At 71.8% G+C, this 54,423-nt stretch carries 55 protein-coding genes and 1 pseudogene (2 of these 56 running past the window's edge); 32 read left to right on the top strand and 24 right to left on the bottom strand.

Features of this window, described 5'->3' with window-relative positions:
- Together ACZ5NW_RS20010 and ACZ5NW_RS20005 are read right to left on the bottom strand one after the other, a co-directional pair.
- Positions 1 to 1,293: the 5' portion of a glyceraldehyde-3-phosphate dehydrogenase gene (locus tag ACZ5NW_RS20010; RefSeq protein ID WP_468745191.1), read on the bottom strand. 153 nt of this gene lie to the left of the window's left edge; the window shows 1,293 of its 1,446 coding nt (coding positions 1-1,293); it begins with the start codon at positions 1,291 to 1,293; its stop codon lies beyond the left edge, outside the window.
- 101 nt (positions 1,294 to 1,394) lie between these two features.
- The gene (locus ACZ5NW_RS20005) at positions 1,395 to 1,973 is read right to left on the bottom strand and encodes a hypothetical protein (RefSeq protein ID WP_468745190.1); all 579 of its coding nucleotides are present in this window, start codon (positions 1,971 to 1,973) and stop codon (positions 1,395 to 1,397) included.
- A gap of 227 nt (positions 1,974 to 2,200) precedes the next feature.
- Here ACZ5NW_RS20005 and ACZ5NW_RS20000 point away from each other — a divergent pair, with 227 nt between their 5' ends.
- The 3 genes from ACZ5NW_RS20000 (at position 2,201) to ACZ5NW_RS19990 (ending at position 5,886) form a co-directional block, all read left to right on the top strand.
- Entirely contained in the window at positions 2,201 to 3,034 is an 834-nt protein-coding gene (locus ACZ5NW_RS20000) for a PP2C family protein-serine/threonine phosphatase (RefSeq protein WP_468745189.1), read from the top strand.
- 166 nt (positions 3,035 to 3,200) lie between these two features.
- A complete protein-coding gene (locus ACZ5NW_RS19995; RefSeq protein WP_468745188.1) occupies positions 3,201 to 4,211 on the top strand; it encodes an MASE1 domain-containing protein in 1,011 nt (336 codons plus the stop codon).
- Between the two features lie 115 nt (positions 4,212 to 4,326).
- Positions 4,327 to 5,886: an MFS transporter gene (locus ACZ5NW_RS19990; RefSeq protein WP_468745187.1), complete on the top strand. Its 1,560-nt coding sequence runs from the start codon at positions 4,327 to 4,329 to the stop codon at positions 5,884 to 5,886.
- A gap of 30 nt (positions 5,887 to 5,916) precedes the next feature.
- On the opposite strand, the gene ACZ5NW_RS19985 is transcribed toward ACZ5NW_RS19990, so the two are convergent.
- Complete coding sequence (locus tag ACZ5NW_RS19985; RefSeq protein ID WP_468745186.1) at positions 5,917 to 6,504, bottom strand: hypothetical protein; 588 nt, start codon at positions 6,502 to 6,504, stop codon at positions 5,917 to 5,919.
- Positions 6,501 to 8,114: a serine/threonine-protein kinase gene (locus tag ACZ5NW_RS19980; RefSeq protein ID WP_468745185.1), complete on the bottom strand. Its 1,614-nt coding sequence runs from the start codon at positions 8,112 to 8,114 to the stop codon at positions 6,501 to 6,503. The genes ACZ5NW_RS19985 and ACZ5NW_RS19980 overlap by 4 nt, the downstream gene beginning before the upstream one ends.
- A gap of 289 nt (positions 8,115 to 8,403) precedes the next feature.
- On the opposite strand from ACZ5NW_RS19980, the gene ACZ5NW_RS19975 reads away from it, so the two are divergent.
- Positions 8,404 to 10,458 (top strand): galactose-binding domain-containing protein, encoded by a 2,055-nt coding sequence (locus tag ACZ5NW_RS19975; protein ID WP_468745184.1) that lies wholly within the window; start codon positions 8,404 to 8,406, stop codon positions 10,456 to 10,458.
- A gap of 50 nt (positions 10,459 to 10,508) precedes the next feature.
- Entirely contained in the window at positions 10,509 to 11,108 is a 600-nt protein-coding gene (locus ACZ5NW_RS19970) for a DinB family protein (RefSeq protein ID WP_468745183.1), read from the top strand.
- Positions 11,109 to 11,219: 111 nt separating this feature from the next.
- Here the strand turns inward: ACZ5NW_RS19970 and ACZ5NW_RS19965 are convergent, their stop codons facing one another.
- Positions 11,220 to 12,092, bottom strand: coding sequence for a trypsin-like serine protease (locus ACZ5NW_RS19965; protein WP_468745182.1), 873 nt, complete (start codon positions 12,090 to 12,092; stop codon positions 11,220 to 11,222).
- 175 nt (positions 12,093 to 12,267) lie between these two features.
- On the opposite strand from ACZ5NW_RS19965, the gene ACZ5NW_RS19960 reads away from it, so the two are divergent.
- The 3 genes from ACZ5NW_RS19960 to ACZ5NW_RS19950 are packed head-to-tail and all read left to right on the top strand — an operon-like array spanning position 12,268 to position 13,993.
- Positions 12,268 to 12,975 (top strand): nucleotidyltransferase family protein, encoded by a 708-nt coding sequence (locus ACZ5NW_RS19960; protein ID WP_468745181.1) that lies wholly within the window; start codon positions 12,268 to 12,270, stop codon positions 12,973 to 12,975.
- The gene (locus ACZ5NW_RS19955) at positions 12,972 to 13,232 is read left to right on the top strand and encodes a BON domain-containing protein (RefSeq protein ID WP_468745180.1); all 261 of its coding nucleotides are present in this window, start codon (positions 12,972 to 12,974) and stop codon (positions 13,230 to 13,232) included. Before ACZ5NW_RS19960 ends, ACZ5NW_RS19955 begins: the two co-directional genes overlap by 4 nt.
- Positions 13,229 to 13,993, top strand: coding sequence for a metallophosphoesterase family protein (locus ACZ5NW_RS19950; RefSeq protein ID WP_468745179.1), 765 nt, complete (start codon positions 13,229 to 13,231; stop codon positions 13,991 to 13,993). The genes ACZ5NW_RS19955 and ACZ5NW_RS19950 overlap by 4 nt, the downstream gene beginning before the upstream one ends.
- 39 nt (positions 13,994 to 14,032) lie before the next feature.
- Here ACZ5NW_RS19950 and ACZ5NW_RS19945 read toward each other — a convergent pair whose 3' ends face one another.
- The 3 genes from ACZ5NW_RS19945 to ACZ5NW_RS19935 all read right to left on the bottom strand — a co-directional run bounded on the left by ACZ5NW_RS19945 (position 14,033) and on the right by ACZ5NW_RS19935 (position 16,337).
- Positions 14,033 to 14,539 (bottom strand): molybdenum cofactor biosysynthesis protein, encoded by a 507-nt coding sequence (locus tag ACZ5NW_RS19945; RefSeq protein WP_468745178.1) that lies wholly within the window; start codon positions 14,537 to 14,539, stop codon positions 14,033 to 14,035.
- Positions 14,540 to 14,569: 30 nt separating this feature from the next.
- Positions 14,570 to 15,625 carry a medium chain dehydrogenase/reductase family protein gene (locus ACZ5NW_RS19940; RefSeq protein ID WP_468745177.1) on the bottom strand — a complete coding sequence of 352 codons (1,056 nt, stop codon included), beginning with the start codon at positions 15,623 to 15,625 and terminating at the stop codon, positions 14,570 to 14,572.
- A gap of 145 nt (positions 15,626 to 15,770) precedes the next feature.
- Positions 15,771 to 16,337 (bottom strand): TetR/AcrR family transcriptional regulator, encoded by a 567-nt coding sequence (locus ACZ5NW_RS19935; RefSeq protein WP_468745176.1) that lies wholly within the window; start codon positions 16,335 to 16,337, stop codon positions 15,771 to 15,773.
- A 92-nt stretch (positions 16,338 to 16,429) separates the two neighbouring features.
- Here ACZ5NW_RS19935 and ACZ5NW_RS19930 point away from each other — a divergent pair, with 92 nt between their 5' ends.
- On the top strand, positions 16,430 to 16,927 hold the full coding sequence (locus ACZ5NW_RS19930) for a GNAT family N-acetyltransferase (RefSeq protein WP_468745175.1): 498 nt from the start codon (positions 16,430 to 16,432) through the stop codon (positions 16,925 to 16,927).
- A gap of 91 nt (positions 16,928 to 17,018) precedes the next feature.
- A complete protein-coding gene (locus ACZ5NW_RS19925) occupies positions 17,019 to 17,288 on the top strand; it encodes a hypothetical protein (protein ID WP_468745174.1) in 270 nt (89 codons plus the stop codon).
- 126 nt (positions 17,289 to 17,414) lie between these two features.
- On the opposite strand, the gene ACZ5NW_RS19920 is transcribed toward ACZ5NW_RS19925, so the two are convergent.
- The 3 genes from ACZ5NW_RS19920 to ACZ5NW_RS19910 form a co-directional block, all read right to left on the bottom strand.
- A complete protein-coding gene (locus ACZ5NW_RS19920) occupies positions 17,415 to 17,624 on the bottom strand; it encodes a hypothetical protein (RefSeq protein WP_468745173.1) in 210 nt (69 codons plus the stop codon).
- 197 nt (positions 17,625 to 17,821) lie between these two features.
- Complete coding sequence (locus ACZ5NW_RS19915) at positions 17,822 to 18,793, bottom strand: phosphotransferase (protein WP_468745172.1); 972 nt, start codon at positions 18,791 to 18,793, stop codon at positions 17,822 to 17,824.
- A 211-nt stretch (positions 18,794 to 19,004) separates the two neighbouring features.
- Positions 19,005 to 19,511, bottom strand: a complete 507-nt coding sequence (locus tag ACZ5NW_RS19910) for a MarR family winged helix-turn-helix transcriptional regulator (RefSeq protein ID WP_468745171.1) — start codon at positions 19,509 to 19,511, stop codon at positions 19,005 to 19,007.
- Between the two features lie 223 nt (positions 19,512 to 19,734).
- On the opposite strand from ACZ5NW_RS19910, the gene ACZ5NW_RS19905 reads away from it, so the two are divergent.
- Both ACZ5NW_RS19905 and ACZ5NW_RS19900 read left to right on the top strand, forming a co-directional pair.
- Complete coding sequence (locus ACZ5NW_RS19905; RefSeq protein ID WP_468745170.1) at positions 19,735 to 20,808, top strand: alkene reductase; 1,074 nt, start codon at positions 19,735 to 19,737, stop codon at positions 20,806 to 20,808.
- A 275-nt stretch (positions 20,809 to 21,083) separates the two neighbouring features.
- Complete coding sequence (locus tag ACZ5NW_RS19900) at positions 21,084 to 22,052, top strand: DMT family transporter (protein ID WP_468745169.1); 969 nt, start codon at positions 21,084 to 21,086, stop codon at positions 22,050 to 22,052.
- 91 nt (positions 22,053 to 22,143) lie between these two features.
- Here ACZ5NW_RS19900 and ACZ5NW_RS19895 read toward each other — a convergent pair whose 3' ends face one another.
- A complete protein-coding gene (locus ACZ5NW_RS19895; RefSeq protein WP_468745168.1) occupies positions 22,144 to 22,788 on the bottom strand; it encodes a hypothetical protein in 645 nt (214 codons plus the stop codon).
- 189 nt (positions 22,789 to 22,977) lie between these two features.
- Between ACZ5NW_RS19895 and ACZ5NW_RS19890 the strand changes: the two genes are divergently transcribed.
- The 6 genes from ACZ5NW_RS19890 (at position 22,978) to ACZ5NW_RS19865 (ending at position 29,942) form a co-directional block, all read left to right on the top strand.
- Positions 22,978 to 23,850 (top strand): nuclease, encoded by an 873-nt coding sequence (locus tag ACZ5NW_RS19890; protein WP_468745167.1) that lies wholly within the window; start codon positions 22,978 to 22,980, stop codon positions 23,848 to 23,850.
- A 115-nt stretch (positions 23,851 to 23,965) separates the two neighbouring features.
- On the top strand, positions 23,966 to 24,880 hold the full coding sequence (gene sigJ / locus ACZ5NW_RS19885; protein WP_468745166.1) for an RNA polymerase sigma factor SigJ: 915 nt from the start codon (positions 23,966 to 23,968) through the stop codon (positions 24,878 to 24,880).
- 17 nt (positions 24,881 to 24,897) lie between these two features.
- On the top strand, positions 24,898 to 27,009 hold the full coding sequence (locus tag ACZ5NW_RS19880; protein ID WP_468745165.1) for an MMPL family transporter: 2,112 nt from the start codon (positions 24,898 to 24,900) through the stop codon (positions 27,007 to 27,009).
- 49 nt (positions 27,010 to 27,058) lie between these two features.
- The gene (locus ACZ5NW_RS19875) at positions 27,059 to 28,177 is read left to right on the top strand and encodes a type III polyketide synthase (RefSeq protein ID WP_468745164.1); all 1,119 of its coding nucleotides are present in this window, start codon (positions 27,059 to 27,061) and stop codon (positions 28,175 to 28,177) included.
- Positions 28,174 to 28,734, top strand: a complete 561-nt coding sequence (locus ACZ5NW_RS19870; RefSeq protein ID WP_468745163.1) for a cupin domain-containing protein — start codon at positions 28,174 to 28,176, stop codon at positions 28,732 to 28,734. The genes ACZ5NW_RS19875 and ACZ5NW_RS19870 overlap by 4 nt, the downstream gene beginning before the upstream one ends.
- Positions 28,731 to 29,942 carry a cytochrome P450 gene (locus ACZ5NW_RS19865; RefSeq protein ID WP_468745162.1) on the top strand — a complete coding sequence of 404 codons (1,212 nt, stop codon included), beginning with the start codon at positions 28,731 to 28,733 and terminating at the stop codon, positions 29,940 to 29,942. The genes ACZ5NW_RS19870 and ACZ5NW_RS19865 overlap by 4 nt, the downstream gene beginning before the upstream one ends.
- Positions 29,943 to 29,951: 9 nt before the next feature.
- Here the strand turns inward: ACZ5NW_RS19865 and ACZ5NW_RS19860 are convergent, their stop codons facing one another.
- Complete coding sequence (locus ACZ5NW_RS19860) at positions 29,952 to 30,404, bottom strand: GNAT family N-acetyltransferase (protein WP_468745161.1); 453 nt, start codon at positions 30,402 to 30,404, stop codon at positions 29,952 to 29,954.
- 156 nt (positions 30,405 to 30,560) lie between these two features.
- Between ACZ5NW_RS19860 and ACZ5NW_RS19855 the strand changes: the two genes are divergently transcribed.
- Positions 30,561 to 31,367 carry an SAM-dependent methyltransferase gene (locus ACZ5NW_RS19855; protein WP_468745160.1) on the top strand — a complete coding sequence of 269 codons (807 nt, stop codon included), beginning with the start codon at positions 30,561 to 30,563 and terminating at the stop codon, positions 31,365 to 31,367.
- A gap of 38 nt (positions 31,368 to 31,405) precedes the next feature.
- Here ACZ5NW_RS19855 and ACZ5NW_RS19850 read toward each other — a convergent pair whose 3' ends face one another.
- Complete coding sequence (locus ACZ5NW_RS19850) at positions 31,406 to 32,185, bottom strand: SDR family NAD(P)-dependent oxidoreductase (protein WP_468745159.1); 780 nt, start codon at positions 32,183 to 32,185, stop codon at positions 31,406 to 31,408.
- A gap of 231 nt (positions 32,186 to 32,416) precedes the next feature.
- On the opposite strand from ACZ5NW_RS19850, the gene ACZ5NW_RS19845 reads away from it, so the two are divergent.
- Positions 32,417 to 32,602, top strand: a complete 186-nt coding sequence (locus ACZ5NW_RS19845; RefSeq protein ID WP_468745158.1) for a hypothetical protein — start codon at positions 32,417 to 32,419, stop codon at positions 32,600 to 32,602.
- Between the two features lie 301 nt (positions 32,603 to 32,903).
- A complete protein-coding gene (locus tag ACZ5NW_RS19840; RefSeq protein WP_468745157.1) occupies positions 32,904 to 34,859 on the top strand; it encodes an ATP-binding protein in 1,956 nt (651 codons plus the stop codon).
- Positions 34,860 to 35,029: 170 nt separating this feature from the next.
- Here ACZ5NW_RS19840 and ACZ5NW_RS19835 read toward each other — a convergent pair whose 3' ends face one another.
- Complete coding sequence (locus tag ACZ5NW_RS19835; RefSeq protein ID WP_468745156.1) at positions 35,030 to 35,899, bottom strand: alpha/beta fold hydrolase; 870 nt, start codon at positions 35,897 to 35,899, stop codon at positions 35,030 to 35,032.
- 146 nt (positions 35,900 to 36,045) lie between these two features.
- On the opposite strand from ACZ5NW_RS19835, the gene ACZ5NW_RS19830 reads away from it, so the two are divergent.
- Positions 36,046 to 36,504, top strand: coding sequence for a MarR family transcriptional regulator (locus tag ACZ5NW_RS19830; RefSeq protein WP_468745155.1), 459 nt, complete (start codon positions 36,046 to 36,048; stop codon positions 36,502 to 36,504).
- Positions 36,505 to 36,523: 19 nt separating this feature from the next.
- Here the strand turns inward: ACZ5NW_RS19830 and ACZ5NW_RS19825 are convergent, their stop codons facing one another.
- Positions 36,524 to 37,489 (bottom strand): helix-turn-helix domain-containing protein, encoded by a 966-nt coding sequence (locus ACZ5NW_RS19825; RefSeq protein ID WP_468745154.1) that lies wholly within the window; start codon positions 37,487 to 37,489, stop codon positions 36,524 to 36,526.
- A 111-nt stretch (positions 37,490 to 37,600) separates the two neighbouring features.
- Between ACZ5NW_RS19825 and ACZ5NW_RS19820 the strand changes: the two genes are divergently transcribed.
- Positions 37,601 to 38,659 carry a saccharopine dehydrogenase NADP-binding domain-containing protein gene (locus ACZ5NW_RS19820; protein WP_468745153.1) on the top strand — a complete coding sequence of 353 codons (1,059 nt, stop codon included), beginning with the start codon at positions 37,601 to 37,603 and terminating at the stop codon, positions 38,657 to 38,659.
- A 162-nt stretch (positions 38,660 to 38,821) separates the two neighbouring features.
- Positions 38,822 to 40,354 carry a carboxylesterase/lipase family protein gene (locus ACZ5NW_RS19815; RefSeq protein WP_468745152.1) on the top strand — a complete coding sequence of 511 codons (1,533 nt, stop codon included), beginning with the start codon at positions 38,822 to 38,824 and terminating at the stop codon, positions 40,352 to 40,354.
- A 77-nt stretch (positions 40,355 to 40,431) separates the two neighbouring features.
- On the opposite strand, the gene ACZ5NW_RS19810 is transcribed toward ACZ5NW_RS19815, so the two are convergent.
- Complete coding sequence (locus tag ACZ5NW_RS19810; protein ID WP_468745626.1) at positions 40,432 to 41,094, bottom strand: DedA family protein; 663 nt, start codon at positions 41,092 to 41,094, stop codon at positions 40,432 to 40,434.
- 188 nt (positions 41,095 to 41,282) lie between these two features.
- Between ACZ5NW_RS19810 and ACZ5NW_RS19805 the strand changes: the two are divergent.
- A pseudogene (locus ACZ5NW_RS19805) lies at positions 41,283 to 41,678 on the top strand (TetR family transcriptional regulator); the annotation flags it as partial.
- Between the two features lie 102 nt (positions 41,679 to 41,780).
- Entirely contained in the window at positions 41,781 to 42,959 is a 1,179-nt protein-coding gene (locus ACZ5NW_RS19800) for an SMI1/KNR4 family protein (RefSeq protein ID WP_468745151.1), read from the top strand.
- A 54-nt stretch (positions 42,960 to 43,013) separates the two neighbouring features.
- Here ACZ5NW_RS19800 and ACZ5NW_RS19795 read toward each other — a convergent pair whose 3' ends face one another.
- On the bottom strand, positions 43,014 to 43,754 hold the full coding sequence (locus ACZ5NW_RS19795) for an SDR family oxidoreductase (protein WP_468745150.1): 741 nt from the start codon (positions 43,752 to 43,754) through the stop codon (positions 43,014 to 43,016).
- Positions 43,755 to 43,912: 158 nt separating this feature from the next.
- Positions 43,913 to 44,611, bottom strand: a complete 699-nt coding sequence (locus ACZ5NW_RS19790) for a TetR/AcrR family transcriptional regulator (RefSeq protein ID WP_468745149.1) — start codon at positions 44,609 to 44,611, stop codon at positions 43,913 to 43,915.
- Between the two features lie 131 nt (positions 44,612 to 44,742).
- On the opposite strand from ACZ5NW_RS19790, the gene ACZ5NW_RS19785 reads away from it, so the two are divergent.
- Complete coding sequence (locus ACZ5NW_RS19785) at positions 44,743 to 47,130, top strand: ATP-binding cassette domain-containing protein (protein ID WP_468745625.1); 2,388 nt, start codon at positions 44,743 to 44,745, stop codon at positions 47,128 to 47,130.
- Between the two features lie 310 nt (positions 47,131 to 47,440).
- On the opposite strand, the gene ACZ5NW_RS19780 is transcribed toward ACZ5NW_RS19785, so the two are convergent.
- Positions 47,441 to 47,908: a winged helix-turn-helix transcriptional regulator gene (locus ACZ5NW_RS19780; protein ID WP_468745148.1), complete on the bottom strand. Its 468-nt coding sequence runs from the start codon at positions 47,906 to 47,908 to the stop codon at positions 47,441 to 47,443.
- A gap of 88 nt (positions 47,909 to 47,996) precedes the next feature.
- On the opposite strand from ACZ5NW_RS19780, the gene ACZ5NW_RS19775 reads away from it, so the two are divergent.
- Positions 47,997 to 48,494, top strand: coding sequence for a PaaI family thioesterase (locus ACZ5NW_RS19775; protein ID WP_468745147.1), 498 nt, complete (start codon positions 47,997 to 47,999; stop codon positions 48,492 to 48,494).
- A 277-nt stretch (positions 48,495 to 48,771) separates the two neighbouring features.
- On the opposite strand, the gene ACZ5NW_RS19770 is transcribed toward ACZ5NW_RS19775, so the two are convergent.
- Positions 48,772 to 49,329: a CGNR zinc finger domain-containing protein gene (locus ACZ5NW_RS19770; RefSeq protein ID WP_468745146.1), complete on the bottom strand. Its 558-nt coding sequence runs from the start codon at positions 49,327 to 49,329 to the stop codon at positions 48,772 to 48,774.
- An 88-nt stretch (positions 49,330 to 49,417) separates the two neighbouring features.
- On the opposite strand from ACZ5NW_RS19770, the gene ACZ5NW_RS19765 reads away from it, so the two are divergent.
- The gene (locus tag ACZ5NW_RS19765) at positions 49,418 to 50,299 is read left to right on the top strand and encodes an alpha/beta fold hydrolase (RefSeq protein WP_468745145.1); all 882 of its coding nucleotides are present in this window, start codon (positions 49,418 to 49,420) and stop codon (positions 50,297 to 50,299) included.
- Here ACZ5NW_RS19765 and ACZ5NW_RS19760 read toward each other — a convergent pair whose 3' ends face one another.
- The 3 genes from ACZ5NW_RS19760 to ACZ5NW_RS19750 all read right to left on the bottom strand — a co-directional run bounded on the left by ACZ5NW_RS19760 (position 50,300) and on the right by ACZ5NW_RS19750 (position 52,345).
- Positions 50,300 to 51,061, bottom strand: coding sequence for a class I SAM-dependent methyltransferase (locus tag ACZ5NW_RS19760; RefSeq protein WP_468745144.1), 762 nt, complete (start codon positions 51,059 to 51,061; stop codon positions 50,300 to 50,302). It lies immediately after the preceding gene.
- Positions 51,062 to 51,203: 142 nt separating this feature from the next.
- Positions 51,204 to 51,995 (bottom strand): MBL fold metallo-hydrolase, encoded by a 792-nt coding sequence (locus ACZ5NW_RS19755; protein WP_468745143.1) that lies wholly within the window; start codon positions 51,993 to 51,995, stop codon positions 51,204 to 51,206.
- A 242-nt stretch (positions 51,996 to 52,237) separates the two neighbouring features.
- Positions 52,238 to 52,345, bottom strand: coding sequence for a TrmO family methyltransferase domain-containing protein (locus ACZ5NW_RS19750; protein WP_468745142.1), 108 nt, complete (start codon positions 52,343 to 52,345; stop codon positions 52,238 to 52,240).
- A gap of 433 nt (positions 52,346 to 52,778) precedes the next feature.
- On the opposite strand from ACZ5NW_RS19750, the gene ACZ5NW_RS19745 reads away from it, so the two are divergent.
- The 3 genes from ACZ5NW_RS19745 to ACZ5NW_RS19735 all read left to right on the top strand — a co-directional run.
- The gene (locus ACZ5NW_RS19745) at positions 52,779 to 53,225 is read left to right on the top strand and encodes an ester cyclase (protein WP_468745141.1); all 447 of its coding nucleotides are present in this window, start codon (positions 52,779 to 52,781) and stop codon (positions 53,223 to 53,225) included.
- 254 nt (positions 53,226 to 53,479) lie between these two features.
- Positions 53,480 to 54,226, top strand: a complete 747-nt coding sequence (locus tag ACZ5NW_RS19740) for a nucleoside/nucleotide kinase family protein (RefSeq protein ID WP_468745140.1) — start codon at positions 53,480 to 53,482, stop codon at positions 54,224 to 54,226.
- Positions 54,213 to 54,423, top strand: the 5' portion of a protein-coding gene (locus tag ACZ5NW_RS19735; protein WP_468745139.1) for a GH3 auxin-responsive promoter family protein. Its footprint extends 1,478 nt past the window's final position; the window shows 211 of its 1,689 coding nt (coding positions 1-211); its start codon is at positions 54,213 to 54,215; its stop codon lies off the right edge, out of view. Before ACZ5NW_RS19740 ends, ACZ5NW_RS19735 begins: the two co-directional genes overlap by 14 nt.

Raw genomic sequence — 54,423 nt, 5'->3', positions numbered from 1 at the left:
CGAGGCGTGGCGCGAGCCCACGAAGTCCATGGAGACGGCGTCGGGGGCGGTGGTGAAGTCGATCTGGCGCTTCAGCGGCGAGTGCAGCGAGACGTCGCGCAGGTAGTCGAGGACCTCCTCGCGGGTGGTCTCGCGGCCCAGGCGCAGGCTCAGGATGGCGATCGAGACGTCCGGGACGGGCACGCGGATCGAGCTGCCGGTGATCGGGGCCTTCAGGTCCGGCAGCGCCTTGGCGACGGCGGAGGCGGCACCGGTCTCGGTGATCACCATGTTGAGCGGCGCGGAGCGGCCCCGGCGGTCGGCCTTGTGGTAGTTGTCCAGCAGGTTCTGGTCGTTCGTGAACGAGTGCACGGTCTCCACGTGACCGCGCAGGACGCCGAACTCGTCGTCCATGGCCTTCAGCGGCGGGACGATCGCGTTGGTGGTGCAGGAGGCGCAGGACAGGACCCGCTCGTCCGGCTTGATCGTGTCGTGGTTGACGCCGTGCACGATGTTCGGGACGTCGCCCTTGCCCGGGGCGGTCAGCACGACCTTGTCGATGCCGGGACGCAGGTGCTGGGACAGGCCCTCGCGGTCCCGCCACTTGCCCGTGTTGTCGATCAGGATGGCGTCGTTGATGCCGTACGCCGTGTAGTCGACCTCGGAGGGGTCGTTGGCGTAGATGACCTTGATCGCGTTGCCGTTGGCGACAATGGTGCTGGTCGCCTCGTCCACCGTGATGGTGCCGTTGAACTGGCCGTGGATCGAGTCGCGGCGCAGCAGCGAGGCCCGCTTGACCAGGTCCGCCTCGCCGCCGCCGCGCACGACGATGGCGCGCAGCCGCAGGCCGTTGCCGGACCCGGCCTTCTCGATCAGCAGCCGGGCGACGAGCCGGCCGATGCGGCCGAAGCCGTACAGGACGACATCGCGTCCGGCGCCGCGCTCGATCTTGTTGCCGCCCGTGGCGCCGGCGACGGCCTGGGCGGTGAACTCCGCCACGGACAGGCCCTGGTCGCCGGCCTTGTACGTCGCGGCCAGCATGCCGATGTCGATCTGGGACGGGCCGAGGTCGAGGGTGGTCAGCGCCTGGAGGAAGGGCATCGTCTCGGTGACCGAGAGCTCCTCGCCGGCGATCTGCCGGGCGAACCGGTGGGTCTTCAGGATGCTGACCACCGACTTGTTCACCAGGGAGCGGCTGTGCAACAGGACCGTCACGTCCCGCTCGCGGTGCAGCTTCCCGATGATCGGGATCATCGACTCCGCGATTTCCTCGCGGTGCTTCCAATTGGTGAACGAGTCGTCGTTGACAGTCACAGATCCATCTTTCGAGCTAGGTGGCGCTCATATGTAATCACACCCCTGTTCTGGCTCTTCAGGCGGCAGGGATACGGGTGGGAATGGATCGGTTCGTCCCATCAAGGGTGCAGGAGATAGGTGGTCAGCCGGGCCTGGGCCAGCTCCGGGGTGAGGCCCAGTGCCCTCCCGATCGCCTCCCAGGACAGCTCGTCCTCCTGTACCGCGTACGCCGCCTCCTGGGCGATGCCGGCGGTCAGGCGTTCCAGTGCGGCCACGGCCTTGAGCGCGGCCTCCGGCGCCTGGTCGGCAAGCCGGTACAGCTGGTTCTCCAACTGCTCCATCAGGTCGGTCAGTTCGGTGGGCAGCGGCACGGTCCGGCGCTCCACGTCGTGGAGGTGCTCGCGCCAGTCGCGGCGCGCGGCGGAGATGTCGAGTTCGTACAGCGGATCGTCGCCCAGCCCCGCCCAGTCGATCGGATGGGCCTCGCCGCGCCAGCCGCACGCGCAGGCGGCACGCAACGCGGCCGCCCTCGGCCGGCCCAGGTGGCCGTTGTACGCCCACCACTCACGGGTCTCCAGCGCACAGGCGGAGCCGCTGCCGAAGTCCAGGTACACGGATTTCGGTTCGCTGCCGTCCGCGAGGACCGCCCCCGCGTATCCCTCGTGCGACTCGCCGAACTCCTCGGTGCTCCACCCCACGGTTCGTCCCCCCTGGTCCGGATCCGGCCCCCTCGGCGCCCCGGCGTCGGCGCCGCAGCGAGCATGCCCACGGCCGCCCGCCGGTGAACGGCGCCCGAGGGGGCGCGGGGCGCAGCGGAAGGAGGTCGCGCGCCCGCCGGGGGCTCGGCGACCTATGGCTATCATCAGCTGAAGATGAATTCGGGCTAAAGCGATGAAATTGTCCGAAAATCCTGCCGGAGTGACCGATGCCCCGCAAGCGCCCCCTGGAGGACGACGGTGACGAGCTGCTGGCCAGACTCGGCTCCCTGACCGCCCAGGCGCGCGAACGCGCGGAGCTGCAGCGCTCCCAGGTCGAGCTCGCCATCGCCCTGCAGCGCGGCATGCTGCCCAGGGATCTGCCCGTCCTTCCGCGCCTGCATCTCGCCGTGCGGTACGCGCCCGCGTGCCACGGCCTCAACGTCGGCGGCGACTGGTACGACGCCTTTCCGCTCGCCGACGGCGGGATCGGCGTGTCCATCGGCGACGTGCAGGGGCACAACATCGAGGCGGCGGCCTTCATGGGCCAGGTCAGGGCCGGTCTGCGCGCCCTCGCCTCCGTCAGCGTCGACCCCGGGGAGCTGCTCACCCGCACCAACGACCTGCTGCTGTCCCTGGGCAGCGACCTCTTCGCCACCTGCACCTTCATGCGCCTCGACCCGGACAGCGGCGTGCTGGAGAGCGCGCGGGCCGGTCACATACCGTGCGTGTGGGCCACGGCCGACGGCAAGTCCGGCGTCGCCGACGACGTCGGGGGGCCGCCGCTCGGCATCCAGGCCGGCATGGAGTACCCGGTGACCCGCTTCCAGCTCACCACCGGCGGGGTGTTCGTCCTTCTCACCGACGGTGTCGTCGAGGGGCCCTCGATGACACTGGAGGAGGGCCTCGACCAGGTCGTGCGCCTCGCGGGCATAGCCGCCGTCGCGGGCCTGGAGACGCAGTCCCTGGCCGCCGCCGTCATCAAGGGCGCCGAGCGCGTGGGCCACGAGGACGACGCGGCGGTCCTGGTCATCGGCCACGACGGTCCCGAGCCCCACCCCTAGCCGAAGCCCCGACAGGATCACGACGGTCCCTGACACCCCGGGGGCCACACCATTTCGAAGCCTGGCGGGAGCCAGGCGGTGCCGGCACACCCCGGGGGGCCTGCGCGTTCAGCCTTCGTGGGCTCTCGCCTCGCCGTCGCGCGCGGGTCGGTGTCTGATGGCTGCTGTGGTGGCTACCCGGGATCTGCGCCGACCGGCCGTCTTCCTCATCCAGACGCTGGCCGTGGCCGGCTGCTACTACGCGGCAGGCCGGCTCGGCCTCATGCGGCAGCTGGTCGTCGAGGGCGCCGTGTTCACGCCCATCTGGCCGCCCACCGGCGTCGCGGTCGCCGCGCTGCTGATCCTCGGCCTGCGCTGCTGGCTCGGCATCGCCCTCGGGGTCCTCCTGGTCATCCTGTCGATCACCACCCTGCTCAAACCGACCGTCATCGGCACCCTCTTCGGCAACACCGCCGCCCCGGTCTGCGCGTACCTCATGCTGCGCCGCGTCGGCTTCCGCACCGACCTCAGCCGCCTCAAGGACGGCCTCGCCCTGGTCTTCCTCGGCGCGCTGACGGCGATGCTGATCAGCGCGTCGACCGGCGTCGGCCTGCTCGTCCTGACCGGCAAGCTCAACGCCGGCGACTTCTGGCCGGTGTGGCTGGCCTGGTGGGTGGGCGACGCGATGGGCGTCCTGATCGTCACCCCGCTGCTCCTCCTGCTGCAGCGCACGCGCTGGCCCCCGCACCCCTCACGCTGGCGCTGGCCGGAGGCCCTCGCCCTCATCGCCAGCGCCTGCGTCCTGGTGCCGCTGGCCTCGCACAGCCGGGTCAGCCTGCTGTTCCTCGTCTACCCGCTGCTCATCTGGGCGGCCCTGCGCTTCCAGCTCGCCGGCACCATGCTGTGCGCCCTGTTCGCCTCGGTCATGGCCACGATCGCCGCGACCGACAGGAGCGGGCCCTTCGACCACCTCAGCCGCGTCGAGGTGATGATGAAGCTCCAGGCCTTCAACGGGGCCATGGCGCTGACCGCCCTGCTCCTGTCCGCGGTGATCACCGAACAGCGCAACACCCGCCGCTCGGTGGAACAGGCGTGCCAGGAACTCGTAGAGGTCCTCGAACACCTCACGGCCGGGGAGGCCCCGCCGGGCCGGGAAACCGCCACCGACCGGGGCCCCGACGAGCCGCCACAGCGGTGACGGGCGGATTCCCGGCCCGAGTGGTGGCACTCCGGGGGCGGGCGTACGGTCTAACGGTGGCCCCGGCAGTGAACACTGCCGTTCCCTGACCCTTCCCCGGGGCCCTGGCATCACCATGAGCAGCAGCCCGCGACCGACCTCCGCGACCGCGTCCACCGCCCCCGAGACCGGCGGTGGCGGAAGCGTGATGGCACTGCTCGTGATCGCCTCGTGCCAGCTGATGGTGGTCCTCGACATCACCATCGTGAACATCGCGCTGCCGCACATCCAGAGCGCCCTGGACTTCTCCACGACCAGCCTGTCCTGGGTCGTGAACGCCTACACCCTCACCTTCGGCGGTCTGCTGCTGCTCGGCGGCAGGACCGGCGACATCCTCGGCCGGCGGCGCATGTTCATCGTGGGTGTGCTGCTGTTCGTGCTGGCGTCGCTGCTGGGCGGGCTCGCCCAGGGCCCCGGACAGCTCCTCGGCGCCCGGGCCCTGCAGGGCGTCGGCGGCGCCATCGCCTCGCCGACCGCGCTGGCCCTGATCAGCACGACGTTCCGGGAGGGGCCCGAACGCAACCGCGCCTTCGGGGTGTTCGCGGCGGTCTCCGCGGGCGGCGGCGCGATCGGTCTGCTCGCCGGCGGCATGCTCGTGGAGTGGCTGAACTGGCGCTGGGTGTTCTTCGTCAACGTCCCGATCGGCCTGCTGATCGCCCTGGCGGCTCCCCGCTGGATCCGGGAGTCCGAACGCCACGCGGGCCACTTCGACCTCGCCGGAGCGCTGACCTCCACGGCGGGCATGGTGCTGCTGGTGTACGGCTTCATCCGGGCCGCCCAGGAGGGCTGGCGCGACGCGCTGACGCTGGCCGCGTTCGGCGGCGCCGTGATCGTGCTGAGCGTGTTCGTCCTGATCGAGCGGCGCTCGCGGCAGCCGATCACCCCGCTGCACATGTTCGCGGACCGCAATCGCGCGGGCACCTACGCGATCATGCTGTGTCTGGCCGCCGCGATCTTCGGGATGTTCTTCTTCCTGACCCTGTTCGTGCAGGACGTGCTGGGCTTCAGCCCCCTGGAGGCGGGGCTCGCGTTCCTCCCGGTGAGCGCGGTGATCGCCTTCGGCGCGGGCCTGGCCTCCCGGTTCCTGCCACGGTTCGGCCCGAAGCCCTTCATGGTGATCGGCGCGATCCTCGCGGCGGGCGGCCTCGCCTGGCTGACCCTGACGGACATCCACTCGACGTACGCGGGCAGCATCCTCGGCCCGCTGCTGGTGTTCAGCCTCGGGATGGGCTTCGAGTTCGTCTCCCTGACCCTGATGGCGCTGTCGAACGTGGAGACCCAGGAGTCCGGCGCGGCCTCGGCCCTGCTGAACGCGACCCAGCAGGTGGGCGGTTCCCTCGGCCTGTCCATCCTCGTCACCGTCTTCGGCACGGCCACCGGCAACGAGGCCGACCGGCAGATCCCGGACTTCCTCTCCCAGGCGACACCGGCCCAGCGCCTGCACTTCCAGCACACCGGGACCGTGCCGGACCCCTGGTCCGACGAGATCCTCACGGCCGGTGTCTCGGCGGCCTTCGTCATGGCGGCGGTGTTCGCCGCGCTCGCCGCGCTGATCGCCGTCGTCGTGATCCAGGTCCGCGCCTCGGACCTGGAACGCCTCCAGGGCGGCTCCGGCCCCGCACCGGGACCGCAGTGACCGCAGGGACGCAGCGGCATCCGTAGGGCTTCACGGACACGTGTAGTCGAAGCGGACCTCGTCCGACCGAACGCCCGGGGACAGCACGCGCAGCTCCGCGGCGGCCGCGTAGTGCCCCCGCCCCTGGAAGGACCACAGCAGATGCAGCCGTACGGACCGCTGTCCCCGCGCGAGCGTCGTGCGCAGTACGGCGGAGGAGGTGCCGTCGTTGCGGATCCACCGGTACGTCAGCGTGCCGTCACGGCCGTTGGTCCGCACGGTGCCGACGAGGTCGACGGTCCGGTCGCAGCCCGCCGCACCCTGCTCGGCCCTCACCGTGACCGCGCGCACGGCGACGGGGGACGCGGTGTGCTGCCGCCAGAGCAGGAACAGCGCGGCGGCGATCAGGACGAGGACGGGCAGCGTGTGGCGGCGCAGCCGGCGGGGGGAGCGGGCCGGGGGCAGGGGCGCGGGCAGGCGGTGGGTGACACCGGGTCCGAAGCGCAGCACGGTCGTCGCGGCCGTGGAGTCGACCAGGGTGGCGTCCGGCTCGGGCCGTTGGATCCAGTGGCTGCCCAGCACGGTGGCGCTGTACTCGGCGCGGTCGGCGTCGGTGAGGGGATCGTCGGGCGCTGTCATCGGATCTCGCATTGCCGGGTGAGGAGTTGCTGGGACGCGCCGCCGTCGGCGGAGGCCGGGCCCGTCGTCGCCTGGACCGTCCAGTAACAGCCCGTCGCCCGGAAGGTGTGGTCGACGGTGACGGTGTACTGGGTGGCGCCGCTGCGCCGGTACGTGGTCGCGCCGTCCGCGTCGCCCGGCTGGCCTCCCGTGTTGCCCGCGAACCAGCCCAGGGTGAGGGAGAACGGGCCGGTGCCGTCCGTGGTGACGGTGACGGTCGCGGTGGCCGTGTCGGGGCCGGTCTGGCGGAAGGCCGACACCGAGACGTCCTTGACCGCGGGCGCCGACGGCGTGGGCGAGGGGTCGGACGTCGGGCTCGGCGGGTCCGACGGGGTGGGCGTGTCGGTGGGCGTCGGAGAGGCGGTCGGGGGCGCGGCGGAGGGCGTCGCGGAACTCGCCTCCGGGGAGGGGGAGGCGCTGGACTCCGACGCGGAGGGGGTCGCTGTCGTGGCCGACGGGGCGGGGGCCGGATCGGGGCCGGCGGTCGGTGTGGCACTGGTCGTGGCGAGTGCCTGGGCCGCCTGCCCGGCCTCCGCCGCGCCTCCCCGGTCGAGTCCCTGCGCCAGCACGATCGCCAGCAGGACGGCCACACCCGCCACGGCGAGGCCGGGCACGGTGGGCCGCCAGGCGCGCAGCCGGCCCCGGCCGGAACCCGTGCCCAGCACCGTGCGCGCCGTGTCGGCGGCGGGCCGCGGCGGGGCGTCGCCCGTCGGGTGCGGCACCAGCAGGAGGGCCACGAGCGCCGCCAGCCGACGGCGCCCGCGCGCCTCCCACGCGTCCCCGTAGCGTCCTACGGCGGCGGCCTCCAGGTCGGTGACGAAGGCGGCCGCGTCCAGGGGCCGTTCGTCCGCGGTCTTGGCCAGCCCCCTCAGCACCAGGGGCCGTACCGCCTCGGGCACGTCCCCGGCCGGGACCGGCTGCTCCAGGTGCTGCAAGGCCAGCTCGGCGAGGTTCTGGCCCGCGTAGGGCTTGTGGCCCGTGAGGCACTCGAAGAAGGTGGCGGTGGCCGCGTACACGTCCCCGGCGGGGGAGGCGGGCGCGCCGGTCCACTGCTCCGGGGCCATGTAGGCCGGGGTGCCCGCGACGCCGGCCCGGATGCCGCTGTCCACCGCGATGCCGAAGTCGACCAGCTTGGACAGGCCCCGCGGGGTGACGAGGACGTTCTCCGGCTTGTAGTCCCGGTGGACCACGCCCACCCGGTGTGCGTCGGCCAGGCCGAGCAGTGAGCCCTTGAGCACGGTCAGCGCGGCCTCGGGGGAGAGCGGGCCCTGTCTGGACAACAGGGCCCGCAGGGAGACGCCGTCGACGAGCTCCATCACGATGGCGGCGCCCTCGGCCCCTTCGACGTACTCGTAGAAACCGGCCACGTGCGCGCTCTGCAGGCCGCCGAGCAGTTCGGCCTCGGCGCGGAAGCCGTGCAGGAAGTCCGCCCGGGTGCGCAGGGCCTCGCTGAGGTACTTCACGGCGACCGGCACACCGGTCTCCTCGTGCACGGCCCGTACCACGCGGCCGCTGGCTCCGCTGCCGAGCTCGAGCGACTCGGAGTAGCCCGGTACCGTCCATGCGTTCATCGCCGTCCCCCTGCCGTGGCGTGTGCGCCGCTCTCGTCGCGGGGAGCCGGCGGGCCACGCGGACAGAGACATGTTTTCGGCCAGTTCGGTTGCATACCGTCCGCCACCGGTGTTCCACAGACGGCCGGGGTCGTCCGGCGGGCGGTGAACGCGCGGGCGGGGCACGGCTCTTGACGGTGCGGGCCCCTGCGGCTTAACTCCTCGGTAACTTTCGCTGGTCATGACAATCGGACGTGCCGGGTGGTGGGCTCATCGCCGGCCGGTCGCCCGCTGGACGTGGGGAGTGGCCATGGCACGACGCCCGTACCGCCGACGCAGACACCTGACCGTGGTGTCACTGCTGCTGTTCGTCCTGGCCATGGCCCTGGGGCCGGCGCCCAGCTCGGCGGCCGGAACCGACTGGTGGACCCCCACCGCGCGGCCCGCGCCGGACTCGCAGATCGACGTCACCGGCGAGCCGTTCACGGGCACCGACTCCGCCGGCCACGTGCGCGGGCTCGTCGACGCGCACAACCACCTCTTCTCCAACGAGGCCTTCGGCGGGCGGCTGATCTGCGGCAAGGTCTTCTCCCCCGCGGGCGTCGCCGACGCCCTGAAGGACTGTCCCGAGCACTACCCCGACGGCACGCTCGCCGTCTTCGACTACATCACCCACGGCGGCGACGGCCGGCACGACCCGGTCGGCTGGCCCACCTTCAAGGACTGGCCGGCGTACGACTCGATGACCCACCAGGCGAACTACTACGCCTGGGTGGAGCGCGCCTGGCGCGGCGGGCAGCGCGTCCTCGTCAACGACCTGGTCACCAACGGCGTGATCTGCTCGGTCTACTTCTTCAAGGACCGCAGCTGCGACGAGATGACCTCGATCCGGCTCCAGGCCGGACTCACCTACGACCTCCAGGCGTACATCGACACGATGTACGGCGGCCCCGGCAAGGGCTGGTTCCGTATCGTCACCGACAGCGCGCAGGCCCGCAAGGTCATCGAACAGGGCAAGCTCGCGGTGATCCTCGGCGTCGAGACGTCCGAACCCTTCGGCTGCAAGCAGATCCTGGACATCGGCCAGTGCAGCAAGGCGGACATCGACAAGGGACTGGACGAGCTGTACGCGCTCGGCGTGCGCTCCATGTTCCTGTGCCACAAGTTCGACAACGCGCTGTGCGGCGTCCGCTTCGACGAGGGCGGCCTCGGCACCGCCATCAACGTGGGGCAGTTCCTGTCCACCGGCACCTTCTGGCAGACCGAGAAGTGCACCGGACCGCAGCACGACAACCCCATCGGCACGGCCGCGTCCACGGCGGAGGCCGACCTGCCCGCCGGCGTGGCCGTACCGTCGTACGCCGCGGACGCCCAGTGCAACAAGCGCGGGCTCACCGAGCTCGGCGAGTACGCCGTGCGCGGCATGATGAAACGCAAGATGATGCTGGAGATCGACCACATGAGCGTCAAGGCCGTCGGCCGGGTGCTCGACATCTTCGAATCCGCGGACTACCCGGGCGTGCTCTCCTCGCACAGCTGGATGGACCTGAACTGGACCGAGCGGGTCTACGCCCTCGGCGGCTTCGTCGCCCAGTACATGCACGGCTCGGAAGGGTTCGCCGCGGAGGCGAAGCGCACCGACGCCCTGCGCGACAAGTACCACGTCGGCTACGGCTTCGGCACCGACTTCAACGGCGTCGGCTCCCACCCCGGCCCGCGCGGCGCGGACGCCCCGAACAAGGTGACGTACCCCTTCAAGAGCGTCGACGGGGGCTCGGTCATCGACCGGCAGACCGTCGGCCGGCGCACCTTCGACATCAACACCGACGGCGCCGCCCACGTCGGCATGATCCCCGACTGGATCGAGGACATCCGGCTCGTCGGCGGCCAGGACGTCGTGGACGACCTCCTGCGCGGCGCCGAGTCCTACCTCGGCACCTGGGCCGCCACCGAACAGCACCAGGCGGGCGTCGACCTCGCCAAGGGCGCGGCGACGACGGCCAGTTCGGCGGAGTGGAACCCGTTCACCAGCTACGCGCCGGGCCGCGCCGTCGACGGCGACACCGGCACCCGCTGGGCCAGCGACTGGAACGACGACCAGTGGTGGCAGGCCGACCTGGGCTCCACCCACCTGGTCGGCCGCGTCACGCTCGACTGGGAGCGCGCGTACGCCAAGGCGTACCGCATCGAGCTCTCCACCGACGGCACGACCTGGCACACCGCCTGGTCCACCACCACCGGAGACGGCGGCCTGGACACGGTCCGCTTCACCGGCACACCCGCGCGCTACGTCCGCGTCCACGGCGTCCAGCGCGCAACGGGCTGGGGCTACTCCCTGTACGAGGTGGGTGTGCACAGCGGCTGAGCCGGATCTCCCACCCGGCCGTTGTCAGTGCCGGGTGGGAGACTCGGGGCATGACCGAAGCGAACCCGAAGGCAGACCTTCTCCGCTATCTGCAGGATGCCCGCGACGCCCTGGTGTGGAAGCTGGAGGGCCTGTCGGAGTACGACATCCGGCGCCCCCTCACCCCCACGGGCACGAACCTGCTGGGGCTGATCAAGCACGCCGCGGGCGTGGAACTGGCCTACTTCGGCGACTCGTTCGGCAGACCGTACTTCACGGAGGAGCCGCCGTCCTGGTGGTACACCCAGGACAGTGAACCCAACGCGGACATGTGGGCCACCGCCGACGAGTCGCGCGAGGACATCGTCGGGCTGTACCGCACGGCGTGGGAGCACGCCAACCACACCATCGAGACGCTGGAGCTCGACGCGATCGGCCACGTCCCCTGGTGGCCGGAGGAGCGGCGTGAGGTGACCCTCCATCACATCGTGGTCCGGGTGCTCTCCGACACCCAGCGGCACGCCGGCCACGCCGACATCGTCCGCGAACTCATCGACGGCTCCGCCGGCCTGCTCCAGGGCAAGTCCGACCTGCCGTCGCAGGACCCGGCCTGGTGGAAGGAGTACCACGCCCGCCTGGAGCGCTCGGCGAGAGAGGCCGACAAGGGCTGAGAGAGGCGCGTGACGGGCGGGAGGAGTCCGGTCGGATCCGAGGTGCGGTCCGGGTGGAGCCGGGGTGCGGTCCGGCCCGGGCGTTGTATCACCCGGCCCGGACCGCGGGGGTCACGGCAGCTTCACGAACGGCGACAGGAAAGCCCGCGCGCCCGGAGTGTCCAGCCGGTAGGCCACGTTGGTCGCGTAGCAGGGCGTGTCACCGGTGATGGTGGTGGCCGCGAGGAGGGTCCTGCCGTCGATCACCGCGAAGTTGGGGCCGCCCGAATCGCCGTAGCAGGCGCCGCCGTTGCCCTGGGGCGCCGTCATGCCGAGGCGTACCCACGCGTTGTTGAGGGCGTCGAAGGTCACCGGTGCCTTCATCCGGACGCCGCCGCCGGGGTGGGTCTGCCCGCCGGGACCGTTCACCGCCTCCTGGGTGCCGTACCCGGCGACGAACCAGTCGGTGGAGTTGAGGCCCCGCGGTCCGAGGGCGCCCAGCCGGCCGGCGGTCGGCAGGGCGGCGGGGGTGAAGGACCAGCGGGCCGCGACCTTCGCCGCGGGCAGCTCGATCACGGAGATGTCGTGCGGGTCGGAGGCCGGGCCCGGATAGTCCGGATGGCTGTGGGCCGTGCCCTGGACGCCGACGGCCTTCGCCTGCGCGGCGGGATCGCCCGGATACGTCCGCGCGGCGGCGTCCAGCCCGGCCTGCACGTTCTGGTCGAGCGAGACATAGAACCGCACGTCGTCCGGCCAGTCCGTGGTGCAGTGCGCGGCGGTCAGGAAGGTGTCCGCGTCGATCATCGTGCCCGAGCAGACCCAGTCGACCCGGTCCGGGGTCGCCGGATCGGCGTCGTCGTCCCAGGTCGCCACCAGCGCGCCGACCTCGGTGCGCTCGGGAGCGGGCGTGGCGTTGTAGGAGTTGATCGCGGACGAGGGCAGTGCGGTGGCGAGTACGGCGGCGCAGGCGGCCGCGGTGACGGCGGTGGCGCGTACGGCAGTCAAGAAGAACCCCTTCATCGGCTGTGGGACGGGTGTTCTCCTGTGGGAGGTGAGGTGCATTGAATCGCTCGCGACGCCGTGTCACAAGAGCGGGTGCGCCGCCGGGAGGGTGGGTACTCGGTCGTCCCGCGGGACCGCTGCGCGAGTCCCGCCGGGCCGGTACGGCGAAGGAGAGGCCATGGCGCACAGCGGTGAGGAGAGGACGCTGCCGCGCGGCAGCACGACGCCGGAGCTGCGCCTCGCCACGGAGCCACGGACCGACGCACCCGGCGGCGGCCCGCCGATCGTCCCGCCCATGCCACCGGGCGGCCCGTCGGGCGACCGCACACAGGCCATCCTGGACGCGGCCAAGCAGGTCGGGGGCCTGCTGAAGCGCGACGGGCACAGATTCGCGCTGGCCGGCAGCGTCGCCGTCTACGCGCACGGCGGCAACGGCACCCTCAGCCACGATGTCGACTTCTGCATCCTGCGCGAGGACGCCGCCGCGGTGACGGACTCGCTGCGCGCCGCCGGGCTGGACGTGCGGGTGCCCCCGGAGGACTGGCTGATGAAGACCACCTGCCTCGGCCAGGACGTCGACCTCCTCTTCGAGCTGGCACACCGCCCCGTCACCCCGGAGCTGCTCGCCCGGGCCCGGAACCTGCCCGTCGACTCGGTGCACATGCCCGTGGTGGCCCCGACCGACCTGCTGTGGAGCCTGCTCGCCGCGTTCTCCGAGCACCACTGCGACTTCGGCGCGGCGCTGCCCGTGGCCCGGCTGTTGCGCGAGAAGGTCGACTGGGACGTCGTCCGCGCCCGGTGCGGCGACGAACCCATGCCGGCGGCCTTCCTCTTCCTGCTCGAACGGCTGAACATCATCGCCCCGGCGCGGCAGGGGCCGATATGAGCGGCCACCTCGCCCAGCAGCTGGACTACCGGGTCGCCCGCCTGGGTGAGCGGTTGGCCGCCGGCCCGCTCGGGGAACTCGGCGTACGCATCGATCTGCACGGCGACGCGGTCCTGCTGTCCGGCACGGTCCCCACCGCGCAGTGCCGCGAGACCCTGCTGGAGATCGCCCACGAGGAGCTGGCGGGCATCCCCGTCCACTGCGACATCGCCCTGGCGGACCTCGCCGCCCCCGATCACGCCGAGGACCTGCCGTGATCCGGGTCGCGGCCGTCGGCGACATCCACCTGGGCCCCGAGAGCGAGGGCCTGCTGAGGCCGTCGTTCGAGACGCTCCCCACGTGCGCGGACCTTCTGCTGCTGGCCGGTGACCTCACCCGGCACGGCACCCCCGACGAGGCCGCGGTGGTGGCGCGGGAGATCAAGGACCTGGGGGTTCCCGTCATCGCGGTGCTCGGCAACCACGACTACCACGACGGACGCGAGGACGAGATCACCGCGCTGCTCACCGAGGCCGGTGCGCACGTTCTGGAGGGGGAGGGCGTGGTGGTGACGTGCGACGGCACGCGCGTCGGCGTGGCCGGGACGAAGGGCTTCGGCGGCGGCTTCGTGGGCCGCTGTGCCGGTGAGTTCGGCGAGAGCGTCATGAAGGAGTTCGTGGCCTACTCCCGCCGGTGCGCCGACGGTCTGCGGGAGGCCCTGGAGGATCTGGGGAACCAGGGATGCGACCTACGGATCGCCCTCACGCACTTCTCGCCCGTGCCCGACACCCTGGCCGGCGAACCCCTGGAGATCTACCCCTTCCTCGGCAGCTATCTGCTCGCCGAGGCGATCGACACGGCCGGCGCCGACCTCGCCGTGCACGGCCATGCCCACCGGGGGACCGAGCACGGCATGACGAGCGGTGGAGTGCGCGTGCGCAATGTGGCCCAGCCGGTCATCGGCCGGGCCTTCCACGTCTACCGGCTCCACGCGGACGAACGGGCGGCGGAGGAAGGGGAGTTGAAGCCGACCGGCTGAAGGCTGCCCGTGGCAGTGCCGCCCCGGCCGAACTCCCTCTTACTCCGCGCCGTGGTGGTCGACGACCCGGAAGTCGGCGTCGCCGAGGGTGAGCACCCCGTCGGACAGGGGTGTGCAGCGCACCCCGCCCTTGTCACGCAGCGCCTTCCGCGCGCCCGGGCCGATGGTGGTGTCCATCCACGCGCACGGCCGGGCGGGGCGGTTGACGGCGAGGAGGACGGGGCCGGTGCCGCAGTCGAGAAGGACGGTGCGGCCGACGCACGCGTCGATGTCGACCCCGCGGAGCAGGACGTTGCGCCGGGTCTGCCGCAGGTCCACGTGCGGGTCGATGTCCGTCGGCAGGTTCTCCACCGACATCACGGTGACGGCCGCGTCCCGGTGCGCGGGTCGGCCGAAGTAGCGGTCCCCGACCAGCCCGAGGGAACGGCGCACCTCGACCCGCGCCACGCGCTCGTCGTCCGCCCCCGGAGCGGGCCCGTCGGCCGGCCGCCCCGCGAAGCGATGCGACGGCGACACCAGCAGCTGCACGACCTCGACCCTCGTCATGGACCCAGCCTAGGGGCGATGGGGAGGCGGTCAGTACGACTGTTCGACCTCCGTCGCTCCCGGCGCGATGACGACCTTGCCGACGAGGCTTCCGGACTCGGCGTGGCGCAGTGCCTCGGCGGCCCGGGTGAGCGGGTAGACGCGGTCGATCCTGGCGGAGATGGTCCCGGAGCGCAGCAGTCCGAAGACGTGGGTGAGGTCCTCGCGCAGCCGGGCCCGGTAGCTCTCGGGGTGACGGGCCTTGCCGGCCCACAGGTTGAAGAAGTGGGCGCCACGGCCGTTGGGCAGCACGTTCCACAGGGTGAGCCGTGCCACCAGCCTCAGCACCGGGATCATCCCGTTGCCGGCCTCGTCCCGGGTGGCGGCGCTGCCGTAGGAGACCAAGGTGCCGCCGCGGCCGAGCATGTTCCAGGAGTCCTTGATGCCGGGGCCGCCGACGTGGTCGAAGACCGCGGCGACCCCCTCGGGCGCCAGCTCACGGACCTGGGCCGGGAGGTCCCCCCGGTAGTCGACCGGGGTGGCGCCCATGGCGCGGACGGCTTCCTGGTTGCGGGCCGAGGCGGTGCCGATGACCTTCACGCCGTGCGCGAGGGCGAGCTGGACGAGGACGCTGCCGACCCCGCCGTTGGCGCCGTGCACGACGATCGTGTCGCCGGGCCGCACCCGGGCGGTGCGGTGGAGCATGCGCCAGGCGGTCGCGCCGTTGGTGATCAGGCTCTCCGCCTCTGCCGCGCCGACCCCGTCGGGGACCGGCACCAGGTCCGCCGCGTCCAGGAGTACGCGGTCGGCCCAGCCGCCGGTCTTGGTGAGGGCGGCGACCCGCTCGCCGCGGGCCGGGCCGGGCCGGCCGGGCAGGGGGGTGCCCAGTTCCTCGACGGTGCCCACCAGGTCGTAGCCGGGGACGAAGGGGAACGCCGGCATGTCGTAGTACTTGCCGCGCCGCATCTGCTGCTCGGCGAAGGTCACACCGGTGGCCTCCACGCGGACGATGACCTGGCCGGGGCCCGGCTCGGGCAGGTCGCGCACCCGCACCTGAAGGCTCTCGGGCTCGCCGACGGCCGGGAGGACGATCTCGGTGGCTCGCATGGTGACTGACTCCTTGATGTCGTTGTTCATCGGACGTGAGGTGCGCGGAGGAGTGAAGTGTGTGGTTGACCACTCACTCTTGAGGGGTGAGAGAGGGCGGCTGCCGGATCCGTGAGGACCGGGCGGCCGCCCGAGGAGGGCTCCGTCAGTAGTGGGTGATGCCGGACGCGAGGGTGCGGGTCCAGGGGGCGTCCACGGCTTCGACGTCGAGGGTGACGAGCAGGTGGCACAGCATCCCGACCGCGAAGAACTGCTGGACCTGCTGATCGCTGCCGCCGGACGCGCCGCGGACGTACTCCACCGTGCGCGCGTACCCCGCGCGAACGGTCTCGCGGATCGCCGGCTCGGAGACCGCGGCGGCCTGGGCGTGCAGTTGGACGAGCAACAGGTCGTTGTCGCTGATGAGGCGTGCGTACGCGTCCCCCATGGAGTCCAGGACCGCCTCGGCGTCGCTGCCGGTGGCCTTGGCCGCGCCCTCCTCCAGGGCGGCGCGCATCAGTACGAAGCAGTGCTCGACGACCGCGGTGAACAGGCCTTCCTTGGTGGGGAAGAGTCGGTACACATACGCCTGCGAGATGCCGGCCGCCTTGGCCACCTCGGTCGTCGTGGTACCGAAGTACCCCTTGGCGGCGAAGGCGCCGATGGCGGTGCGAAGGACCGTCTCGCGGCGTTCCTCGGCGGTGGACAGCTGGCGTCGGCGTTCCGTCGTCATATGTGTAGTCAACCACTCACACTTTCGGGCAGTCAAGAGGAGCGGTCCAATATTCACCGGCACCTTCGAACCGGCCTCCCTATGCTGCGGACATGCTGAGACTGGAGCGACTGCGGGCGGACCACGCGCAGGACCTGTTGCGGTTCGAGCGGGAGAACCGGGAGTACTTCGCCCGGTCGATCACGGACCGCGGAGACGCGTACTTCGCCGAGTTCGACTCCCGCCTCGCCGCTCTCCTCGCCGAACAGGACGCCGGCGTGTGCCACTTCCACGTCGTCCTGGACGACCGGGGCGAGCTGATCGGCCGGGTCAACCTCGTCGACGTGGAGGACGGGTGCGCCGAACTCGGCTACCGGATCGGCGAGCGGGCCGCCGGCCGGGGTGTGGCGACCGCGGCGGTGAAGGAGGTGCGGCGCCTCGCCGCCACCGAGTACCGGCTGACCGCCCTGACCGCGGTCACGACCCGCGACAACGTCGCGTCCATGACCGTCCTCGCGCGCAACGGGTTCACGGCCGTACAGGACATCACCCTCGCGGGCCGTCCCGGAACACGCTATCGGCTGTCCCTTGTCGCACCGGGAGAGGGATAGGGAGAGGGGCTCCGTCCTTGGCCACGGCCCACCTCCGTGGGCGGTGGCGCTCTTCCCGCACGCACCGTGATTTCGTAGGCTCCGACTCCTGTTGGAGTTCGTCGGACAGGTGTTGCTGACGGTGGTCGTCTGCCTCGTCGTCGGGGGTCTGGCTCTGGCGCTGGTCCTGGGATGGCAGCGCAGCCCACTCGTCACCGGGGGCGTGGGCGGCGCCGCGCTGGCCTTCCTCGGCTACGGCGCCCGCGAGCTCTTCCGCCCGACCCGGCCAGGCCGCCCCACCCGCCTGGCCACCGCGGCGGCCGCAACGTTCGCCGTTACGACCGTGTTCCTGACCTATGCCTGGTCCTGCGGCTGTGCCTGACAGATGACCGGTCCGCAAGTCCGGCGGTGTGGTCCCGCCTCCGCCGTAGACCCCGGCGGCTGTATGCCGACCGGGGCTACGACTTCGACGAGTACTGGGAAGGGCGCTCCTTTGCCGGCGAGCTGGTCAGTGGTCGAGGAGGGCGATGCGGATGGCTCGTTCGACGTGGGCGGCGGTGTTGGCGTCGAGCTCCCGCTCCACCAAGCCGGGGTAGGCGTCGCTGGTGCGGTCACAGCCGTCCCGGGACGCATCGCCGAGCGGGGGCTGCGGGTCTCCGACGAACCCACCGGCGGTGTACGAGTCACCCAGCGCTGCCCACTCGTACTGATCCCGCACCAGCGGAGCCCGTGGGCACAAGCGCGGACACTGCCATCGTGAGCCCCACCGCCAGCGCTCGTGGGCGCAGGCGGGAGACAGGGTGCCGACCCATACGCGTTGAACGCATACACACTCTCCATTCACTCACGGTAGCAATGTGACTACGGAATGAAGGTAGGTGAGGACATGTCATCGCCGGACGGTGCGGCGCGCGTTCACCCCTCCGTCTCGAGTGCCGCGGCCAGGCGGGCCACGACGTCCGGGTCCGGGAGGCGGCGTAGCGACTCGGTGACCTGGTTGCTCGCGAACTCCCGTTGTGACGCGGTTACTTCGGGGTCGATGGCGCACTCGGCCTGGACGTACACGTAGTTCAGGGACGTCGCGAAGAGCATCGAGAAGGATCGCGGCCCGTGGAGGACGGCGCGGCCGCCGGCATCACGGTACGCCCGTGCCAGGCGCCGGGCGGCATCCGCGTTCGGCCGGTTGCCGCCCGACCACACGTACAGGGCCTGGGCGAACTCCCGTTCCGCCGACGCGGATCCGGCGTTGTCCCAGTCGAGCAGGACGGGGCCGGACGGTCCGACGAGGACGTTCTGTGGTTGCAGGTCCAGGTGTGACATCACCAGATCGTCGGAGCCGGACGGTGTCACCCATTGTGCCAACTCGACTGCGGACGTGCCGATGAACCGTCCCAGCGCGTCGGCCCACGGCAGGCCGGCCGCCTGGACCTTCGTGTGCAGGTCCTTCCAGTCGGTCTCCGTGGGGCACCGCTCGTACCAGGCGTTCGGCGCCTCGGCCGCGCCCGTTCCCGCCGTGTGCAGCAGGGCCATGGTGCGGCCGAACCAGTCCAGGACCTGCGGGTCGGACGCGTCCGCCCGCGTGCCGTCGATCCAGTCGTACAGCTTGACGCAGGAGCCGCCGGGCAGCCGGGTGACGTACGCGCCCCGGTGGTCGGGCATGAGCCGCGGTGACGCAATGCCCAGGTCCTCGGCGGCCTGCCGCAGTGCGGCCTCCCGGCGGACCTGCTCCTCGTCGCACCCGAAGAGCAACTCCTTGACCGCCCACGACGTGCCGTTCCCGGACAGCTTCCAGATCTGCCCCAACGCCCCACGCGTGACCGGCACCAGCGTCCATGGCCCGGCGCCCAGTCCGTACGTCTCCACGATCAAGTCGGTCGATCTCCGCATGTACGCACCCTTCCCCTTCCGCGCCCGGAGAATCACGGGGCTGTGGCCCGTCACCAGGGATCCATGGGGCGCCCGTTTGCCCGATGGATCCAGTTCCCGCGCGCCCGCAGGGGCCTGGCCATCGGTGCCTTCTGCGCCGTCCACTGAGGCGGGGGTGCCCGCGCACGGGCCGTCGAGCCCCAAGAGCGGCCCCCGTGCGTCAGCAGCCGCGTCAGTCGTCCGCTGCCGTCGCCTCCGTCAGGCTGTGTTCGATGCGGCTCAGGACCTCGACCGCCTCGGTCTGCTGTTCGTCCGTCAGTCCCTGCGCGACACTCCGCTCCAGCTCCAGCCAGAGCTGCTCGACCTCCTGGCGCAGGGCGTTGCTCGCGGCGGTGGGTTCGACGATGGTGACGCGCTTGTCGGTGGCGGAGGCGCGGCGCCGGACGAAGCCCGCGTTCTCCAACCGCCTGACGGTACGGGTCATGGTGGCCGCGTCGGAGCCCAGCAGCCGGACGAGATCCGTCTGCCGCTGCGGGCCGCTCTCCCACAGCTGCATCATGACCAGCTCCTGACCGGGATGCAGTCCGACCGTGCGCAGTAGTTGTCCGGCCAGCATTCGGTGCAGCCGGGCCACTCGGAAGATCGCGTGGCTGAGCGGGCCGGCCATGACGGAGGCCGGGAGTGTCTCGCTCACCGGCGACGGGCGGTCCGCGGCGGGTGGCCGACTTGGCTGGCTCATACGGTCCTCGCTGCACCTGAAGTCATGGGGTTCGGTCAAATCGTAGCGTCCTGTCGCTGGATGTCCGAGCAGGGCCGCAGGTCCCGCCCCGGCGGACATCTTGTGACCTGGATCACTCATGCGAGGGATGGATCCGAGGGATTTACTTGTTCGGACAGTAAACGGCGCCTTCCGGTGTCGTCCGTCAGGGCCGCTGCCGGCCCCTGGACAAGGGAACGTGATCATGACGACGGCCTTCCACCCCTACGACCTGCGCGGCACGAGCCTCGCCAACCGCATCGTGATGGCGCCCATGACCCGCAGCCGCGCCTACGGCCCCGGCCAGACCCCGACCGACCTGATGGCGGAGTACTACGCGCAGCGCGCCGGCGCCGGTCTGATCGTCACGGAGGGCACCCAGCCGTCGGCGGTCGGCCAGGGCTACCCCGACACCCCGGGCATCCACTCCGCCGAGCAGATCGCCGCCTGGCGCAAGGTGACCGACGCCGTGCACGCCAAGGGCGGCGTCATCTATCTCCAGCTCATGCACACCGGCCGGGTCGGCCACCCGACCCTGAGCGGCCTCACCCCGGTCGCCCCGTCCGCCGTCGCCGCCCAGGGGCAGGTCTACACGCACGAGGGCCCCCAGGACTTCGTCACCCCGAAGGAGCTCACCGAGGCCGAGATCCTCGACACCGTCGCCGACTACGCCACCGCGGCCCGCAACGCCGTTGAGGCCGGCTTCGACGGTGTGGAACTGCACGGCGCCAACGGCTACCTCATCCACCAGTTCCTCGCCCCCAACACCAACCGGCGCACCGACGCGTGGGGCGGCAGCGCCGAAGCCCGGGTCCGCTTCGCCGTGGCGGTCGCCCGGGCCACCGCCGAGGCCATCGGCCCGGACCGGGTCGGCTTCCGCATCTCGCCCGGCAACCCCTACAACGACATCGACGAGAGCGACCGGCCGGACGTCGAGGCGACCTACACCGCGCTCGTCGGCGCGCTCGCCCCGCTCGGCCTGGCCTATCTGCACCAGATGGAGGCGCCCGGCATCCGCGATCTGACGGTCCGGCTGCGCAAGCAGTGGCCGGGCACGTTCGTCCTCAACCCCTTCACCGGCACCGAGCCCACCGGCCCCGAGGAACTGAGGCTGATCGAGGACGGCACCGCCGACCTCATCGCCTACGGCGCGCTCTTCCTCGCCAACCCCGACCTGCCCGCCCGCCTCGCCGCCGGCGGCCCGTTCAACACCCCTGACCGCGCCACGTCCTTCGGCGGCGACCATCGCGGCTACACCGACTACCCGACCCTCGACTGACGCGAGACGCACTCGGCCGCGCCCGCACGAGCGGGCCGGCCCCCGCGCCCGGTACCGGCATGCGAACGGGCGGGAGAGCCGCCGCCCAGGAGCGGTACGATCGGCGCGTGAACAGCTACTGGCACGTCGTTCTGCCGCCGCTCGGCGCCTGACCGGGCGCCCGCACCGACGGTTCGATCTCCGGCCCCGGCCGACCCACAGGGTGGTCAGGGGTGTTGTCGTGCGCCCGATTCGAATCGAGTCCCTGACGCATTCGACGACGGAAGTTCACGACTGTGCCGAACCGCACCTCTCCTCTGGCCACCCCGCGCCCGGCCGATTCCCGCCCGCACACCTCCCGCGCCCGCTTCACCGGCGGCGGCGCGCCCATCCTGACGGCCGCCCTGCTGTGGGGCACGACCGGCACCGCGAGCTCGGTGGCTCCCGCCGGCGCGTCGGCGGCGGCCATTGGCTGCGCCGGTCTCACCCTCGGTGGCGTCCTGCTGTTCCTCACCTCGCGCGGCGCCCGCTCGCTGCCCGCCGCCTGCACCCGGTCCGAGCGACGGCTGCTGATGCTCGGCGCGCTCGCGGTGGCCGGCTATCCGGTCACCTTCTATCCGGCCGTGGCCCGTGGCGGCGTGGCCGTGACCACCGTGATCGCCCTGGGCAGCGCGCCGGTCTTCGCCGGGCTGCTGGCCTGTATCACCGGGCAGAGCCGTCCCACCGCCCGCTGGACCGCCGCGACCGCGGCCGCCGTGCTGGGCTGCTCCCTCCTGGTGCTGGGCCCCGAACTCGCCGGTGCGAGCACGCCGTTGGACCTCATCGGTGTCGCTCTGGCGGCGTGCGGCGGACTGTCGTACGCCGTCTATTCGCTGATCGGCGGGCGGCTCATCACACGGGGGCACGCCTCCGACGCGGTGATGGGCGTGCTGTTCGGCGCGGCCGGTCTGCTCGTTCTGCCGCTCGTGGCGCTCACCGGCGCGGGGTGGCTCGCCGCACCCCGGGGCGCGGCGGTGGCGGGGTATCTCGCCGTGTTCACCGTGTACTTGGCCTACCGCCTCTTCGGCCACGGCCTGCGGTGTACCCCGGCATCCGTCGCCACGACGCTGACCCTGACCGAGCCCGCCGTGGCGGCCGCCCTGGGCGTCGCCGTCCTCGGTGAGCGCCTGCCGGCCGCGTCCTGGTGCGGGCTCGCCGTGCTCGCCGTCGGTCTGGTCCTGCTGACCGTCCCGGTCGGCGGCAGGCGCGGCCGCCGACTGTCGTGACCTGAAGCGGCGCGCACCTGGCCGGACGCGGCCGGGCGGGGGAGCGGCGGGGCCTGGTCCGGCGGCGTCCCCGGGCCGGGCCCCCCGCCGGTCAGCGCGAGCGTCCCCAGCGCCACCGCCGCCGAGGCGTCGGGGACGGCACCGACTTCCCCGGCGTCTCCACCCGCGCGCGGTCGCACCCCGTGTGCGTCACGAACGCCTCGACGACCTCCTCCACGGGCCGGTGCGGCGCCACCGTCATCAGCGCCGCCCGGTATCCGTCCGGCAACGGCGGTGCCACCAGGGCGACTTCGTCCCCCGACCCCAGCCGCAGCACCACGCCCCGCAGCCCCTCCGGGTCGCCGGGCACGGTGCGCAGCCGTGCGTGCAGCACATCCTGCGACGGTGCCTGGAGCCGTACGTGGGCCAGCAGCGTCCCCCGCTTGAACTCGTCCCACCGGTCGAACCCGAGCGTGCGCATCGGCGGCTCCGGCCAGGGCCGCAGCGCGTCCAGCCGTGCCACCACCCGGCGCAGGAAGTCCCGGATCGCCGCCTCGTCGTGCGGCTGCCACGACAGGTCCTCCGCCCAGGTGTCCGCGGCGAGGACGGCGACGATGCCCGCGTACTGCTCTTCGACGGTGAGATCGAAGAACGGCCGCTCCAGCACCATGCCGACGATGCGCTCGACCTCGTCCTCACCCAGCTCGCGGCTGAACTGAACGCAGTACAGGACCCCCGTGACCACCCCAAGACGCATGCGCACAGTATGGACAGAGCCCGCCCGCGCGTCCTCTCCTCACTCCCGTGCACACACCTCCGTCCCGCATTCGTACGACTTTGACACGCATCCGTGTCCGCCCGGTTGCCGCCCCCGGCACGGTCCGGGACAGTCCGATAGGGCGACACCGGCGCCGCCCGGAGGAACGTGAGGGTGAGGAGAGCCGTCATGCCCATGCTGCTGATCAAGGGCACCTACCGGATCGCCGGAGCCAGCCCCGACGGCGACTCCGTGCGCTTCTACCCCGACGATCCCGACCAGTGGGACCTGCTCCGCGGCGACCAGCGCGTCCGGCGCAACCGGGCCGGCGGCGCACAGCTCCGGCTCGACGGCATCGACACCCTGGAGACCCACTACCGCCCGCCGCGCGGCCCCGAACTCCACCAGCCCGCCCCGTTCGCCGGACAGGCCGCCGAGGAACTCCTCGCCTGGCTGGGCTTCACCTCCGTCGAGCGTGACCGGCGCGGTCTCGTCACCACCGCCACGCCCGAGTCCTGCCCCGGCTACGTCCTCACGCGCAGCGCGGACGTCCACGGCCGCTGCGTCGCCTTCGCCGGCCGCGGCACCGACATCCCGGGCGACAGTGGGTCGTTCGTCCACGTCGACGTGGAGCGGCTGCGCGAGACGGCCAACCACCACCAGCTGACGCGGGGCCTGGCGTACCCGACCTTCTACCGCATGCTCTACGTCGATCTGCGCGCCGAGTTGACCGCGGCGGCGCAGGAGGCCCGCCGGACCAGGACGGGGCTGTGGCCGCTGGACGAGACGGAGAGCGGCGCCAAGATCGACGGCGTGCCCTCGCTCACCGAAACCGCCGTAATCCTCCCCAAGCTGTTCCGCCGTCTGGCCGACTATCTGCAGCTCAACGACGGCGACACCGCCCTGGACGGCTTCCCCTCCTACCTCGAACAGCGGGCCGACCGCCTCCTCGTCCTCTCCACCGGCCAGTGGACGGGCTTCGACACGGTCGTGGAGGTCACCGACGACAACACGGTCCGGTTGAACCGGGCGCCCGAGGACCTGGTCTTCGACGAGAAGTGACACAGGCGCCGTAGGGCGGCCATGAGATCTGGATCACATCCCGGGGTGTGGATGTCACACTCCTGACGCCCGGGGCCCTCTCAGTGCGGAACGCACTTCCGACGAGAGGCCCGCCATGACCGCGTCCGACGCCCCGCCAGATCCGCAGACCGCCTTCGACAACCACCGCGAGCTGCTGTTCTCCCTCGTCTACAACATGCTCGGCAGCGTCGCCGACACCGAGGACGTACTGCAGGAGACCTGGCTGTCCTGGACGGCCCGGAACCAGGCGCGGGGCGCGGAACCGATCGACAACCAGCGCGCCTACCTGGTGCGGATCGCCGTGAACGGCGCCCTCGCCCACCGGGCCGCCGTCAGCCGCCGCCGGGAGACCTACGTCGGACCCTGGCTGCCCGAACCGCTCGTCGCCCCCCTGACCGACGCTCCCGCCGCGGGCGACGCCGCCGACGCGGCCCTGCGCACCGAGTCGGTGTCGATGGCGCTGCTGGTGGTCCTGGAGACCCTCACGCCCCTGGAACGCGGGGTGTTCGTCCTGCACGAGGTGTTCGGCTACGCCCACACGGAGATCGCCGACATCCTCGGCCGCAGTCCCTCGGCGGTGCGCCAGCTCGCGCATCGCGCCCGCGAGCACGTCCACGCCCGGCGCCCCCGCTACGAGCCCGACCCGCGCGTCCGGCAGCAGGTCACCGAGCGGTTCATGGCCGCCGCGCTGGGCGGTGACCTCGACGCCCTGCTGCGGCTCCTCGCCCCCGACGTGACCCTGTGGGGCGACGGCGGAGGCAAGGCGCCGGGAGGTCTGCGCCCGCTGCACGGCCGGGACAAGGTCGCCCGTCTGCTCGCCGCCCTCGCCCCCACCTCCGGACAGGGCCTGGACATCGCCTACCGCAGCGTCAACGGCGACCCCTCGGCGCTGCTGCTCGCCGGCGACACCCCGTACGCCGTCCTCGTCCTGGACCTCACCCCGGACGGCGACCAGGTCTGCGGGGTCTACGCCATCGCCAACCCCGACAAGCTCGCCCACGTCGAGTGATCACCGAGGAATCTCCCATGCTGCGAAGAATGGCGTCCCTGCCCAGTGGCAGAGTGGCGAAATGGGTCGTCGTCGCCCTCTGGGCGGCCCTGCTGGTCCCGGCCCTCATGCTGGCCGGCAAGCTCGGCGACGTCGAGGAGAACGACAGCTCGGCCTGGCTGCCCGGCGACGCGGAGTCGACCAGGGTCGTCGAGCAGGCCAGAAAGTTCCAGCCGGTCGACACCGTCCCCGCGATCGTGATCTACGACCGGCCCGAGGGCGTCACCGCCGCCGACCTCGCCAAGGCGCGGGCCGACGCCGAGGCCTTCCGGGGTGTCGAGGACGTGGTGGGGCGGCCCCAGGGCCCGGTGAGGTCCCAGGACGGCAAGGCCATCCAGACCGTGGTCCAGGTGCACAGCGGCAAGGAGGGCTGGGAGGGCATCGGCAAGGCCGTCGACGCGCTGCACGACATCGGTGTGCGGGACGCCGGAGGGCTCGGCTTCCACGTCACGGGACCGGCCGGCCACGCCTCCGACTCGATCAAGGCGTTCGGCGGAGGCGGCGGCCTGACGACGATCACCGCACTCGTCGTGGTCGCGATCCTCCTGGTCACCTACCGCAGCCCGGTGCTGCCCCTGCTGCCGCTGCTCACCGTCGGCGGCGCCCTGGTGACGTCGGAGGCGGTCATCTACCTGCTGGCGAAGAACGCCGGACTCACCGTCAACAAGCAGACAAGCTTCATCCTGACGGTGCTGGTGTTCGGCGCAGCCACCGACTACGCGCTCCTGCTCACCTCGCGCTACCGCGAGGAGCTGCGCCGGCACGAGGACCGGCACGAGGCCATGGCGGAGGCCCTGCGCCGCTCCGGCCCGGCGATCGTCGCCAGCGCCGCCACCGTCGCGATCAGCCTGATGCTGCTGATGCTGGCCACCCTCAACTCCACCCAGGGGCTGGGCCCGGCCTGCGCCGTCGGCATCCTCGTCGGGCTGCTCGCGATGGTCACCCTGATGCCGGCGCTGCTGGTGATCTGCGGCCGCTGGATCTTCTGGCCGGCGAAACCGTCGTACGGATCGAGCGGCGCGACCACGGAGAGCCTGTGGACGCGGGTCGGCACCGCCATCGCCCGACGGCCGCGGATCGTGTGGATCGGCACCGCGCTCGTCCTCGCCGCCATGGCGACCGGGGCGATCGGGCTCAAGGCCGACGGGCTGTCCATGAAGGACCAGTTCACCGGCAGACCGCAGATGGTCGTCGGCGAGGAGATCCAGTCCCGGCACTTCCCGGCCGGATCGGGCGATCCCCTGCACATCGTGGCCGAGGCCGCCTCGGCGGAGCGGGTGAGATCGGTGCTGTCCGGCGTCCCCGGGATCGTCGGCGTGGGGACGCCGGTGACCAAGAACGGGGAGGCCTTCATGCTCGCGGAACTCCGCGACGCCCCGGGCAGCAAGGCGGCGATGCGGACCGTCGAGCGGGCCCGCACCGCGGTCCACGCGATCGAGGGCGCGCGGGCCCGGGTCGGTGGCAACACGGCGATCGTGCTCGACACCCAGGACGCGGCCGCCCGTGACTCCAGGGTGATCATCCCCATCGTGCTGGTCGTGGTGCTGCTGATCCTCGGGCTGCTGCTGCGGGCGATCGTCGCGCCGCTGCTGCTCATGGCGACGGTCGTGCTGTCGTTCGGAGCGGCCCTCGGTGTGAGCAGCCTGATGTTCGAGCACGTGTTCCACTTCGCCGGGGCCGAAGCGTCCTTCCCGCTCCTGACGTTCGTCTTCCTGGTCGCCCTCGGCATCGACTACAACATCTTCCTGGTCACCCGGGTGCGCGAGGACGCCCTGCTGCACGGCACCCGACGCGGCGCCCTGACCGGCCTGTCCGCCACCGGGAGCGTGATCACCTCGGCGGGCCTGGTGCTCGCCGGTACCTTCGCGGCCATGGCCTCGCTGCCCCTGGTGTTCGCGGCCGAACTCGGCTTCGCGGTGGCGTTCGGGGTGCTGCTCGACACCGTGATCGTCCGCTCGGTGCTGGTGACCGCCCTGACCCTGGACGTCGGGCGGTGGATGTGGTGGCCGAGCCCCCTGGCATCGAACAAGATCGTCACTCGTCCGAGTGGTGACCTTCCCGCACGCCCCTCGGCGACCGTGGGGACCTAGTTGAGTGATCGGCCGGATCCCGTGTGAAGACATGTGAAGAAAGCCGTAGATGACCACTCTGTGCCGACCCGCCGTGTCCGTTCCCGAGCATGTGATCACGATGGAGGAGACGCTCGCCCTGGCGCGCGCCCGCCACCCCGATCACCCTCAACTGCCCCTGGCCCTCCGCCTGATCGAGAACACGGGGGTACGGACACGGCACCTCGTCCAGCCCGTCGAGGAGACGCTGAGACACCCCGGCTTCGAGGAGCGCAACCGGCTCTACGAAGCCGAGGCCAAGGCCCGCGTCCCGGCCGTCGTGCGACGCGCCCTCGACGACGCCGAACTGCGGCCCGGCGACATCGACCTGATCGTCTACGTGTCCTGCACCGGCTTCATGATGCCGTCCCTGACCGCATGGCTGATCAACCGCATGGGGCTGGCCCCCACCACCCGCCAACTCCCCATCGCCCAACTCGGCTGCGCCGCCGGAGGCGCCGCCGTCAACCGGGCCCATGACTTCTGCACCGCCTACCCCGGCGCCAACGCCCTCATCGTCGCCTGCGAGTTCTGCTCCCTGTGCTACCAGCCCACCGACCTGGGCATCGGCTCCCTCCTGTCCAACGGCCTGTTCGGCGACGGCGTCGCCGCCGCCGTCGTCCGGGGCAGCGGCGGCACCGGCATCCGGCTGGAACGCAACGCCTCCCACCTCATCCCGCACACCGAGGACTGGATCTCCTACGACGTGCGCGCCACCGGATTCCACTTCCTGCTCGACAAACGCGTCCCGACCACCATGGAACCCCTCGCCCCCGTCCTGCGCCGGCTCGCCGACGACCACGGCTGGAACGCCTCCGACCTCGACTTCTACATCGTCCACGCCGGCGGCCCCCGCATCCTCGACGACCTCGGCCGCTTCCTCGGCGTGCCCGCGGAGGCGTTCCGCTTCAGCCGGGCCACGCTCACCGAGTACGGCAACATCGCCAGTGCCGTCGTCCTCGACGCCCTGCGCCGCCTCTTCGACGCCGGCGGCCCGCCCGACCACGCCCGCGGCATCCTCGCCGGCTTCGGCCCCGGCATCACCGCCGAGATGTCCCTCGGCCGCTGGACCCGGGCGACCCACCACGGCTCCGTGATCGCGTCCCGCCGCCCGGACGCCTGCGTCCCCGCACTTCTGGAGTCCCGATGACCGAGCCGGCCCACCGCTCCGGACTGATCGTGCCGCCCGGCGCGGGCCGCACGATCCGCACCGCCGCACAGCAGGTCACCTTCAAGGTGACCGGCGCCCACTCGCGCACCGCGTCCAGCTTCGAGGTCGTCGTACCGCCGGGCTTCGACGTCGGGGCGCACGTCCACACCCGCAGCGAGGAACTCTTCTACGTCCTGGAGGGCGAACTCGACGTCCTCGCCTTCGAACCGCGCGTCCGCACCCGTGACAACTGGCAGCAGTGGGAGTCGCGTTCGGGGCAGCGGACGGTGCGGGCCACCCCGGGAACCGTCATCGTCGTACCACCCGGCTGTCCCCACGCCTTCGCCAACCCCACGACCGAGCCCGCCAGGATGTTCTTCCAGGCGTCGCCGCCGCCCGACCACGAGCGGTACTTCGACGAACTGCTGGACATCCTCGCCGCGTCCGACGCCCCCGACCACGCGGCGATCGCGGAACTGCGCGCCCGCTACGACATCGAACAACTCACGCCGCTCCAGCACAGGACCCCGGCACCCCTCGCGGGAGAGGCGACATGACGGCACATCAGGAAGAGGAAGTACCTCTGTACGAGGCGCACGACCTCCCCGCGCTCCGGTTCGACCCCTTCCTGCGGGAGTCGGTGTGCGACGCGCCGGTACGGCGGATCCGGCTGCCCTACGGCGAGGGGGACTGCTGGCTGGTGACCCGCCACGAGGACGTCCGCCTCGTCACCTCGGACCCACGCTTCACCCGGAACATCGTGGGCCGCCCCACCCCGAGGATGACCAGGCACCTGATCCCCCTGGACCGCGCCGTCAGCTTCGTGGACCCGCCCGAGCACGCCCGGGTCCGGTCGGTGGTGACGCCGGCCTTCGGGCGGCGGGCCGTGCGCGAACTGCGGCCCCGCGCCCAGCGGATCCTGGACGGTCTCGTGGACGACCTGCTCGCGGCCGGGCCGCCCGCGGACCTCGTCCACCACGTCACCTCCCCCTTCCCCATGGCCGTGCTCGGCGAACTCGTCGGCCTGCCGGAGGCCGACCGGCCACTCGTCCAGGGATGGGCGCAGACCCTGCTGACCCGGGCGCGCGACGACGCGGCCGCCGAGCGGGCCGGGGAAGTGAAGGAGACCGCCCGCTCCTACTTCCTGCGGCTGGCCGCGGACCGCCGCCGCGCACCGCGCTCCGACCTGATCAGCCGCCTCGCCGGGGCCGTCGACGAGGGGCGGATCGACGAGGAGGAGATGCTCGCCCTCACCACGCTCATCGCCCTCAACGGCTGGCACGCCGTGCGCAACAACACCACGAACATGGTGTACGTCCTGCTCACCCACGCCGGCCTCGCCGAACGGCTGCGGTCGCGGCCGCAGGACATCCCCCGGGCCGTGGAGGAACTGCTGCGGTGGATCCCGCACAAGCACGGAGTGGGACAGCCGCGCATCGCCACCGAGGACGTGCGGGTCGGCGGTGTCCTGATCCGGGAGGGAGAGGTCGTCCAGGTCTCGTACACCGCCGCCAACTGGGACCCCCGCTGCTACCCGCGCCCGGAGCGCGTCGACATCGACCGGGAGGGCCCGCCCCATCTGGCCTTCGGACACGGACCGCACCTGTGCGTGGCGCCGCTGCTGGCCCGGACGGAGGCCGAGCTCCTGCTGACCACACTGGTCACCCGCCTGCCCCGCCTCGCACTCGCGGTCCCCGCCGACCGGGTGCGGTGGCAGACCGACGTCCTCATCCGCGGCCCGGTCGACCTGCCGGTGATCTGGTAGTGCCCCGCCTCACGCGTGGGCGGCGGCGGGCTCGCGCACCATGAACACGTCGACCGGGTCCTCGCTGTCGAGGGCGAAGCCATGGCGTTCGTAGAGACGGCGTGCCGGGCTGCCCTGGAGGACGTTCAGCCGGACCCGGACCGCGTCGCGGTCGCACCGGTCGAGCAGATGACGCAGGACGGCGGAGCCGACGCCCCGGCCGTGCAGGTGCGGGGCGAGGTAGAAGTGCTCCAGCCAGTGGCCGTCCTCGGCCGGGCGCAGCGCGACACAGCCGGCGAACACGCCGTCCACCTCGATGATGTGGGTGTGCGCGGGCTCGAACGCGTCGCGCAGCCGCTGCCGCACCCGGTTCTCGTCGAACCGGCCCAGCCGCACCAGATCGTCCCGCATGACCACGGCGCGCAACTCGACCACCGGTTCGAGGTCCGCCGGCGACGCCTCTCGTATCCGCCATCCGTCCATGATCGGGATCATATGCATCCGGTGCGGTGCCCTCGCCTCCCGGGGCCGGGGCCCGGGGAACTTCTGTCGTGAGCACAGAAGTTGATGTGAAAAGCTGTCGGCAGCGATCACGGAGGCGGCGAGCCGCGGTGGATCGGCCGCTGAGAGGAGCACAGGGTGGGACAGGACGGCTTCCGTGCCGGGGAGATAGACACCAGCAGACCGCACCCGGCGCGGATCTACGACTACTTGCTGGGCGGCAAGGACAACTACGAGGTGGACGTGCGGGCCGGTGACGCGCTCGTCGCCGCCGCGCCCGAGGCACGGATCAGCGTGCGGGCCAACCGTTCCTTCCTGCACCGTGCCGTACGGCACGTGGTCGGCAGCGGCGTCCGCCAGATCCTCGACATCGGCACCGGGCTGCCCACCTCGCCGAACGTCCACGAGATCGCCCAGCAGGCGGCGCCGGACGTGCGCGTGGCGTACGTCGACAACGACCCGATCGTGAAGGTGCACGCCGACGCCCTGCTGACCGGCGAGGGCACGACCAGCATCGTGCTCGGCGACCTGCGCGACCCGCAGGGCATCCTGGAGCACCCCGACGTCCGCCAGGTCATCGACTTCGACGAGCCGGTCGCCCTGCTGCTGGTCGCCATCCTCCACTTCGTCACCGACGCGGAGAAGCCGGAGCACATCGTCGCCACCCTGCGCGACGCGCTGCCGGACGGCAGCTACCTGGTGCTCTCGCACGCCACGGCCGACTTCGTCGGCGACCGCAGCGACGCGGCGGCCGTCTACAACAACGCGACCGCCACCATGAATCCGCGCACCCGCGCCGAGATCGAGCGGTACTTCGACGGCCTCGAACTGGTCGAACCCGGCCTCGCCCAGGTCCCGTTCTGGCGTCCGGACACCCCGCCGCCGGCCGGGTCCGAGCTGATCGGCTTCTACGGCGGGGTCGCACGCAAGAACGCCAAGCCCTGACGCGGCGGAGAGGCCCGCGTCAGGGCCTCTCACCGCTCTCAGTGCACGGAGAAGCCGCCGTCCACGAAGAGCGAGTGCCCGGTCACGTACGCCGAGGCCGGGCTCGCGAGGAAGACCGCCGCGCCCGCGAAGTCCTCGGCGAGGCCGTTGCGGCCGACCATGGTGCGGGCGGCCAGCGCGGCGGACGTCTCCTTGTCGTCCCACAGCCGCCGGTTCAGCGGCGTCATGACGAAGCCCGGCACCAGGGTGTTGCTGGTCACCCCCTGTGACGACCACGCCTCCGCCTGGGAGCGGGCCAGCGACTCCAGACCGCCCTTCGACACGCCGTACGCCCCGCTCTGCACGAACGCACGGTGCGCCTGCTGCGAGGTGATGTGGATGATCCGGCCGTAGCCGCGCTCGGCCATGCCGGGGCCGAAGCGCTGCCCGAGCAGGAAGGGCGCCTCCAGGTTCACCGCCATGGTGGTGTCCCAGACCTCGTCGTCGAGCTCGCCCAGGGGCGGGCGCAGGTTGATCCCGGCGGAGTTCACGAGGATGTCCGGCTCCCCGAACGGCTCTACGGCCCTCTCCGCGGCCTCCCGCACACCGTCCCGCGTGCCCAGGTCCGCGCTGACCCACGCGGCACGGCAGCCGTCCGCGGTCAGTTCGTCGACGGTGGCGGCGAGTTCCGCCTCCCGGCGTGCCACGATCACCACGGCCGCGCCCGCACGGGCCAGGGCACCGGCGATGGCCCGCCCGATCCCCGAACTGCCACCGGTCACCACGGCGACCCGCCCGTCGAGCGAGAACAGCTCCGAGAGATACCCCTGTGTCGTCATGATCGACACCCTAACTCCCGGTCGAAGACGGCCTGGCGTGCCCCGGAGACGGGCCGGCCGTCGTAGCTGTCCGGGGAACGGTCGGTGGAGCGGCGTTGTCAGTGATCGTCAGTAGGCTGCCGCTCATGGCCGGTTCATGGGTGCGACGAAGCTCGTGCCGCAGCCGCGTCCGGCCCGCACGTCCACCGTTCACCCTTCACCGTTCACCCAAGAAGGCAGGCAAGTCCCACCGTGTTCCTGGAAACCCCGATCTACAGCCGTCTCGTCGCCGAACGCGGTGACATCCCCGCCCAGGTACGCGGCGAAGCCGACCGTCTACGGCGTGAACTGGCCCGGGTCATACCGTCCGAGCCCACCCCGGGACGCCCGGCTCAGCCCACCTTCCCAGGACACAACACGCCTTTCCCAACACCCTGACCTGCGACGCGGTGGGCGAGGGCTCCCTTCGCCGGGCGTCGAGGAGCACTGCACCGCCCTCGGCCATCCGTACACCGTCCTGCCCACCCCCCGTATTCGAGCCCGCGTTCTAGGTTTCGGTGGCGTGTGTGGTCTCGGCCGCCGTGCCGCGACCGGCGTGCGCGGGGCGCGTTGGGGTTGCCGTGGGGCGGTTGCAGTGACGGTTCTGCCGAAGTGTGGAGCCGTGCGGCAGCACGCACCGGCCCGCTGGACGAGCGCAGAGGCAAGGAGTGCGGCAACCGTGTGGACAAGCGTCGGCGGTATGGGGGGTCTGCCCGCGTACGGGAATGCCCGCGAACATGTGATCGGGCGTGAGGGGGAGACCGCCGCCCTGGCTGAACTCCTCACCGGACACCGGCTGGTGACGGTGACCGGCCCGGTGGGGGTGGGCAAGAGCACCGTCGCGGCCATGGCCGTCGCCTCGGCGGCGGACTGGGAGTGCCTGGTCCACCTACGCCGACGGGAATCCGGCCCCGGCACGCCCGGTGAACTGGCCGCCACCCTGGTCGAGCGGCTGACCGGACGGCCACCGGCGGGGCCCCAGGTCCCGGCCGATGTGGTCTCCTGTCTCCCGGACGCCACAACACTGCTGTTCCTCGACGACGTCGATCCCGTGCACGACGAGTGCGTACGGCTGGTCCAGCGCGTACTCACGCTGGCACCCCGGGCGCGGTTGCTGGTGACCTCCCGCCGGGCGCTGGGCCTGGACGCGGAGCGGGTGATGCGCCTGACGGGACTCGGCACCGAGCCCCCGGGCGACGGAAGCGCCCACGCCCCGGCGGCCGAACTGTTCCTCCGGCGGGCCCGCGTCACCCCGGCCGACGAGCAGGACGTCGAGCGAGTCCACGCGGTGTGCCGGCTGCTGGAGGGGCTGCCGCTGGCCCTGGAACTGGCGGCCGAGCAGACCGCCCGCCATTCCCTGACCGACCTCGCACGGCTGCTGTCCCGCGGCCAGGGATGGCTGAGCGGCACCCGCTCGGCCCTGCGGCGGCACCGGTCCCTGCGCGATGCCGTCGGCTCCGACTGGACGCTGTGCGAGCGAGCCGCACGCATCGTGTGGGCCCGGTCGAGCGTCTTCGCCGGGGCCTTCACGACCGCGTCCGCGGTGTATCTCTGCGAGGGCGGCGACGTCGACGCCGTACAGGTGCCGGCCTGTCTGTCCCAGCTGGTGGGCCTGGGTGTGCTGGAGGTGGTCGGAGAGGTGGGCGGACTGCGTGAGCACCGCTACCGGATGACCCGTCCGGCCCGGGAGTTCGGCGTCGACCGGCTCACCGGCGAGGGCGAGTTCCCCGCGGCGGCACGGCGGCTCTCCCAACGCTGGGGAGATGTGGCCGCCGAGGCCGAGACCCTGTGGAACCTGGGCTCCCAGGCCCGGGCCGCACAGCTCGTACTCGACGAACACGACGAGCTCACCGCCATGTTCCGGTACGCCCGCACCGAGCCGTCCCTCGCGCCGGCCGCCCTGGAGGCCGTCCTGCGGCTGTGGTTCTGGTGGGCGGCCCACGACCGGGCCGAGGAGGGCGCCGCCCACCTGCTGGGCCTGCTGCCCCACTGCGAGGGCAGCCCCCTGTTCGCGCGCGCTCAGTGGCTCGCCGCCTGGCTGACCGTGCGCAGCGCCCCGGACACCGCCGTCACCCTCCTGGACGACGCCTGGTGGGCCTCCGTCCTGGCCGGTGACACCGCCACCGTCGGACGCGTCGCCCATGTCCAGGGGATGCTCGCCCTGCACCGGGGCGACGCCCGCGCGGCGGCCGCGCACTTCCAGCAGGCCGCCGACACCGTCCCACCCCATGCCCCCGGCGGCCCGCCCCCGGCCCTGAGCCAGGCGGCCCTGGCCCTCGCCCAGTCCGGCTTCGACCCGGCCGCCGCCCAGCGCACCGCCCGCCGCGCCCTGGCCCACGCCGGCCTCCGCCACGACCCCTGGGTGTCCCTGGTCGCCCGCTACGCCCGCGCCTACACCGACCACCTCCTCGGCCGCACCGGCCGCGCCTGGCACCGCGCCCGCCGCGCCCTCGCCGCCACGAACCCCACCGGGCCCCAGCCTCACGGCGTGGCCGCCCTGCGGCAACTGGTGACCGACATCGAGTCCGGCTCCCCGGCCCACCCGTACGGTCCGACGGCGCCTCTGCCCCGCCTCGGACTGCTCCTGCCCGCGCCGCGGACCGACAGTCCCGAGCCCGCGCTCGACCGAGCACCACTGCCTCATCGACCGGGGTGACCATGGCGGCCTTGATCCGTATACGGATCCGGGCACCTCGCCGTGAGTGGGCATACCTAGCCCGCCGTGCGGCGGTTGCGGGTCGGCCCCACACCACCCACCCGCACGTGTCCCCGACACACCCGATGGGAACCCGAGCCCGGCCATCACGTGCCCCGGTGTTCGCGGCTTCAGCGTCTGGTGTCGGTCAGCACCTCGCGCAGTCGGGTCGCGTACGCCGCCGGGTGGGTGAGGTTGCCGTTGTGGCCGCCGGGGAATTCCGCCGGGTCGGTGTCGGTCAGATCGGCCAGGCGGAGAGCGCACTGGTAGTCGAAGACATGGCGCGGGGTGGTGCGGCCGGTCGCCGGGACGATGCGGACCGGGCCGTGACGGAGGGCGGCGACGCGGTCGATGTCGAGGGTGTCCTCGATGACGGTGGTGAAGTCGTGGGTGATGAAGTGGTCGAAGTTGGCCACGCGTCGGGGTGTCATCGGCTGAGGGGTGAGGTTCGGCTCGGTGTCCTGTCCCGCCGGGTCGATGCCGAGGACCTTGGCGACTTCCTTGAACGTGGCGGCCAGCCCCTCGCGGACGTAGAGCTCCTGGAGGCCGGCGAGTTCCCGCTCGTGGTGGTCGCGCTGCCGCGGGGGCAGGAGGCCGGGTGCGACGGGTTCATGGGCGATGAGGGTGCTGAGCCGGCCGGGGTGTTCGATCGCCAGGTGCAGGCCGATCACCGCGCCGAGGCTCAGACCCAGCATCGGTACCGGCTCGTCGGTGAGTTCGGCCAGGAGGCGGGCCACGTCGTCGGCGTGAGTGCGCATGGCGATGGGGGAGGCCGGGTCGGTGAGGGTGCTGCGGGACAGACCTCGGCGGTCGTACGTGATCACCGTGTGATCGGAGGCGAGGTGGTCGACGAGGTCGACCGTGCGATGGGCGTCGCCCTCCCCGCTCTGCGCGATGAGCAACAGCGGCCCCTCACCCCGCAGTTCGTAGTACAGCTCGGCGCCCGGCACGGGCAGCAGCCCGCTGGTCCCTGCTCGCCGGTGGGTCGTGGTCGTAGGCATGCGGATCCCCCCTCGTCGCGGCCGACGTGGTGCCGACCTCGTGCCTCCACCGTAAAGCATCACGATCGATGCATCAAGAGAGATGTATCAAGGGAGATGCATTAAGAAGGATGTATCGAAAGTGATGCAGGATGTAGGGTCGCCTCATGAATGGAGTGCAGCTCTTTCTGCTGGGCCGGGTTCTCATGAAGATCGGCGAAGAGGCCATGCCCGCCCCCGCGAGCCCGGGTGGGGGAGGGAAAGGGGGGACGAGGGCGGTGCTCATCGTCCTCAGTGACATCGTCGCCCACCCGGACAGCGCGGTCGGCGAGATCGCCGCGCGCACCGGTCTGCCGCAGAGTCAGGTCTCGACTGCCGTCGCCCGCTTGAAGGAGACGGGCTCCATCGTCGCCGCCCCCGACCCGGCCGACCGGCGACGACTCCTGGTGCGGCCGGCCGACTCCGTCTCCCCGCGGGTCGCGGAGGTGCGCGCCACGACCATCGAGGCCGCTCTCGCCGCCGCCCTGGGAGAGACGGACGCCTCGGCGTTCCACGAGGTCACGGCCGCCCTTGACGTCCTCGCCCGTCACCTCGGCCCGGAGAGCCTGGCCAATCTGCGGGCCTGAAGCTCGCCGTGGAGATCACTCACGGGTGAGCGACGGCTCCTGGGCGGCTCCGTGAACGGAACGTACGGCGATAGGTGTCCGGCGGTACACCGACCGTGCGGCTGAAGTGCCGTCGTAGGGTCGTGGCGGTACCCATGCCCGTGGCGGTCGCGATGGCGTCGATCGTGTCATCGGTCGTCTCCAGCAACTCCTGGGCGCGGCGGATCCGTTGGGTCAGCAGCCATTGCAGCGGCGTGGTGCCGGTGACCGCACGGAAGTGGCGGCCCAGGTGGCGCGAGCTCATCCGCGCCCGACGGGCCAGGTCCTCCACGGTCAGTGGCTGGTCCAGCCGTCGCATCACCCAGGGGAAGAGCTCCGCGAGCGGGTGCTGGTCCGGTGCGGGCAGCGGTGTGGTGACGAACTGGGCCTGGCCGCCGTCCCGGTGCGGCGGCACGACCAGGCGGCGGGCGAGCGTGTTGGCCACCGACGAACCATGGTCGAGACGGACGAGGTGCAGACACAGGTCCATGGCGGCGGCCTTGCCGGCGGAGGTCAGCACACTGCCGTTGTCGACGTAGAGCACGTCCGGGTCCACCTCCACCAAGGGGTGGCGCTCGGCCAGCGCCCGGGTGTGCGCCCAGTGTGTGGTGGCCCGCTTTCCGTCCAGCAGTCCGGCCGCGGCCAGCACGAACGCGCCCGTGCACAGGGAGGCGATCCGCGCGCCCGCGTCATGCGCCGCGCGCACGGCCTCGACCAGATCGGCCGGCGGGTCGACATCGACGTCCGCCCAGCCCGGGACGATCACCGTGTCGGCCCGCGCGAGCGCGTCGAGGCCGTGGTCGGGCTCCAGCCGGAACCGGCCGACCCGCACGGCGCGCCGCCCGCAGACCAGCACGTCGTACCAGGGATCGGCCCCTTTGGTCGGATCACCGCCGAAGACCTCGTACGCCAAGGACAGCTCGAAGTGCAGCATCCCGTCGGTGACGGCCAGCGCGACAGTCTTCACGTCCGGAATTGTACGGGCCATGGCGTTCCGGACACTCACCCTCACGTCCCGGCCCTCGTGAGGATGGCCGAGACAGAGCGCGGCAGATGATGTGAGTGCGGGGGAGATCCCATGACTTCAGGACCGGTGGTGGCGGTGTACGGCGCGTACGGACACACCGGCCGCTTCGTGGTGGCACACCTGCGGGACCGCGGATTCGTCCCGGTGCTCACCGGCCGCGACGCCGGCCGACTGAGAGCACTGGCAGCGGAAGGTCCCCGCCTCGACGCCCGCCCGGCATCGGTCGACGACCCAGCCGCACTCGACCGCGCCCTGGCCGATGCGGCAGCCGTGATCAACTGCGCCGGCCCCTTCGCCACGACGGCCGCCCCCGTGATCGAGGCGGCACTGCGCGCCGGGATCCCCTATCTGGATGTGGCGGCCGAGATCGAGGCCAACGCCGACACGTTCACGCACTACCGGGACCGCGCCCGCGCCGAGCAGGCGGTGATCGTCCCGGCCATGGCCTTCTACGGCGGCCTCGGTGACCTGCTGGTCACCGCCGCGATGGGCGACTGGACGAGGGCCGACGAGGCGCACATCGCCTACGGACTGAACAGCTGGCACCCCACCGCCGGAACACGTGCCGCGGGCGCCGTCTCGCGGAAGCGGCGCGACGGCAGGCGCGTCCGCTACGCCAACGGCCGGCTGGAGTACCGCCACGACGAACCGCCCACCCTGACGTGGTCCTTCCCCGACCCCATGGGACCCCGGCCCGTCATCGGGGAGTTCACCATGGCCGACGTCGTCACGGTCCCCAGCCACCTCCCCATCCCCGAAGTACGGACGTACATGACGGTGGAGGCGGCCAGGGACCTGTCGGACCCGGACACCCCCGCGCCGTCCGCGACCGACGAGCTCGGACGGTCCGCGCAGACCTTCCTCGTCGACGCCGTGGTCCGTTCCGGTGACGCCGCGCGGCGGGCCGTGGCACGTGGGCGGGACATCTACGCCGTCACCGCGCCGCTCGTGGTCGAGGCGGTGGACCGCGTTCTCACCGGCCGCACCAGGACGACGGGTGTCGCGTCAGCGGGCGAGATCTTCGACGCGCCCGACTTCCTCCGGGCGCTGTCGGCGCACATCGAGGTGCAGATCCGTCCGCAGGACAGCGAAGCGGCCGCTCGTAATTGAGTGGCCCCTGGCGTGAGCCGTCGGGATGATGCGTGGGGGCGGGCCGTGAGCACGGTCGCACGGATGCGCGCCGGGACGGGGGGCCTTCTGCCGGTGGCTGTCCGGGTGGAGCGCTGCGCTGTCTGGCGGTCTGCTGCCCATGCCGACCAAGAGGAGCCCGTAGTGTCCGGTGAAGTGGTCGAGCCGCCCGAGCCCGAGGTCCGTACCGTGGCCGGGGTGGTGCGTGGGCGGTGGGAGGCCGGTGTCGCCGTCTTCCGGGGCATCCCGTTCGCCGCGCCGCCCGTCGGCGCACTGCGCTTCGCGCCGCCACGGCCACCGCGCGGCTGGGACGGCGTACGCGAGGCGGTGTCGTACGGCCCGCCGCCCCCGCAGGCCGGTGTGTTCGGCATGGACGCTCTCGCGCGGGAGACGGCGGGCGACGACTGGCTGACGGTCAACGTCTGGTCGCCCGCGACGGATCCGGACGCCGGGCTGCCCGTGATGGTGTGGATCCACGGCGGCGCCTACGTGTTCGGCATGTCCGGACTGCCCGAGTACGACGGTGGACGCCTGGCGCGGGAGGGCGGCGTCATCGTCGTCACCTTCAACTACCGCGTGGGCATGGAGGGTTTCGCACAGATCGAGGGTGCCCCTCCCAACCGGGGTCTGCTGGATCAGGTCGCCGCCCTGGAGTGGGTGCGTGACAACATCCGTTCCTTCGGGGGCGACCCGGACCGTGTCACGGTCTTCGGCCAGTCGGCGGGCGGCGGTTCCGTCGCCGCGCTGCTCGCGATGGACCGGGCGGCCGGGCTGTTCCGCCGGGCCGTCGCACAGAGCGCGCAGGGCACCTACTTCTCGCCGGCGCTCGCCGCCGACATCGCCACCGCCTGTGCCGCGGAGCTGGGCCTACGGCCCACAGCGGCCGATCTCTCGCTCGTGGACCCGGACCGGCTGTCCGCCGCCGGTGACGCGCTCGCGGCGAAGACCGCCCAGTGGGGAGAGCGCTGGGGCCGGCCCGCGTACCGGTCGATCCCGGTTTCGCCCGTCGTCGACGGCGACGTCCTGCCCGTCACCCCCTGGCAGGCGCTGGCCGGCGGCGCCGCGCGGGACATCGAGCTGGTCGTGGGCCACACGCGCGACGAGCACAGGCTCTTCACCGCGATCGAGGGGCTGCTGGGCGAGGTGACGGAGGAGCAGGCGGCCACCGCGCTGAGAATCTTCGCCCCCGTCGAGGGCGGCCCCGACGGCTACCGTGACGGCTTTCCCTCCGCCGGCCCGGAAGAACTCTACGAACTGGTCCACGCGGACTGGGCCTTCCGCATGCCCAGCCTCCATCTCGCCGAGGCGCAGAACACCGGCGGCGGACGTGTCCACGTCTACGAACTGACCTGGCCCGCCCCCGGCATGGGCGGCGCGCTCGGCGCCTGCCACGGCCTGGACGTGCCTCTGGTGTTCGGCAACCTGCGCAGCGGACAGCCCGCCCTGCTGATCGGCGAAGGCCCGTCACCCGAGGCGGAGACCCTGTCGGCGCGCCTGCGCACGGCGTGGACGGCCTTCGCCACGGACGGTGACCCCGGCTGGCCGCCGTACGACGCGAACGAACGCCTGACCAGGATCTTCGACGCCCAGCTGTCCGTCTCCGCGTATCCGGAGGAGACCTCTCGCCGGCTCTGGCAGAAACACGCCTTCTCCGAACTGCCGCTGATCACGTCGTAGGGCGCCCCGACCGGCCGGTGGAACACCAGCGGCCGCCTTGCAGCATCTGCGGCTCGGCGCTCGTGGCGTCCTCATCGTCACCCCTCCCCGGTCCCTTCCGACGCCTCGGACGACCGGCGCCGACCCCGCCGGGAGCGTCGTACCTCCAACAGCAGGGGCAGGAGCGAGAGCGCGACGACGACCGCCACCAGCGGCAGCAGATAGCGGTCCAGATGCGGCACCGATGCGCCCAGGACGAACCCGGCCAGCACGAGGCTCTGCGTCCACAGCACGGCGGCGACCACCTGCCAGACGGTGAAGGGGCGCAGTGGCACGCCCAGCGCCCCGGCCGCCGGGTGCAGCACGGTACGCAGCACCGGCACGAACCGGCCCAGCACGATCGCCTTGCCGTGGCCGTACCGGCCCAGCAGTTCCTCGGCCCGTGCCGCGCCCCGTTTCAGGCGCTGGTTGGAGGTACGGGCCAGGACGGCCCGCCCGCCGCGCCGCCCGAGCAGGTACCCCACCTGCGCCCCCGCCACGGCTCCGACGGCCGCGCACACCAGCACCTGCCACAGCACCAGCGTCGGCGGCCGGCCGCCGCTGCTCGCGCACAGCACTCCGGCCGGGATCAGCAGCGTGTCGCCGGGCAGGAAGAAGCCGATCACCAGCAGACCGGACTCGGCGAAGATCACCGCGAGGACGCCCAGCGCGCCGAAGGTCGCGAGCACCGAGGTGCTGTCCATCGGGTTGACGGCGTACACCGTCGCGGCCGCCTGGCCTGCTGTTCCCACGGAGCGACCCCCTCGTCGGGCGAGCGATCCCCTCTCCAGCATCGTGCGCCGACGCGACGGACGCCCCCTCGCGCCCCTCCCGCCCGTCCGGCGGGGACGTCGAGAAACCGATCGGTTCGGTTTCGGGGCGGTGAGTGTTGACCCCACGGGTGTGACGACACAGGCCAAGGCGAGCCCTCGGGATCGGGGCGCTGTGCAAGGCGGCGGCCGTCTCCAAGCGCTCGATGTACCAGCTGTTCGACAGCAAGGACGAGCTGCTGGCGGCGAGCCTGGAACAGCGCGCGGCGGCCGGTCGCCGCGCGAGCGCGTCCTGCACGTCTTCCGGCAGGTCGAGGCGCAGGCGGCCGGCCCGCGGTACCGGGGCTGTCCCTACCTGGCGGTACAGATCGAGCTCAAGGACGAGCAGTACCCCGCCAGCCGGGTGGGGCTGGCCCGGCAGTTGATTCCTCCTCTTCGACGGGGCGAGCGCGCGAGCGGGCATCCGGGCCGACGACCTGACCGACCTGATCGAGCCGACGGTCACGGTGGTGCTCGACGCGGCGGGGATGCGCTGACTCCGCGTGCGCTTGCCGGACCGGTGACCCGGCCGACGGCCCGGAGACCCCCGGCGTCCTGGGCGGACCGCGTTGTCAGTGGCTGCCTCTAGGGTCGTCCGTATGACCACCGATCTCGTCGACAACTCCTGGGACCGTATCGACCGTTGGCTGCGCGAGCGCGCGCCCGCCACCTTCGCCTCACTGGGCCCGCCCGCGGCGGACGAGGAGATACGGGCGGCGGAGCGGCAGCTCGGCCTCGCCTTCCACCCCGAGCTGGCCGCCTCGCTGCGCCGGCACAGCGGGGCGCAGGGCGGCGTGGAGGCGTTCCGCTTCCCGACGCACGACCGGCTGCTCGGCGCGCGGGAGATCGCCGAGGCCACCGGCTTCCTACGGAGCATCGCCGACGACCTGGGCGAGGAGGACGCCGAGTACTACTGGCACCCCGGCTACCTCAAGTTCGGCTCCTACGACGCCACCGCCGACGGCCTCACCCTCGACTGCCGCCCGGACCGGGACTCCTACGGGGCGATCGGACGCTTCTTCGACGAGACCGGCACCGACTTCGGGCGCGCCGACTCGCTGGGCGCCTATCTCGCTCAGGTGGCGGAGCTGTTGGAGGGCGGCGAGGGGAGGAACGCGGTGGTCTTCAACGACCGCCTGATCTGGGCGTCGGTGGCCGCGCCCCGGCCCGAGTGGGCGGAGATCGCCGACGATCCCCTGCCCGGGCCGGAGGCTGGGCTGCCGCCGCTGGACCTGCCCAGGGGCAGGACGGAACCGCTCGAAGTGGGCTATCTGCTCAGCCTTGAGGAGCTCGGAGCGCTGCTCGCCACCCTGCCCCGGGAACGCGTGGCCCAGGCGGCGTCCCGGCAGATGCGCAGACTCGCCGACGAGACAGGGATCGCCCGATATCCCGAGGTCGGAGCCGCTCTGAACGCGCTGGAGCGGGGCGAGTCGATACCGCTGGACCAGGACGGCCCGCTGGGTCTGCGGCTGCGCGCGCTGATCGTCCAGGCGGACGACCGCCGGGACAGCGTCCGCCGGTGGGCGGCCGAGCGGATCGCGGAGGCGATATGGGGCCTGCCGCACCGGGCGGTCTACAGGATCGCGACCGTCCGCAGTCACGTCAGCGTCGACTGGCGCGCCGAACTGCTCGCCGACTTCGGCAATCCGCCCGTACCGCCGATGCCGGACGACCGTTTCTGGGGGACCCTGCGCAACCCGGACATCGACGCCGGCTGGTACGCGGCGCGTCTCGACCAGGGCGGGAGCCAGAGCAGCCAGGCTCAGGGCCAGGGCTGACGGCCTGAACCTGGGTGGGGTGCGTTGCGGCGCATGCCCGCGCAGACGGTGTGGTCAGGCGATGCCGCCGTTGGCGAAGAGGACCTGGCCGTTGATCCAGCGGGCCGGCCCGGCGAGGAAGGCGACCGCCTCAGCGATGTCCTCCGGGGTGCCCAGGCGCTCCAGCGGGGCGGCCTTGGACAGGTTGTCGATCGTGGCCTGGTCCTTGCCGTCGAGGAACAGCGGTGTGGCGGTCGGGCCCGGCGCCACGGCGTTGACGGTGACGTCCTTGCCGCGCATCTCTCGGGCCAGCACCAGGGTCATCGCCTCGACCGCGGCCTTGCTCGCCGCGTAGGCGCCGTACGACGGGAACCGCAGACGGGTGACGGAGGTGGAGAAGTTGATGATGGCGCCGCCGGCCCGCACGCGCCTGGCCGCCTGTTGGGAGACGACGAAGGTGCCGCGGATGTTGGTGCGGTGCATCCGGTCCAGGTCGTCCAGGTCGAGGGTCGCGATCGGCGAGAGCAGCATGATGCCCGCCGTGTTGACCACGACGTCGAGGCCGCCGAACTCCCGCTCCACCGCGTCGAACGCGGCGGACATCTCGTGTTCGTCAGCGACGTCGCCGCCCACGGCGATCGCCCTGCCGCCGGCCGAAGTGACCGCGGCGACCGTCTCCTCGGCCCTGGCCTTGTTGCCGGCGTAGTGCACCGCGACGGCGATGCCGTCCCGGGCCAGTCGCTCGACGACCGCGCGGCCGATGCCTCCGGAGCCGCCGGTGACCAGGGCGACGCGAGGGGTGGTGTGGTCCGTCATGAGAGGTACTCCTTCGGGGCGGTGAGGGAAGCGGTCCGGGGGGAGGGGGGCCGCACCCTCGGCCTCGATGCGATGCGGCCGTCGCGGCCCGGCACGAGGGTGTGGTCGTCCGGCACCATGACCGTGGGGGCTCGTGGCGCTGGGGAGGGCGCGGGGAATCAGGCCGGTGTGTCGCCGGGCGGAATCTGCGTGAGCCACTGCCCGAGCAGGGCCGACTCGGCGGGTGTGAAGGGCTGTGGGGTGAGGTCGTCCAGGGAGGCGAGCAGGGTGGTGGCCGCCACCGTGCGCGGGTCGTGCGGCGCGTCGGCGTCGGCGGTGTCGAGCAGGATGGCGCGGTGGATCGCGTCGCGGACGAGGACCGACAGGCTCGCGTCCGGGTAGAGCGTGGGCCGGGTGATCAGGGCGAGGGCGACACCGGTGTTGGCGGACATGACCATGCGCGCGGCCACGTCGGGCGCGAGGCGCAGACGTCCCTGCGCGGCGAGCCGGTCGAGAACGTCACGGAGCAGCCGCATGGCCTCCGCCGCCGCCTCGGGCACGGAACGCAGGGCCGGGGCGCACATGAGCTTGTACGCGTTGGGGTGGGCCAGCGCGAAGGCCGTATGGCTGTCCCAGCCGTCGCGAAGATCCTGGAGCGGGTCCTCGGACTTCTCGGCCGCGCGCTTGCTTCCGAGGTACTTGTCCCAGACATGGTCGACCGTCGCCGACAGCAGCCCGTCCTTGTCACCGAAGAGCCGGTACAGCACAGGCTGCTGCACTCCGGCCGCCTCGCACACGGCCCGCGTGGAGACGTCACCGCTGGGTGACTGGGCCAGGAGGGCCGCCGCCGCTTCGATTATCGCTGATCTCGTATCCACGTAATCGACGATAACAGACTCTCTTATCGATGACAACACATTACTGTTATCGTCGATACGAGCGGGGTGGTCACGAATGGAGAAGCGCCGGCCCCCGCCGCGGACCTAACGTGTGGGCCATGGGAGACACGATGGACAGGGCCACGAAGACGGACACCCGCTCGGCCGAGCCGCACCTCGCCGACAGCCACGATCTGATCCGTGTGCACGGCGCGCGCGAGAACAACCTCAAGGACGTCAGCGTCGAACTCCCGAAACGGCGCCTGACGGTCTTCACGGGCGTGTCCGGCTCGGGCAAGAGCTCGCTGGTCTTCGACACCATCGCGGTGGAGTCGCAGCGCCTGATCAACGAGACGTACAGCGCCTTCGTACAGGGCTTCATGCCGACCCTGGCCCGGCCCGAGGTCGATGTCCTCGACGGACTGACGACCGCCATCACCGTCGACCAGCAGCGCATGGGCAGCGATCCCCGCTCCACCGTCGGCACCGCCACCGACGCCAACGCGATGCTCCGCATCCTCTTCAGCCGGCTCGGCACGCCGCACATCGGCCCGCCGAGCGCCTACGCCTTCAACGTCCCCTCGGTCCGGGCGAGCGGCGCGATCACCGTCGAGCGCGGCGCGAAGAAGACCGAGAAGGCCACCTTCAACCGCACCGGCGGCATGTGTCCGCGCTGCGAGGGCCGGGGCTCGGTCACCGACATCGACCTGTCGCAGCTGTACGACGACACCAAGTCGCTCAACGAGGGCGCGCTCACGATCCCCGGCTACAGCATGGACGGCTGGTACGGCCGCATCTTCAAGGGCAGCGGCTTCTTCGACCCGGACAAGCCGATCCGCAAGTACACCAAGCGGGAGCTGCATGACCTGCTCCACAAGGAACCGACCAAGATCAAGGTCGAGGGCATCAACCTGACCTACGAGGGACTGATCCCCAAGATCCAGAAGTCGATGCTGTCCAAGGACGTGGACGCGCTCCAGCCGCACGTCCGGGCGTTCGTGGAGCGGGCGATGACGTTCAGCGTCTGCCCCGACTGCGACGGGACCCGGCTCAGTGAGGGCGCCCGGGCCTCGAAGATCGACGGGATCAGCATCGCCGACGCCTGCGCCATGCAGATCAGCGACCTGGCCGCATGGGTGCGCGGGCGCACCGAGCCGTCGGTGGCGCCGCTGCTCACCGCGCTCCAGCAGACCCTCGACTCGTTCGTGGAGATCGGGCTCGGCTATCTCGCGCTCGACCGGCCGTCCGGCACGCTCTCGGGCGGCGAGGCGCAGCGCGTGAAGATGATCCGCCACCTCGGCTCCTCGCTGACCGACGTCACCTACGTCTTCGACGAGCCCACCACGGGTCTGCACCCCCATGACATCCAGCGCATGAACAACCTGCTGCTGAGGCTGCGGGACAAGGGCAACACCGTGCTCGTCGTGGAGCACAAGCCGGAGGTCATCTCGATCGCCGACCACGTCGTCGACCTCGGCCCCGGCGCCGGTACGGCGGGCGGAACCGTCTGCTACGAGGGCACCGTCGAGGGACTGCGGGCCGCCGGCACGATCACCGGGCGCCACTTCGACGACCGGGCCCGGCTGAAGGACGCGGTGCGCACGCCCACCGGGAAGCTGCCGATCCGCGGCGCGAGCGCGAACAACCTCCGGGACGTCGACGTCGACATTCCGCTCGGGGTGCTCGCCGTGATCACCGGCGTCGCCGGCTCCGGCAAGAGCTCCCTCGTACACGGGTCGATGCCGGCCGACGCGGGCGTGGTGTCGGTGGACCAGAGCCCGATCCGTGGTTCGCGGCGCAGCAACCCGGCGACGTACACCGGACTCCTCGACCCGATCCGCAAGGCGTTCGCCAAGGCCAACGGGGTGAAGCCGGCGCTGTTCAGCGCGAACTCCGAAGGCGCCTGTCCTACCTGCAACGGTGCGGGCGTCGTGTACACCGACCTCGCGATGATGGCCGGCGTGGCCACGACCTGCGAGGAGTGCGAGGGGAAGCGGTTCCAGGCCGCCGTCCTCGACTACCGCCTCGGCGGCCGTGACATCAGCGAGGTGCTGGCGATGTCGGTGACCGAGGCCGAGGAGTTCTTCGGCTCGGGCGACGCGCACACGCCGGCGGCGCACCGCGTGCTCACCCGGCTCGCCGATGTCGGACTCGGCTACCTCAGCATCGGCCAGCCGCTCACCACGCTCTCCGGCGGCGAGCGGCAGCGGCTGAAGCTGGCCACTCACATGGGCGACAAGGGGGGCGTCTACGTCCTCGACGAGCCGACCACCGGCCTGCACCTCGCCGACGTCGAGCAACTGCTCGGCCTGCTCGACCGCCTCGTCGACTCCGGCAAGTCGGTCATCGTCGTCGAACACCACCAGGCGGTCATGGCACACGCCGACTGGATCATCGACCTCGGCCCCGGCGCGGGGCACGACGGCGGCCGCATCGTGTTCGAGGGCACCCCGACCGACCTCGTCGCGGCCCGCACGACACTGACCGGCGAACACCTGGCGGCGTACGTGGGCGCCTGAAGGGGCGGAGCGGGGTGGGGGTGTTGGCGTGACGGCGCCTGAACGGGCGGAGCCGTGTGAGGGTGTTGACGTGACGGCGCCGGGGCGGCGAGGGGCGGAGTGGTGGCCGTGGGGAGTGGGGGAGCGGCGGGGGTGATGGCCGTTCGGGGCGGGGAGTGGCGGGGCGGTGGCCGTGCGGGTCGGGGGCGTTGGCCGTGCGAGGCGGCGATTGCGGGGCCGCGAGTGGCGATGCGCCGAGCCTCACACCTCTGCGGCGCACCGGTCCCGGCCGACCGGTCTCACGCCGCGGCCCACCGCTCCCGGTCGGCCCTCACCCCCTCCGTCGCGCCCCCGGTCCCGGTCGGGCGGAGACCTCCCGGGGAGTCAGTGCGGCGTGCTCATCGGCGCACTCGACCACGACACGCACCGGCGCCCCGCACTCGGAGTGCCGTAGGTCCATGACCGCGCCCTCCGGATCGGGGTCGTAGGCCTCGCCCCACTGGCGCAACGCGACGAGGACGGGCCACAGGTCCCAGCCCTTGCGGGTCAGCCGGTACTCGTTACGGGAGCGGCTGCCGGGCTCCTGGTAGGGGACCGTGCGGAGAATGCCGGCGGCGGTCAGCTTGCGGAGCCGGTCGCTCAGGACCGCCTCCGACAGACCGATATGGCGGCGGAAGTCGTCGAACCGCCGCACGCCGTTGGCGGCGTCGCGCAGGATCAGCAGCGTCCATTTCTCGCCGACCACGTCGAGGGTGCGCTGCACGGGACAGTTCTCCGTGCTGACCTCAAGCCACTCCATGCCCCCATCGTAAGACCCTGGCTTCGTCATTGACAGTCAGGTGACCGCCGGGCTAGCTTCGATCCACGAAGTCAGCGGGAGGGTGAGCATGGGACGGACGCGCACGTACGAGTGGGAGGACCCCAGCGTCTCGGCGGCCGCCGTGGGGCAGAGCTCCGGCCTGGACTTCCTGCGCGAGATCCTGGCGGGCCGGCTGCCGTCGCCGCCCATCGCCGCCACCCTCGACCTCACGCTCGACGAGGTGGAGGAGGGCAGGGTCGTCTTCTCGCTGATGCCGGGCGAGGAGCACTACAACCCGATCGGCAGCGTGCACGGCGGTGTCTACGCCACCCTGCTCGACTCGGCCGCAGGGTGCGCAGTCCAGACCACGCTGCCGGCCGGTATGGGGTACACCTCGCTCGATCTCACGGTGAAGTTCCTGAAGCGGATCACGGTGGACACCGGCCGGGTCCGGGCCATCGGCACGGTGGTCAACCGAGGCCGGCAGACCGCGCTCGCCGAGGCGAGGCTGGTGGACGAGAAGGACCGCCTGCTGGCGCACGCCACCAGCAGCTGCATGCTGTTCCCGGTGCCCGGCCAGGCCTGAGCGGCGGGCACCGGCGCCTCGCGCCTGGACGTCACGGGCCGTGTGGTCCTCACCGACCGCCGGTCAGGAAGACGCACGCCCCCACGAGACGCCCGGAAACCAGAATTCCGGCGGGCGCGTCCCGATCAGCGCGCCGGGCGGGGCCCAACAGCCCGCCACCCGCGTGGCCTTCGTCGCCACCCGCATTCCCCGCCGGAGTACCCCCGTGCGCGGCCTCCCCTGTGAGCGGATGCTCGAACACGCCCGCCCCGAGGGCCAGTTGCCCCCGGGGGGGCGTCTATCCCGTCTTGTGGCGCTGGTAATGGCGGGCGACCCGCATCCGGTTGCCGCAGCGCGTGGCCGAACACCAGCGGCGGCGTGGATGGGTGGCCAGGAAGAGCAGCACGCAGTCGTCCGCCTCGCACTCCCGGATCTTGCCGACCGCCGGATCGGCCAGCAGCTCGGCGGCCGACTCCGCGAGACAGGCGGCGAGTCGCCGCCCCGGTGAACCGGCGCGCCGGCGTGTGGCCACCACAGTCCGCCCGTCCCACGACAGTTCGCTTACCGCCGGTGCGGCGCGCTGGGCCTCGTTGAGCGCCTCCAGGTCGGCGGCCGGAGGTGCCTCGCCCCGGCGTACGTGGTCGAGGGCGCGCGCGGTGTGTTCCCGTACGGCCCGCACGGCGGCCAGATCCGCGGCGGTGACCTCCCGTGGCACGGGTTCCGGGAGGCGTCCGTCCTCAAGGGCCCACCAGGACCGCAGGTCGCCCGGCGTCGCCAGCAGGTCACTGGCGGCCGTCAACGTGTTGACGAGGTCCAGCGCCAGTGGCTCTCCGGTCAGCGGTACGAGATCGCTCATGCCCCTAATGGTACACGGTGGTGTTGACGCATTAGCCGCTGTCGAGCTATATCTAATGCATCAAACAGCGATCTAAGGATTAGTGAGCATGTCTGCCTCCGTCGCCCGCATCGCCCGTATCACCCACCGCCACCTCGACGTCGACGGCGTCCGCGTCTTCTACCGGGAGTCGCTGCCCGACCGGGCCGACGCGCCCGTGCTGCTGCTTCTGCACGGCTTCCCGTCCGGCTCGCACCAGTTCCGCCGTCTCATCGACGCGCTCGGCGCGCACTACCGGCTGATCGCCCCGGACTATCCCGGCTTCGGCCAGACCGAGGCCCCGGCGGAGTTCACCTTCACCTTCGACCGGCTCGCGGACATCACCGAGGGATTCATCCGCCGCCTCGGCCTCGACCGGTTCGTCATGTACGTCTTCGACTTCGGCGCGCCCGTCGGCTTCCGTATCGCCGAACGCCACCCCGAGTGGATCGCCGGCCTGGTCGTGCAGAACGGCAACGCCTACGAGAAGGGGCTCTCCGAGGCGGCCCGCGGCCTCATCGCCCTGACCCCCGAGACCCCCGGAGCCGCCGACGCCGTCCAGGGCATGCTCACCCTCGAAGGCACCCGCGGTCAGTACGAGGCCGGTGTGTCCGACGCCGCCCTCGTGGCCCCGGACAGCTGGATCCTCGACCAGCACTTCCTGGACCTGCCCGGCCGCAAGGACGCCCAGCAGGCGCTGTTCTTCGACTACCACTCCAACGTGGAGCGCTACGGCGTCTGGCAGGCGTGGCTGCGCGAGCACACCCCGCCCGCCCTCATTGTCTGGGGCAGCCACGACCCCTTCTTCCCCGAGCCCGGTGCCCACGCCTACCTCCGCGACCTGCCCGACGCCGAACTCCACCTCCTCGACACCGGCCACTTCGCCCTGGAGACCCATCTGCCGGAGATCGCCCCGCTGGTCGCCGACTTCCTCGACCGCGTCTGGAAGTGATCAGCGCAGGCCGAGGAAGTCGGCGGGCGGCTGGAGGCGGTAGACGGAGACGTGCGAGCGGGAATCGGCGGTGAACTCGGCGCCGGTCCAGTCCGCGTGCCTGGTTTCGAGTTCGAACCCGGCGAGCCGACCCATGAGATCGAGTTCGGCGGGCCAGATGTACCGGTGAGGGCTGCGGAACAGCTGCGCCCGCTCCGTGTCGTCGAAGTGGAAGTGGTGCGACACGACGTGCTGGTGGAGGACGTCGTAGGTGTCCAGGCCGATGTAGCCGGGGTCGGACTGCCAGACGGTGGCCGTCCGACCGGGCGGGAGGCTGCGCAGTTCGGGCACCCACAACTCGACGACGAACCGCCCGCCGGGCGCGAGATGGCGAGCCGCGTTGCGGAAGCACTCCACCTGTTCGTCCTGGGTGAGCAGATTGGAGATCGTGTTGTAGACGAGATAGACCAGGGAGTACGTCCCCGGCGCGACCGTCGTGGTCATGTCGCCGACGATCACGGGGATCGTCGCCTCGTCGGCCTTGGTGCGCAGTTGCTCCACCATCGGCCGGGACAGCTCGATGCCGGTGACGGGGACTCCTCGCTCGGCGAGCGGGACGGCCACCCGGCCGGTGCCGATCGCGAATTCGAGCGCCTCTCCCTCACCCGCGAGCCGGGCGAGTCGGTCCACCGCCGGGTCCAGGACCTCCGGCGCGAACATGCCGGTACCGGGGGTGTCGTAGCGCCGGGCCGTGGCGGCGTCCCAGATCTTCTCCTGTTGCATTCCCTCAACGCTTGCTGCCCGCACGGGAGTTGTCCAACGAATAAACGAATGTCCGTCGGATATCGGCTCACGTCGGGACACGCGCACCGCGCCCTGAGTGCCGGTGCCGACATCGGCACCGCGGCACCCAGGGCGCGCACCCTCAGGAGTCGATCTCGGTGGCCGTTCCGGCGGGCAGCCACTGGAAGAGGTCGCGGATGTCATCGGGTGCGGTGGCGAGTTGGCGCTCGATCGCCTCACGGCCCTCGCGGAAGTGCTGCCAGCCCTCGTAGTGGACCGGGATGGCGAGGTGGGGGCGCAGCAGCCGGCACAGGTCGATGGCGTGGGCGGCGGTCATGGTGTACCGGATGGGCCCCGTGATGGGGAACTGCACGCCGCCCAGGTGGATCAGCGCGGTGCCGACCGTGAGGCGTTCGGCGACCTGGCGCAGACCGCCGTACATGACGGTGTCGCCGGAGATCCACAGGACGCCGTGCTTCTGGCCCTCCCAGGTGAGGGAGAAGCCGGTGACCTCCCCGACGAGGGGCCGGGACAGCGGCGGGCCGTGGCGGGCCGGGGTGGCGGTGATCTCGATGGTGGGGCGCCCGGGGGCCTCCAGCCGGGTGCTCGCCCACGGTGTCAGGCCGCGGGCGTTGCCGCCGAGACGGCCGGCCCCGCTCGGGGTGGTCAGGACGACGTCGGCCGTCGGTAACAGGGCACGTCCGGCGGTGTCGAGGTTGTCACCGTGCTGGTCGTGGGTGACCAGGATCGCGTCGAGCGGCGGCAGTTCGGATGCCTCGACCGCCGGTCCGCTCCGCTTGTGGGAGAAGGTTCCCAGGCCGAAGGTGTAGCGCCGGCCGGGCGGGTCGAACGTCGGATCGGTCAGCAGGCGCCAGCCGCCGATCTCTATCAGGGTGGTCGGGCCGCCGATGTGGGTGATGCGCAGGTCGCTCAAGTGGGTGCTCCCTTCCGTGCCCGGGACGGGCGGCGGCGCGCTTCCCGGGCGTGCGGTGGCTCAGGCGTGGGCGAGGGCCAAGTGTAGGGCGTGATCGACGATCTCCGACCGGCGTTCCTGTGGGTATCCCGTGGAAACAGTCGGAGAGGGCGAGGGTTTCGTCGGATCCTGGGCGAGGGTCCAACCGGCTTGCGCCGCCGGGGCGTTGGCTCGACGCACGCCTCGCCCGTGCCTGAGGACGGTCAGCGGTCCGGAGTGAGGACGGGCTTGATGTCCAGGACGGGGGTGCGATCGAGGGCCTCGAGGTTGCGGACGTGGACGCGTGTCCCGGTGATGGCGAGGATGTGCACGGTGTGCAGGCGCGATCCAGCCAGGTGAGCAGTACGACATCGGTGCCGGGAGTCAGACCCTCCAGAGCGGGGGCACAGCGTTCGTCGAGCACGAGCCAGGCGTCGGGAGCGCCTTCGTCGGGCTGACGGGGGGCCGTCGCCGCATCGGTCAGCGGGGATTCGACATGTCCGATGGGACGCAGCGTGTACGAGGTCATGGAGCCTCGGTCCTTTCTGACAGCGGTGCGGGGGCGAACGGACGTACAGGGTCATGGACCGACCAGGACCGACAAGTGTGACGACCGACAGAAGAAATTGATGTCACCCCGCGATGTCACCTCGCGATGTCACGGATCGGCGGGCTGAGCCGTCTCGGGTGTGTGGGGTCACGCAAGCCAGGTCACGCCGACCACGGTCCCTACCTTCCTACCGAGTCAATTCGAGGAGCACGCACATGTCCGCAGCCGAAGCAGCCACCAACAAAGCGGTGTTCGAGCGTTTCCACGACGCGGTGAACGGCGGCGATGTCGAGTTCATCGCGAAGACGATCGACGAAGTGGTCGATCCGGACCTGCTGTTCCACGCTCCGGTGCCCATGGGGACGACGGGGGCGCAGGCGCTCAAGCAGGTCTGGGAGGTGCTTCTGCGGGCCTTCCCCGACGTGCGGGTCACCGTGGAGGACATGATCGCGGAGGGCGACAAGGTCGTCTTCAGGAACACGGTGACGGGGACGCACCTGGGGGAGTATCGGGGCATCGCGCCGACCGGCCGCAGTGTCACCTACGGCGAGATGTTCATCGTCCGTTTCGCGGGCGGACGGATCGCGGAGATCTGGGGGCTCGTGGACGTCTTCTCGCAGCTGCGTCAGCTCGGCGCGGTCCAGCCGCCCGCCCAAGCCTGATGATCCCTGGTAGCGCGGCCTGAAACGGCCTGGAGGAACACGGAAGTTCGCCCCCTGGAAGGCATGCAGGATCTCTCCATTCAGACAATGTTCAGAATCCTTCCAGGGCGGCCTGTGCAGACTGGCAGGCGAACAGCAGCAAACGCGGATCCGGAGCCAACCGTCGGCGTGCTGTGCCTTGCCCCCTGTGAGGCATGAAGGAACCTGAGCGGCCGCCGACTTCCCCCAACGGCCCAATGAACCGAGGTTGCCTGATGCCTTCCGACTGTACTGACACGACGCTCGGCGCGGCCCTCAAGGAATCGCGCGGCGGTGATCCCAGTGCCGGAAGGACCTCCCCCCAACGACAGCGCGCCCGGGCCACGTGGCGCCGGCCGTTCGTCGTCCTGCTGGGCGGCGACTACGCGGGCAAGTCCACCGCGCTCGCCGAGCTCGCCCGCACCCGGCCCCGCTGGCGGCTCCTCTCCGTCGACGACGACCGCCTGGCCCCCGAGCACGCCCTGATCGGCCGGGTGCGCAGAGCCGTCGTCAAGGAGGTCGCCCCCAGCCCCGGCGACTGGTCCCCGGAGTTCCTCGCCACGCTGCTGCAGACCGCGGTGGTGCACCTGCGCGACCAGCTGCTGCGGGACGACGAGCCGGACCGGCCGACCGTCGTCGACTCCTACTACTACAAGTTCCTGGCCAAGGCCCGCCTCGCGGGAGTGCCGGACGACCCGCTGCTGGCGTGGTGGCGGACCTTCCCCCAGCCGGCCCGGGTGATCTACCTCGGGGTGACGCCCGAGACGGCCTGGCGGCGCAGTCGCGAGGGAGCCGACCTCAACCTGCTGGAGTACTACGGCCCGCGCCCCGAGTGGGAGGGCTTCCGCCGCTATCAGACCGACCTGGACAAGACCCTGCGGGACGAGATCCAGGGCCTGCCCGTCACCGTGATCGAGGAACACGCCCGCCCGGACCACACCGCGGCGGCGATACGAGAGGTGCTCAACGATGAATTCAGTTGAGTCCTGGACCGACCCCGACCGGCTGCGCCGCTACCGCGACCGGGTTTTCGCCGAACGCCGGGGACTGCGCGAGGCCTTCGGCGACCCGGCCGGCCATCAGCAGCGCGTACTGCGCGACCTGCTGGAGTTCAACTCCGGTACGGAATACGGAAAGCAGCACGGATTCGACCGTATCCGCACCCTCGACGACTTCCGCA

Source organism: Streptomyces sp. NPDC032126 (assembly GCF_055580085.1).
Note: the sequence above shows the minus strand (reverse complement) of the source record. Positions and strands in the feature narration are given on the sequence as shown.

Excerpts from the sequence above, each read along its gene's own strand:
- ACZ5NW_RS20000 (WP_468745189.1), top strand. The coding sequence starts at position 2,201 with ATGCCCCGCAAGCGCCCCCTGGAGGACGACGGTGACGAGCTGCTGGCC.
- ACZ5NW_RS19990 (WP_468745187.1), top strand. The coding sequence starts at position 4,327 with ATGAGCAGCAGCCCGCGACCGACCTCCGCGACCGCGTCCACCGCCCCC.
- ACZ5NW_RS19985 (WP_468745186.1), bottom strand. The coding sequence starts at position 6,504 with ATGACAGCGCCCGACGATCCCCTCACCGACGCCGACCGCGCCGAGTAC.
- ACZ5NW_RS19980 (WP_468745185.1), bottom strand. The coding sequence starts at position 8,114 with ATGAACGCATGGACGGTACCGGGCTACTCCGAGTCGCTCGAGCTCGGC.
- ACZ5NW_RS19975 (WP_468745184.1), top strand. The coding sequence starts at position 8,404 with ATGGCACGACGCCCGTACCGCCGACGCAGACACCTGACCGTGGTGTCA.
- ACZ5NW_RS19970 (WP_468745183.1), top strand. The coding sequence starts at position 10,509 with ATGACCGAAGCGAACCCGAAGGCAGACCTTCTCCGCTATCTGCAGGAT.
- ACZ5NW_RS19960 (WP_468745181.1), top strand. The coding sequence starts at position 12,268 with ATGGCGCACAGCGGTGAGGAGAGGACGCTGCCGCGCGGCAGCACGACG.
- ACZ5NW_RS19955 (WP_468745180.1), top strand. The coding sequence starts at position 12,972 with ATGAGCGGCCACCTCGCCCAGCAGCTGGACTACCGGGTCGCCCGCCTG.
- ACZ5NW_RS19945 (WP_468745178.1), bottom strand. The coding sequence starts at position 14,539 with ATGACGAGGGTCGAGGTCGTGCAGCTGCTGGTGTCGCCGTCGCATCGC.
- ACZ5NW_RS19940 (WP_468745177.1), bottom strand. The coding sequence starts at position 15,625 with ATGCGAGCCACCGAGATCGTCCTCCCGGCCGTCGGCGAGCCCGAGAGC.
- ACZ5NW_RS19935 (WP_468745176.1), bottom strand. The coding sequence starts at position 16,337 with ATGACGACGGAACGCCGACGCCAGCTGTCCACCGCCGAGGAACGCCGC.
- ACZ5NW_RS19930 (WP_468745175.1), top strand. The coding sequence starts at position 16,430 with ATGCTGAGACTGGAGCGACTGCGGGCGGACCACGCGCAGGACCTGTTG.
- ACZ5NW_RS19915 (WP_468745172.1), bottom strand. The coding sequence starts at position 18,793 with ATGCGGAGATCGACCGACTTGATCGTGGAGACGTACGGACTGGGCGCC.
- ACZ5NW_RS19910 (WP_468745171.1), bottom strand. The coding sequence starts at position 19,511 with ATGAGCCAGCCAAGTCGGCCACCCGCCGCGGACCGCCCGTCGCCGGTG.
- ACZ5NW_RS19905 (WP_468745170.1), top strand. The coding sequence starts at position 19,735 with ATGACGACGGCCTTCCACCCCTACGACCTGCGCGGCACGAGCCTCGCC.
- ACZ5NW_RS19895 (WP_468745168.1), bottom strand. The coding sequence starts at position 22,788 with ATGCGTCTTGGGGTGGTCACGGGGGTCCTGTACTGCGTTCAGTTCAGC.
- ACZ5NW_RS19890 (WP_468745167.1), top strand. The coding sequence starts at position 22,978 with ATGCCCATGCTGCTGATCAAGGGCACCTACCGGATCGCCGGAGCCAGC.
- sigJ (WP_468745166.1), top strand. The coding sequence starts at position 23,966 with ATGACCGCGTCCGACGCCCCGCCAGATCCGCAGACCGCCTTCGACAAC.
- ACZ5NW_RS19880 (WP_468745165.1), top strand. The coding sequence starts at position 24,898 with ATGCTGCGAAGAATGGCGTCCCTGCCCAGTGGCAGAGTGGCGAAATGG.
- ACZ5NW_RS19875 (WP_468745164.1), top strand. The coding sequence starts at position 27,059 with ATGACCACTCTGTGCCGACCCGCCGTGTCCGTTCCCGAGCATGTGATC.
- ACZ5NW_RS19870 (WP_468745163.1), top strand. The coding sequence starts at position 28,174 with ATGACCGAGCCGGCCCACCGCTCCGGACTGATCGTGCCGCCCGGCGCG.
- ACZ5NW_RS19865 (WP_468745162.1), top strand. The coding sequence starts at position 28,731 with ATGACGGCACATCAGGAAGAGGAAGTACCTCTGTACGAGGCGCACGAC.
- ACZ5NW_RS19860 (WP_468745161.1), bottom strand. The coding sequence starts at position 30,404 with ATGGACGGATGGCGGATACGAGAGGCGTCGCCGGCGGACCTCGAACCG.
- ACZ5NW_RS19850 (WP_468745159.1), bottom strand. The coding sequence starts at position 32,185 with ATGACGACACAGGGGTATCTCTCGGAGCTGTTCTCGCTCGACGGGCGG.
- ACZ5NW_RS19840 (WP_468745157.1), top strand. The coding sequence starts at position 32,904 with ATGGGGGGTCTGCCCGCGTACGGGAATGCCCGCGAACATGTGATCGGG.
- ACZ5NW_RS19835 (WP_468745156.1), bottom strand. The coding sequence starts at position 35,899 with ATGCCTACGACCACGACCCACCGGCGAGCAGGGACCAGCGGGCTGCTG.
- ACZ5NW_RS19830 (WP_468745155.1), top strand. The coding sequence starts at position 36,046 with ATGAATGGAGTGCAGCTCTTTCTGCTGGGCCGGGTTCTCATGAAGATC.
- ACZ5NW_RS19820 (WP_468745153.1), top strand. The coding sequence starts at position 37,601 with ATGACTTCAGGACCGGTGGTGGCGGTGTACGGCGCGTACGGACACACC.
- ACZ5NW_RS19800 (WP_468745151.1), top strand. The coding sequence starts at position 41,781 with ATGACCACCGATCTCGTCGACAACTCCTGGGACCGTATCGACCGTTGG.
- ACZ5NW_RS19795 (WP_468745150.1), bottom strand. The coding sequence starts at position 43,754 with ATGACGGACCACACCACCCCTCGCGTCGCCCTGGTCACCGGCGGCTCC.
- ACZ5NW_RS19785 (WP_468745625.1), top strand. The coding sequence starts at position 44,743 with ATGGACAGGGCCACGAAGACGGACACCCGCTCGGCCGAGCCGCACCTC.
- ACZ5NW_RS19780 (WP_468745148.1), bottom strand. The coding sequence starts at position 47,908 with ATGGAGTGGCTTGAGGTCAGCACGGAGAACTGTCCCGTGCAGCGCACC.
- ACZ5NW_RS19775 (WP_468745147.1), top strand. The coding sequence starts at position 47,997 with ATGGGACGGACGCGCACGTACGAGTGGGAGGACCCCAGCGTCTCGGCG.
- ACZ5NW_RS19770 (WP_468745146.1), bottom strand. The coding sequence starts at position 49,329 with ATGAGCGATCTCGTACCGCTGACCGGAGAGCCACTGGCGCTGGACCTC.
- ACZ5NW_RS19765 (WP_468745145.1), top strand. The coding sequence starts at position 49,418 with ATGTCTGCCTCCGTCGCCCGCATCGCCCGTATCACCCACCGCCACCTC.
- ACZ5NW_RS19760 (WP_468745144.1), bottom strand. The coding sequence starts at position 51,061 with ATGCAACAGGAGAAGATCTGGGACGCCGCCACGGCCCGGCGCTACGAC.
- ACZ5NW_RS19745 (WP_468745141.1), top strand. The coding sequence starts at position 52,779 with ATGTCCGCAGCCGAAGCAGCCACCAACAAAGCGGTGTTCGAGCGTTTC.
- ACZ5NW_RS19740 (WP_468745140.1), top strand. The coding sequence starts at position 53,480 with ATGCCTTCCGACTGTACTGACACGACGCTCGGCGCGGCCCTCAAGGAA.